The following is a 57,485-nucleotide window of genomic DNA, read 5'->3' as shown; positions in this document are numbered from 1 at the left end:
GACCACGGTGCCGTACTCGTCCTTGAGCTCGTAGGGCTCGGTGATCCCGCGGGCGCCGTGCTCGGTCGCGTACGCGTACGCGGCGCGCGCGTCCGGCACCTCTATGGCCAGGTCGACGACGCCGTCGCCGTGCTCGGCGACATGGTCGGCGAGGAAGCGGCCCCAGTCGGTGGACTGCTTGATGACGGAGGTGAGGACGAAGCGGGCGCCGCCGTTCTCCAGGACGTAACTCGCCGTCTCGCGACTGCCGTTCTCCGGTCCGGAGTAGGCGACGAGCTTCATGCCGAAGGCCGTGGAGTAGTAGTGCGCGGCCTGCTTGGCATTGCCTACGGCGAAGACGACCGCGTCCATTCCCTTCACCGGGAAGGGGTCGGCCTCACGCGCGGTGTTCGGGTTGTGATCGATGGTCTCAGTCATAACGGCAGGCTCCACCCGATCCACAAGGTGCGCAATAGTTCGTGTTTCCTCTGGGCAATCTGCATAGTGCGGGAGGACGATGGAGGGGCTATCTGTACAGGATGACCATTCGGGAGACGCCATGGCGATCGATCATCTGGACGGCCGGCTCATCGTCCTGCTGGCCCGTGAGCCGCGGATCGGAGTGCTTGAGGCCTCCCGCCGGCTCGGGGTCGCCCGCGGCACCGTACAGGCACGACTGGACCGCCTTCAGTCCAACGGAGTCATCCGCGGCTTCGGCCCCGACGTCGACCCGGCCCCGCTCGGCTACCCCGTCACGGCCTTCGCGACCCTGGAGATCAAACAGGGACAAGGTGCGGACGTACGGGCGCATTTGAGCGGCGTACCGGAGGTGCTCGAGCTGCACACCACCACCGGTCACGGCGACATGCTGTGCCGCCTCGTGGCCCGCTCCAATGCCGATCTTCAACGGGTGATCGACCGGGTGGTCGGTTTTGACGGCATCGTCCGGGCCTCCACGGCGATCGTCATGGAAAACCCCGTGCCCTTGCGGATCATCCCGCTGGTGGAGCAGGCCGCGGAGGACGAAGCCGTCTGAGGCGACAAGGCGCGAGACCCTCACAAAGAGATGCTTGCAAAGAAATCGTTGCAACAACTCCTCTGCAAAGCTATCTTTGCATCATGTCGGAGTCCGAAGACCGCAGATACCGCCGCCTCGACCCGCGCTCCCTGCGCGGCCTCGCTCATCCGCTGCGTATGCGCCTGCTGAGCACGCTGCGGCACGACGGGCCCGCCACCGCCTCGCAGCTGGCCGAGAAGCTCGGCGAATCCAGTGGCGCGACCAGCTACCACCTGCGCCAGCTCGCCGTGCACGGCTTCGTCGAGGACGACCCGGAGCGCGGCAAAGGCCGGGAGCGCTGGTGGAAGGCCGCGGAAGAGGGCACCCGCTTCGACGACTCCCTGTTCGACAACCCCGATCCCGCGGTGCGCGGGGCCGCCGACCTCTTCATGCACGAGATCGCGACCCATCACACCGAGGAGGTCGGCACCTGGCTCGGCACGGCGCACGACTGGCCCGAGGCCTGGCGCCGCAGCTCCGACCTCAGTGACTTCACCCTGCGGCTGACCCCCGCGCAGGCCTTCGAATTGAACGCGAAGCTCCACGACCTCATCGAGAGCTACACGGAGCTGGCGCCCGGCCCCGAGGCCGAGGACGCCGCCCAGGTCCGGATGCATCTGCACTCCTTCCCGCGCTCGACCCACTGACTCGCCGACCGGCCCGCCGACGACTCGCCGACGGGCCCGCCGACCGACTCAACCGACCGCTCGACCGATCGAAGGGACACCGCCATGCATCCCGACGTGCATCTCCAGCTGCACTCCATACGCGCGGACGAGCTGCGGCGCGAGGCCACCCTGCGCCCCCGCCGTGCCCCGATCCGTACACAACTCGGCTGGGTGCTCGTCGAGTTGGGGCTGCGGCTCATGAAACCGCCGGCGCGCCGACAAGCACGTATCGCATGAAGGACCAGGGGGGACGGGGGCCGCTGGCGAGCGTGCTGGCGGCCAACGCCGTATCAATCACCGGGAATTCACTCACCCTCGTCGGCGTCCCGTGGTTCGCCTTGGAGACCACCGGCAGCCCCGCCAAGGCGGGCCTGGTCGCCTTCTGCGCGACCCTGCCGGTCGTCGTCTCGGCGATCGCCGGCGGCCCCGTCATCGACCGCATCGGGCGCCGCCGGGTCAGCATCGCCTCCGACCTGATCTGCGCCCTCGCCATCGGCGCGATCCCGCTGCTGCACTACACCGGGGCGCTCGAATTCTGGATGCTGTGCGCGCTGATGGCCGTGACCGGCCTCTTCCACGCGCCCGGCGAGACCGCACGCTATGTGCTCGTCCCCGATCTCGCGAAGGCGGCGGGCACCGACCTCTCCCGGGCTGCGAGCCTCTTCGACGCGGTCTCGCGCGGCGCCCGGATGGCCGGGGCGGCGCTCGCGGGCGTACTGATCGCGGTGACCGGCGCGGAGGCGGTCCTGCTGCTGGACGCGGCGACCTTCTGCGGCTCCGCGCTGCTGATCTTCGCAGGCATACGGGCACTCGGCGCGGCCGATCCCCGGCGGGGCGCGAAACCCGTCTCCCTCGCGGCGTACCGAGGCGAGCTGCGCGAGGGATACGCCTTCCTGCTGCGCAACCGGCTGCTGCTGGCGATCACGACGATGGTCATGCTCACCAACGGCCTTGACCAGGGCTGGAGTTCGGTCCTGCTGCCCGTACACGCCCGGGAGAATCTGGGCGGGGCACGCCATCTGGGCCTGCTGGTCGCCGTCTTCGCGGGCTGCGCGCTGCTCGGCGCTCTCCTGTACGGCGCGATCGGGCACCGCTTCCCGCGGCGAGTCCTGTTCACCGGGGCGTTCCTGCTGTGCGGACTGCCGCGGTTCATCGTGGCCGCGCTGGTCGACGGAACCGTGCCGCTCGCCGCGACGATGGCCGTCGGCGGTCTCGGGGCCGGGATGCTCAACCCGATCCTCACCACGGTGATCTACGAGCGGATTCCCGACGAACTGCGCAGCCGGGTCGCGGGCGTGACGACCTCGGGTGTCCTGCTGACCACGCCGCTCGGCGGACTGGCCGCGGGCTGGCTCGTCGAACAAACGGGACTGGCAGCCGCGTTGCTGACGGTCGGCGGTGTGTACTTCCTGGCGACGCTGGCACCGGCGGTGTTCCGGAGCTGGCGCGAGATGGACGCGCCCGCCGCGGCGGCGGTCAGCAGCCCGGAACCTTCCCGCCCCTCTCCAGCGCCCGAAGCGACTCCACCGCGCCCTTGAGGGTCGTGACGGGGATCAGCCGCAGCCCCTTGGGAAGCTCGGCCTGCGCGTCGGAGCACTCCCCCTTGGGCACCAGGAAGACGCTCGCGCCGTCGCGCTTGGCGGCCTGAGTCTTCAACGAGACACCCCCGACCGCCCCGACCTCGCCGTTGGGGCTGATCGTCCCCGTACCCGCGACGTTCCGTCCCCCCGTGAGATCGCCGCCCGCTCCGTCGCCGTCGAGCTTGTCGACGATCCCGAGCGAGAACAGCAGTCCTGCGCTGGGCCCGCCGACGTCGGCGAGATGAAGGGTGACCTTGACCTTCGCCGGATCCTCGCCGAGAAACGAGAGCGCGGCGGTGGTGGCGACGTCCTGGGACTTCTCCATGTCCTTCAGGTTGTGCTCGGCGACCTCCTCGTCGGACTTGCCCCGCGGATAGACGGAATCGCGGGGCAGCACCGCGCGGTCCGTCCTGAACCAGGCGTCGACCACATCCCCCAGATCGACGTCCGCGGAAGGCCCGGTCGCGACGATGGTCGTCATCCGCAGCTCACCCTTGGTCGTACGGGTCGGGGTGCCGGAGATGGTGATGACCGGGGCGCCCTTGACGTCGCCCAGCACATCGGCGGTCGAACCGGGCTGCGCCACGGCGTACGGCAACGGCGCGAGCCCGACGACGGCGAAGAGCGCGACGATGGGGAGGGCGCAGAGGGCGAGGGCGCGGGGGCGCGTGAGGCTGGAGAGCACGGGGTCAATGTATCGGGGCGCCGGGGCGGGGCTGCGGGGTCAGGGGGGCGGGGGGTCAGGGGGCGGCCGGGGGTTCGGGGGCGCGGGCCTGTTGCTCCCCCACCCCGAACCGCACCGGCACCCCGCCAGGGGCCCCGTCAGCGCAGCGCGTCCGCCACTTCCCTCGCCGCGTCGACCACCCTCGGGCCCACCCTCTCCGGGACCGAGTCCGCGAGCATCACCACGCCCACGCTCCCCTCTATCCCCGTCACCCCCACCAGCGCCGCGGCCGCACCGCTCGCGCCCGCCTCGAGTTCGCCGTGGGTGAGCGTGTATCCGGGCTCGCTCCCCTTGTTCTGGCGCGCCGCCAGGATCGCCTTGCCCGCCGCGCCCCGGTCCAGCGGGTGACGGAACCCGGCCCGGTAAGCCACGTGATAGTCCGTCCACGTCGGCTCGACGACCGCGACCGCGAGGGCCTCCGCGCCGTCGACGAGGGTGAGATGAGCCGTAGCCCCTATGTCCTCCGCGAGCGAGCGCAGCGCGGGCATCGCGGCCTCCCGCACCAGCGGGTGCACCTGACGGCCCAGGCGCAGCACGCCGAGGCCCACCCGGGCGCGGCCGCCCAGGTCACGGCGGACGAGGGCGTGCTGCTCAAGGGTGGCGAGCAGACGGTAGACGACGGTTCGGTTGACGCCGAGTTTGTTGGACAACTCGGTGACGGTCAGCCCGTGGTCGGTGTCGGCGAGCAGCTTGAGGACACGCAGTCCCCGGTCGAGCGTCTGGGAAGTCTCCGCGGTCACGACGCCCTCTCCTTCGGAGTGAGTGACGGCGGTCCTCGACGGAAGTAGCGACACCGGTCCCATCGGCGACGCACCCCGAGGCCGCCGGCAGGCCCTGGCACACCGGCTGCGCTCCGCGGCGGCGCTGCCACGGGGCGTATGCAATGCGGGGACAGTAGCGACCTGGTCCGCTCAGCGGAAGACCTCGTCCAGAATCCGGTCACGGGCGCGGGTCCGGATCACCGCATCCGCGTCGCCCACTCCTGAACCTTCTTGATCCGCTCCCGGATCTGCCCGGCCGTCGCCTCCGCGCTCGGCGGCCCGCCGCACACCCGCCGCAGCTCGGTGTGGATGACCCCGTGCGGCTTGCCGCTCTGGTGGACGTACGCGCCGACCATCGTGTTGAGCTGCTTCCTCAGCTCCAGCAGCTCCTTGTGGGAGACCACGGGACGCCGCTCGGCCGGCAGCTCCAGCAGATCGGCCTCGTCGTCGGGCTTCTTGCGGCTGTGCGCGATCTGCCGCGCCTGCCGCTTCTGGAGCAGGAGCTGCACCTGATCGGGTTCGAGGAGCCCCGGGATGCCGAGGTAGTCCTGCTCCTCCTCGCTCCCCGGGTGTGCCTGCATCCCGAACTCGGCGCCGTCGTAGAGCACCCGGTCGAAGACCGCGTCGGACTCGAGCGCTTCGAAGGGGAGCATGTCCTGCTCGCCGGTGTCCTCGTCCTGTTGCTTCTCCGCCTCCGCCATTTCCTTCTCGGACTCGGCGTACGGGTCGTCCTCCCCGTCCTTCTTCGGCTTGTCGAGAACATGGTCGCGCTCGACCTCCATCTCGCTGGCGAAGCCAAGGAGGTTGGGGATGGTCGGCAGGAAGACGGACGCGGTCTCGCCGCGCCGACGGGACCGTACGAACCGCCCTACCGCCTGTGCGAAGAAGAGTGGCGTCGAAATGGTGGTGGCGTACACGCCCACGGCGAGGCGCGGCACGTCGACGCCCTCGGAGACCATGCGGACCGCGACCATCCAGCGGTCCTCGTTCTCGCTGAACTCCTCGATCCGCTGGGACGCTGCGGCTTCGTCGGAGAGCACGACGGTCGCCTTGGTGCCGGTGATCTCGCGGATCAGCTTGGCGTACGCACGCGCCGAGTCCTGGTCGGAGGCGATGACGAGACCGCCCGCGTCGGGGATGCCTTTCCTGACCTCCGTCAGCCGCTTGTCGGCGGCGCGCAGCACGTTCGGCATCCAGTCGCCGCGCGGGTCGAGCGCGGTGCGCCAGGCCTGCGAGATCGCGTCCTTGGTCATCGGCTCGCCGAGGCGCGCGGCGATCTCGTCGCCCGCCTTGGTGCGCCAGCGCATGTTGCCGCTGTAGCTGAGGAAGATGACGGGCCGCACGACCCCGTCCCCCAGAGCATTCCCGTACCCATAGGTGTAATCGGCGGCGGACCGCCGGATCCCGTCGTTCCCTTCCTCGTAGTGCACGAAGGGGATGGGGTTGGTGTCGGACCGGAAGGGCGTACCGGTCAGCGCGAGCCGTCGGGTCGCCGGGTCGAAGGCCTCCAGACACGCCTCGCCCCACGACTTCGAGTCACCGGCGTGGTGAATCTCGTCGAGGATCACCAGGGTCTTGCGCTGCTCGCAGCGGTTGCGGTGGAGCATGGGCCGTACGCCGACACCCGCGTAGGTCACCGCGACGCCCTGGTACTCCTTGCTCAGCGGCCCGGCGCTGTACTCCGGATCGAGCTTGATGCCTATCCGCGCGGCGGCCGCGGCCCACTGCTTCTTGAGGTGCTCGGTGGGCGCGACGACGGTGATCTGCTGGACGACGTGATGGTGCAGCAGCCAGGAGGCGAGGGTGAGCGCGAAGGTGGTCTTGCCGGCGCCGGGGGTGGCGACGGCGAGGAAGTCCCGTGGCTGCTCGTGGAGATACCGCTCCATGGCGCCCTGCTGCCAGGCACGCAGCTTGTTGGCGGTACCCCAGGGGGCACGCCCGGGGAACGCGGGCGAGAGGTGGTGGGAGGCGGTAGTAGTCACGGTCTCCGGTTCACGGGCTCGGGGGCTCGGGGTGCACGTCGGTACGACAACCGGGCCACCCTACCGGTGAGCGGCGGGCGGGCCCGGCCGAACGAGGCCGGGCCCGAGCGAAGTGCGACGCCCGTCACACCTCGGGGATCAGCAGTTCGCGCAACCCGTGCGAGATCACCTTCACTTCGTCCATCTGACCGGTGGCCACGGCGATGACCAGGCGTTCGGCCGCATCGATATCCGGGCGCAGTTGCACGCCGTTCATCGCCAGGAACGTGACGCACGACAGCCAGGCAGTGCGTTTGTTCCCGTCAAAGAACGGATGATTGATGGCCAATGACTGCAGGAGCGCCGCCGCCTTATCGAGCAGGTCCGGGTACGCCTCCTGTCCAAACATGGCCGCTGACGGGCGGTGGACCGCCGATTCGAGTAGCCCGGCGTCCCGCACCACGATCCGCATGTCGTCACAGGCATGCTCAGCGATGACCAGGACATCCTCGGAGGACAGGTAGACGCACGTCACTTGAGCCGCTCCATGAGCTCGCTCCACTTGGCTGCCTGCTCCTTGGCCGTCTTACGGACCATGGCCTCCTGAGCGGTCCTGGCCAGGTAGTCGTCCACCGCCTGGAGGAGTATGGCGTGCATGCTCGTCCCCTCCTGCTCGGCGCGCTGCTTGAGTGCCTCGGTCTGGTCGTCACGGAGACGCAGGTTCATAGCCATACCGAAACGGTACCACCATGTGGGGCCAGAGTGGTACCAGCCGGTTCAGGCAGCCCGCGTCCGTAGCCGCGTCGCCACCCACGCCCCGACGAGCGCCACCCCCGCCATCGGCAGAAACACCGCCGCGAACGCCCCCGGGTGCGAGCCCGCCGTCCCCGACGCGGCATGAGTCGCCCCCACCGCTCCCCCGCCCAGCGCGGCGAAGGCCGCGCCCCCGGCCGCCAGGAGCAGTACGTTCGACAGTCCGTCCGAGATCTGGAGTGCCGCCGAATTGGCGCCCGCCTCCTCCGGTGCCGAGAGCTTCAGCAGCAGCACGCTCGTCGAGGCGAGCACCAGGCCCATCCCGAAGCAGCCCACGCCCCACGCGACCCCCACGATCCACACGGGCACCGAGGCGATCAGCACACTCGGAGCCGTCGCGATCGCCGCCGCGACCAGCACCATCCCGGCGACCATCAGCGGCTGCCGATACGGCTCCAGCCTCGGCCGGGACTGGACGTACGAGCCCAGCGCCCAGGTCGCCCCGCCGACCGCCAGCGAGAGCCCGGCCATCGTGGGCGACAGTCCCCGCTGGGTGACCAGCATCAGCGGTACGAAGGACTCCGCCGCGATGAAGGATCCGGCAGCGATCCCCCGCAGCAGTACGACGGAGGGCAGCCCGCGCGCGGCACGGTAGGTCCCGCGGGGCAGCAGCCCGAGGACGGCGGGCACCAGAAGGGCGATCCCCGCCGCGGCCGGGATCACCGACAGCCACCTGAGCTCCTGGCCCGCGTACTGCAGCAGCCCGGCCCCCAGCGAGATGCCGAGCGCCAGCCGGATCCGCCGCCCGTCGAAGGGCTGCCGCGGCGCGGACGGATCTGCGGGCCCGGACGCCATCCGCCGTATCGCGGGCAGCGCGAGCGCCAGCGGGAAGACGACGAGAACCGGGATGCCGATGAACACCCAGCGCCAGCCGAGGTGTTCGGTGACGGTCCCGGACGCGAGCGGCCCCACAACCGACGGGACAACCCAACTCGCGGCGAAGGCCGCCATGATCGCGGGCCGCAGCCGCTCCGGGTACGCCCGACTGACGACCACGTACAGGGCCACGATCACCAGCCCCCCGCCGAGCCCCTGCACGGCCCGCCCGACGATGAACAGCCACATCGCACTCGCGCTCCCGGCAAGCAGCAGCCCCGCCCCGAAGGCCGAAATCCCTGCGGCGAGCGGCCGCAGCGGCCCGTCCCGGTCGGCCCACTGCCCGGAGAGAACCATGGCGAAGAGGCTGGTCGTGAAGTACGCGGAGAACGCGAAGGCGTACAACTCGATGCCGTGCAACTCCCGCGCGGCAACGGGCATCGCGGTCCCGACGGCGGTCGCCTCGAAGGCGATCAGCACGACGACGGAGACGATCCCGACACTCAGCGCACGATGCGCCCTGCCGAGAACGCCCTGCCCACCGGGCACCACATCTGCGTCGTCGGTCGGCGGCGTGACATCGGCGTCACGGGGTTCGAGGGCGGTCATGGCCCTCAGAGTAAGGGGCATGGCCGGAGTTGAGCCCTGTCGCTGGACGGGACCCGACTGGTCCCTTGGTCGTACGACCTCGTACGACCATGAACGCCGCATGGCAGTCGCATTGCAGCCCGGGCCGAAGCCTTGAGCGGCGTCTTGGCCCCGCCTACGGTCGACGTATTGGAGTCACACGGCCGTGTGCCCGAGTGGTTGAGGGACTCGCCTGCAAAGCGAGTTACGCCGGTTCGATTCCGGTCACGGCCTCAATTAGCGTTTATGCGATGACCTACTCAAAGACAAAGGGCGGTCCCTCATGGGACCGCCCTTTGTGATCTTCCGTCTCGGTTTCCGTCTCAGTTCGAAGTCTTCCTACGCTCAATCGGGCGTCGGACGATCTTCTTCAGCCTGTGCGGCAGCCGCCGTAGCACCTCCATATCAACGACGGCGTCCGTCCACCTCTCAACGCAATCCTCGTGATCTTCTGAAATCCTTCGGAGCTGCAACGCTTGCTCACGGACGTTAGGCGGTCCCATTAAGGCGCCCAGCCGCCCTCACGGTTCAGGACACGGTGGGCTGCTGCCAGCCAGCGGTCCTTGCGGGCTTTTGCCTTGTGCAGGCGGTCGGCGTTTTGTTGGATCAGTCGGCGTTGGATACGGCTCTCGGCCGCTGCCCATACCGTCACCAGCTTTGTCGACTGCTGACAGGCCGCATCGGCGCGGGCGGTGTTGCGTTCGGTCGGCGTGGGGCCGTCCTTGTTCCAGCGGGCGCTGCTGGCGGCTGCCAGGGGGTCTGGGTAGTCGAAGCCTGCCTTCGCCATGCAGGCGTGCCATGCGTGCATGGCGTCGCCTACTTCGGGTGCGCGCCGGGAGGCTTCCACGGCGGTTCCGGTGAGTTGGTTGAAGGCGTGATAGTCGGGTGGAGCCGTGTCTCCGACGAGTTGGTGCTGGGCGGTCTTGAGGCACCCGCCCTTGCCGGAGGGCCCGTACGCCGCGCGTTGCATCTCGGCGGGCAGCGCCTCGCGCTCGTCCCAGACGCGGTTGCGCCGTACCACCGACGGCGGGTCGGGGCGTGGGTGATACCCGTAGCGGACGGCCTCGGCCGCGATGACTCCGTAGCGGCGGAGGTTCGGGGGTTCGATGTCCTGGGCGTCCAGCCGGGGCAGCACCTTCCACTCCAGGCCCAGGTTGTTCATGCATCGGCGCATGAGGATGTCCTGGGCGTCCTCCACGGCGTAGGTCTCGGTATCAGTCGATGCGTAGGCGTCCAGCGGCAGCTTCAGCTGCCCGGTCTGCCGGTTGGCGTACGGCGGCGGTGCGGTGGTGTGGCGGGCGGGTGCGGGCTTCTCTTCCGCTGCTGTGCAAGCGGTGGCGGTAGTGGCCAGGAGCAGCGCGAGTGCGGTGGCGGCCCGTGCGCGGGAGAGCGACATGGTTGCCTCTCGGAGTGCGTTGCGCGGTGTGTGGGCGGGGTGCGGTGGCAAGTGGGGCGGGGTGCGGCCCTGGGGCGCCGCACCCCGCCCGTCAGCAACTCACTGTCAGCGGAGCTCAGAGCTTGCGGTTAGTGGAACTTGATGGAGCTCGTGGCGTCGGACATGCCGTTGATGGCGCCGAAGTGCGCTCGCCCCTCGCCCGGCGCCAGGGAGAAGTGGGCGCCACGGAAGTTCGGGGCGGAGTAGAAGGTGACCGTGCGCTTGCCCTGGTTAATGGCGGAGCTGATCGTGTTGTCCCAGCCGTTCTTCTTCAGATCCCGCATGTTCTCCGTGAAGGTCGTGTTCCTGTTCTTGTAGTTGGCGTCCTGGAAGACCTTGACCTTCGCACCCTTGGCCTGGGGCGCGGCGACGCCCGCGTGAGTGTTGGCGAAGGCCGGCAGCGCGGCGCCGAGCGAGAGTGCAGCGGCGGCGGCGCCCGCAGCCGCTATAAGACGGATACGCATGATTTCTCCTCTTTCACTGGTTCTTGTGCATTGACGTGATCTACTTGCGTACGCGATCTACGTGATGTGCCGACCGGTCCGTCCATGCCCCGAAGCGGGGGCCAAGGCGCCGCAGGCGGCGACACTTGCCACCTTGTTCCGGAACAACTTGATTCCCCCCTCGTTGAACTTGCTGGTCGGTGCAAAGGAAATTGCGGGCTGGTCGCGCCCGTCCTTTGCAATCCCGGACGACTTCTTGCTTGATTTCATTCTGGCCGAGCGGAAAGACCCTCCGGAAGGGTTCATTGATGTGCATGGACAAGCGATTGATACCCTCATCTGCATAAGTGGGCGGGCCGCCGTCCCGACGGGGGGATCATGACGACCGATCCGAGTACGCATCAGTTACGCCTGCTGCTCGTGCTGGCGGAGGAACTGCACTTCGGCCGTGCGGCCAAGCGCCTGTTCATCAGCCAGCCCGCGTTCAGTCGGCAGATCCGCATGCTTGAGGAGCACCTGGGGGTGGCCCTCGTGGAGCGCTCCACGCGTCGCGTTGAACTCACGTCGGCCGGAGAGGCACTGTTGCCGCGGGTGCGTGCAGTGGTTGACGCTGTTGAGGAGTTGAGTGGTGCTGCTGATACGGCGGCTCACGCGCATACGGACCGCGTAGTGCTTGGTTCGTACATCTCCGCTCTACCGGCCCTGCGGATGTTCCTCGATCGACTGCGTGAACGGTGTCCTGGCCCCGAGGTTGAGTTGCGGAGCGTGGACTACGTCGAGCAGGTGAGCGCTCTCCTGGGGGGACAGGTCGATGCGGTCGTATGTCACGGGCCAATGCCCGAGGGCATCCACACGCTCTGCCTGGGCACCGAAGCACGCTTCGTCTGCGTGCATGACACCCATCCGCTGGCGGACCGCGAGCGTCTGACCCTCGCGGAGCTGGCCGATCTACCCGTCATTGGCTTCTCGCCTCATGTACAGCCGGAATGGCGCGATTTCTGGGCTGCTGACCCGCGCCCCGGTGGAACTCCCGTGCAGTACACCCACCACGCGGCAACCACTGCGGACTCCTCCATCGCCTACGCCGGCCTGGGACACGGCATCCGCTTCATCTCCGAAAGCTGCCGGGCGCTCATGCCCCGGCCCGGCGTCCGCTACATCGCCGTCACCGACCTCCGCCCATGCACAGCGGTACTCGCCTGGTTGGCCTCCCGCCCCCCGACCCCGGCCCTCCGCTCACTCCAGCGCCTGCTGCGCAACCATTCCCGCACCACAGACACGCAGACCCTTCAGAACACCAACGGGGGCTGGTGGAACATGGCCTGAGAAGCCGATGTCGTAGGAGCCGATCGCCTTCGGGCGGCCCTCATTGACCTGGTCGGTTTCAAGGTGCGCGGCGCCCGGATCGTCCTCGTAGGTCGGGGGGTTCACCTGCGGCTCGATCCATACCGCTCCGTCTGCTGCGGCGTCCTCGACCACTTCGCGCACCAGCCGCAGAAGGTCGCCCGCCGGCCCTCGCGCAACGCAGAGCGAGTTACGCCGGTTCGATTCCGGTCACGGCCTCCAAACGTGCAGCGGGTTGAGCTGCACAAGGAACGACGAGCACATCGCGCGGCACACCGAACCTGATTCTCCACAGCTGCAGACCATCCAGGACCCAGGGACTCGCGAAACCGGGCAGGCCCTCGTGCACACGCGCGGGGGCCTGCCTGGTGTCACCGGTCACACCGGGTTAGTTGGAGAAGTAGAGGTACTTCCAGGCCCCGTGGGTCGTGTAGTTCGCGCTGTCGCCGGAGGAACCGTCGATGTACGACGACCGCATCCGGGCACGGATACCGGACTCGCCCGGTGCCCCGAGGCGGACGACGGACTTCCCGTTGGTGCCCAGGGCGAAGTACTGCGAGCCCGACGCGTACCACTTGCCCTGGTAGTACACCTGGAGCTCGAACCGCTGCTTGCGCCCCTTGTAGTAGCTCATCGTCGTCGTGAAGACCGGCTCGGTGGTCTTGTGGAAGTAGTAGTAAGACGTGGAGCCGATCAGGCCGGTCTTGTAGTGCTTGGCCACGGCCGTGGAGACGTTCACCCTGGCGTACGCCGTCGACTTCACCGTCTTCGGCGCGTACCGGGCGTCGCCCGCAAAGACGGCGGTGACGGTGGTGTCACGGGTCATGTCCACGGTGACCGACAGGTTGCCGCTGGAGTTGACCGTGCCCTTCTTGATCAGCCTCTTCGGTGTGTCGCCGTAGGGGTCGGACCAGATCTCGACTATGCGGTTCTTGTACGTGGTGCCGAGGCGGGCGGTGAAGGACACGTCCTGGCCGTAGTTGTAGACGCCGCCGTTGCGGTTCAGGGTGAGGGAGCTCACGGCCCGCGAGACCTCGGCGGTGTCCGAGGCGGACGCCGCGGTGTGTGACGCGTCGCCCGCGTAGGTCACCGTGTACTTCACCCTGCCGCCTGCCGACGGGACGTCGGTGAAGGAGAACTTGCCGCCGGCGCCTAGGGTCTTGGTGCCGAGCGACATGCCGTTGGGCGACTCCATGTCGGTGCGGGTGACGGTCAGCGGAGTCCCGGTGGGCAGTGCCAGGCCCGAGGTGAGCGAGCCCGTGACGGTGAGGGACTTGGCCCGGTCGGCGGTGGTCGGGGCGTCGACCTTCAGCGTGCTGAGGTACTTGCGGGGCTCGTCGACGGCGTGGAGCTGAGTGGAGTCGTTGGAGCCGCTCAGCACGAACAGCTTCCCGCCGTCGGCCGACCAGTTCATCGAGTGCCCGAACCAGGGCATCCAGTTGTGCGACAGGTTGCGGACGCTAGCGGGCTGGCCGGGGCCGCCGGTGAATACGTACGTGTCGCCGAGGTCGTCGACATCGAGGACGGTAGCCGCGACCGTACCGTCCGGAGCGATGCTGACCGTCTCCGGTTCGTCGGGGACGGGGTAGGTGCGCACCTGCTCCAGATCAGAGAGCCGGTACTCGGTGAGCGCCCGCTTCCCGGGCCCGGCCACGACGACCGACTGGCCGTCCGGGGTGAGGGCCGCGTCGTTGTAGAAGCCGCCCTTCTCGGCGGAGATGCGGATGGCCGGCGTGCCGGAGGAGACGTCGTAGACGACGATCGGGGCGGAGCTGATGCCCCCGTCGAGGGCCAGCAGCGTGCCCGGGTTGTCGGGGTCGGCGTAGAGCATGGGCGGGCTTGCCCAGTCGTGGCCGGCCGCCAGGTCAAGCGTAACGGTGGGCTTCTCGGCGGTCAGATCGACCGCGCCGAGCCCGGAGTCCCACTGATCGCCATATCCGAACCACAGCTTGCCGTCGGTAAAGGCGAGCCGGGAGGGGATGGTCTTGTCGCCGGTCGGGTACTCGGCGGTCTGCGTGAGCGTCGCGGTGTCGAACGCGACGATCTCGTCGGCGCCGTAGACCGCGGCGTACAGCGTGCCGAAGTCCGGGCTGAGTTCGAGGTCCCGGACCTGGGGCAGGCCGGTCAGCGTGGTAACGACCTTGCCGGCGTAGTCGGTGACGACGATCTTGTTCTGGTACCTGTCGCTGAGAAACAACCGATGGTGGACGCCGTCGACGACCGTGTCGTCCGCGTCCGAGACCGCGATGGGCGTGGTGGTGTCGGCGAACGCCGGTGCGGCAGTGAGCACCACCGAACTGAAGAGGACCGCCATAGCTGTGGCGGCAGGGAGAGTGCGCATACGCACGGTGATTTCGAACCCCCCGGAACGAAAAAGATGTGGGTGCCACCGCGGGCAACTGACAGGCGACAGCTGATGGGCCTGACCCATGCGCCGTGTGTGGCAAGTGAGCGAACAGTAAGTCATGCCACCGACAACGTGGCCAGCGCCCCCGTAATGCGGACAGCGAGAAGCAGGTGTCGACGTATTCGCTGACCAAGCGTGCCCTGCACTGGATCACAGGAGACGGCGATCGCATCCTCGTCATGGATGGAGCCGCGCTGATCGCCCTGCCGGTGTTCTGACCAGCAGGGCGCAGGCCCGTCCCTACGAGTTGGGAACCGCCACCGCCGCCTGAGCCCTGATCGGGAGGCGGTTGATTGGGCGGCCCGTCGCCGCGCGGACCGCTGAAGCCACCGCCGCAGGTGAGGTGACCACCGGAATCGCGCTTGCCGCCTTCGCGCCGAAGGGAGCCACCACGTCGCGTTCCTCGACGAGTTTCACGATGCGAATGTCCGGGGCGTCCAAGGACGTCGGGAGTGCGTAGCCCGTCAGGTCCGGGTGGCGGACCAGGCCGCGGGCCGTGCGGAGGTTTTCTGTCAGGGCCGCGCCGACGCCCTGGGTGATGCCCGCTTCGATGCGGGTTGCCAGTTGGGCCGGGTTGAGGACGCGGCCCACGTCCTGGGCGACCGCCATTTCGACCACGCGGATCGAGCCCAGTTCGATGTCGACGTCGACCACCGCGCGGATCGCGCAGAAGGCCATGCCCACGAAGGCGTCGCCCTGGCCCGCGTCGTCGAGAGGTTCGGTGGGGTGGGGGCGGCACTGGGCCGTTGCCCAAAGTTCCTTGCCGTCCATCGCCTCGGTGACCGTCGTCGACAGGACGCCGTCGTACGACGTGATCTTGCCGTCGGTGATCTGGAGGAGCTCCGTGGACATGCCGAACTTGTGGGCGAGGGGCTGCAGCAGTTGGGTGCGGACCATCTTCGCCGCCCGCTCGACGGCGCCGCCGGAGACCCAGGTGTGGCGGCCGTGGGCGGCCGGGCCCGCCGGGGGCTGGTCCGTGTCGACCGAGGCGACGTGGACCTCTTCGAGGCCCAGCGTCTCCTGGACGATCTGGCGGGCGAGGGTGGAGAAGCCCTGGCCGGTCTCGACGGCCGCGCAGATCACCGTCGCCACGCCGTCGTGGACCTTGACCGTCGCCGTGGAGACCTCGTCGGTGCCTTCCGCCCCGAGCATGTGGACCATGCCCAGTGCGTAGCCGACGCCTCGGCGGATCGCGCCGGGCTCGCCCGCGCCCTCCGGGCCGCCGGGCAGGAGCCAGGCCGCTTCCGGGGTGTCCTTGGGGAGGGTGGGGAGGGGGAAGTCCCGTACGGCCTGCAGGAGTTCGGCTACGGGCGCCGGGCAGGTGACCGTCTGGCCGGTGGGGAGGATGTCTCCCGTCGCCAGCGCGTTGCGCAGGCGCAGGTCCACGGGGTCGAGGCCGAGCTTCCCCGCCAGCTTGTCCATCTGCGCCTCGTAGGCGGCGCACACCTGCATCGCTCCCTCGCCGCGCACATGGCCGGAGGGAGGGTTGTTCGTACGGACCGCCCAGCCCTCGATGAAGGCGTGCGGGACGACGTAGGGACCGCACGCGAAAGCGACGGCTGCCGCGAGGGATTCGGAGGAGGCGTCGGCGTACGCGCCCGCGTCGAGCAGGAGTTGGGCCTCGACCTTGACCAGGTGGCCCTCGGCGTCCGCGTGGTGGCGGTAGCGCAGCAGCGTCGGGTGGCGGTGGGCGTGGCCGAGGAAGGACTCCTCGCGGGTGGCGGTCAGTTTGACCGGGCAGCCGGTCTTCAACGCCAGCAGTCCCAGCGGGAGTTGGAAGCCGGGGTCCTCGCGGTCGCCCGTCGCGCCGGGGACGCCGGTGACCACGACCTTCACGCGGTCCGGCTCCAGGCCGAAGCACGCGGCCGCCAGATCGCGGTCCGTGTGGGGGTCGGTCGACGCGGCGTACAGCTCGACGCCGCCGTCGGGGCGTGGGACGGCGAGGCCGGCCTCGGCGCCGATGGGGGCCGGGTCCTGGCGGCCGATGCGGTAGAGGCCCTCGACGATCACCTCGCCCGCCGCGTCCGGGTCGCCGTAGCGCAGCGGGATGTGGCGGATGAGATTGCCGTCGGGGTGCAGGGGTTCGGCGGCGAAGGCCTTCTCGGGGTCGGTGACCGGGTCGAGTACTTCGTACTCGACGGCGATCGCCGCGGCCGCGAGGCGGGCCGTGTCGGGGTGGTCCGCGGCGACGGCCGCGATCGCCTCGCCGTGGTGGCGGACGATGTCGGAGGCGAAGACGGGACGGTCGGCGATACGCCTGCCGTACGAAGAATCGCCCGGGATGTCCTCATGGGTCACTACGGCTCGTACACCGGGCATCTCAAGGGCCGCGGACGTGTCGATCGAGCCGATCCGCGCGTGCGGGTGCGGGGAGCGCAGGATCGCCGCCCACAGCAGGCCCTCGGCCCACAGGTCGCCGGCGTACGGGAACGTGCCCTCGGTCTTGGCGCGGGCATCGGCCGGCGGGAGCGACGCGCCGAGGCCGTGGGCCGGCGCCTCGGACTGCCCGGCGTCGACGTTCCGGGGCGTCGCAGTGGTGGCCGCGTCGTTGCTCACGCCATGCCTCCGTCGTGCGGGTGGGGCTGCACACTACCGGCGCCGGGGGGCGCCTGGTGCGGGATGCGGGCTTCCTCGCTCGCCTCGGTGGCGGCCGCGGCGCTCGCGGCACGTTCGGCGACCACCTCGCGTACGGCTTCGAGGACGCCCCGGTAGCCGGAGCAGCGGCACAGGTTGCCGCACAGGGCCTGGCGGGTCTCGAGCTCCGTGGGGGCGTGGTTGCCCTCCAGGAGGTCGTGGACGGTCATCGCCATGCCCGGGATGCAGAAGCCGCACTGGACCGCGCCGCAGCCCGCCAGGGCGCGCTGGACGTCGGAGGGCTCGCCGTCGGCGGCGAGGCCCTCGACCGTACGGACCTCGGAGCCGGCGGCGGTCGCGGCGGGGACCAGGCAGGAGGCGACCAGGCGGCCGTCGACCTGGACGTTGCACGCGCCGCACTCGCCCTGCGAGCAGCCGTCCTTGGCGCCGGCGAGGCCGAGGCGCTCGCGCAGCACATAGAGCAGGGATTCACCGATCCAGGCGTCGGTGACGGGGCGGTCGGTGCCGTTGACGCGCAGGACGTAGGAGGTGGGCGGGTGTTCGTCGCTGTCGATGGAGGAGCTGAGGACGGCGGCCTCCTGCTCGGGCTCCAAACCCGCCTCAGGGGCCGTCTCGGGGGACGCCTCCGCGGTTTCCCCGGGCGGCTGCCCGGAGGGCTCGCCAGGGGTCTGGTCGGGCAGCGCGGCGGCACTGAGAGGCTCGGGGACCGGCTCGTCGGCCACGGCGGGCTCCGGGGCCGTCGCCCAGGGCGCGGTCGCACCGCCCGGCAGCGTGGCCGGGGCGTCGGGGGACGGCGCCCACGGGGCAGCGGCCCCGCCCGGCAGCGTGGCGGGCGCGGCGCCCCACTGGGACCGCAGCGCGGATGTCGTGAACTCGCCGGACTCGTCAGGAAGATCGCCGTCGGCCACCGGGATCGTCCACTGGCCGGTCAGCTCGGAAGCGGACGGGGCCGGGGCGGGCTCCGCCTCGGTGAAGGTCCACTGGCCCGTGGCGTGCGGGTCGACGCGCTCGGCGTGCGGGGCCTCGGGCTCCGGCCACCGCACCGCCGCGGGCTCGCCCGTCGGCTGGTGGACGGCCCAGCTGCCCGCCGCGCCCGGATCGGCGGCGGCGTCCGGCGCCGGAGGCGGGATCACCGGCGGTACGTAGCCGTGCCCCGGCGCCTCGAGCGGCGCGGCGTCCAGCATGCCCTCGGGCGGCAACTGCAGGAAGGCCGTGGCCTCGGCGTCGTACTCACCGCCGTGCGGAATCGGCTGCCAGCCGCCCTGCTCCGGCGGGAGCTCGTGCGGCATTTCGCGCGAATTCTCCTCATTGCTCACGACAGCGCCCTCCCCAGTGCACGTCGGGCCAGCGCGGCGACGGTGCGCCGCAGATGCAGTACGGCGGGCGGCAGCACGGGCTGTTCCTCGCCCTGCGCGGCCGGCGCCGGATCCGGAATGCACGCTGCCGCGACGTACTCGCCGAAGGCGGCCAGCGCCTCGCTCGCGAGGCCGCGCTCGCCGTCCCAGTCGATCAGCGACGCGATCCACCGCTCGGCCTCCAGCGGCCGCAGCGGCATCGGAGCGATCGCGCCCACCGCGCAGCGCACCCCGCGCCGCGCCGGATCGAGGACGACGGCGACGGACGCGCCCGCGCGGCCCGGCCCGGTGCGCCCGGTGGCCTTCAGGAAGACCTGCGGGGCGTGCAGGAGCGGGACACGTACGAAGCCGATCAGTTCGGCGGGGGCGAGCATTTCGCGGCCCGCCAGCAGGTGGGACACGGGAATCTCACGGCGTGTGCCGCCGGGGCCCGCGATGACCAGGTCCGCCTCCAGGGCGGCCAGCACCGGCAGCGTGTCCCCGGTCGGGGACGAGGTGGCGATATTGCCGCCGAGCGTGCCCGCGTTACGGATCTGGGGCGGGCCCGCCGCGCGCGCGGACGCGGCCAGCGCGGGAATGAGGGCGGCGAAGTCGGGCCGCCCCATCCGGGCGTGGGTCAGTCCGGCGCCTAGCAGTGCGTGTCCGTCCTGGTAGCGCCAGCCGCGGATCTCGCTGATGCGGCCGAGGCCGACGAGACCGGCCGGACGGAGCTGTCCTTTGTTGACGGCGGCCATGAGGTCGGTGCCGCCCGCGACAGGCACGGCGGCGGGCATGGCGGTGAGCGCCGCCACGGCCTCGTCGAGCGAAGCCGGCAGCGTCACCGACTGCGCCGCCTGCGGTGCGTGCGTGGTCACCCAGCTGCCCCTTCCCGGTGTCCCGACTGTCCCGCCTTTGTTGCCGTACCGTACGTGTTCACAGCCCGGACGTGGCAACTCTGGCACATCTTCCGAGCCGACCGACGAGAGGGTCCGCGAAGGGCATATCCGTACCGGATATACCGTCTCGCGACGTTGGTCCGTTTTGGAACATCGTCGGCGCCACATGCGGATTCCCACTCTTCGGCGACCGATGTGCGACTTATTCCTCACACGGTTCAACCGTCCCAGGGCAGCGGGCGCCTCAGATGCGAGTTCCGGCCGGGCTCACACGTTTGGGGGCGCACCCTCGATCGGGCGTCCGATGCTTCCTTTCATTCCTTTGGGGGCGGGACGCTTCTGCCACGGCAACGGGCCCCCGGGCGGCCGGTAGTCGACGCCGAGCGCGTCAAGGCGCTTGTAGTGGACCGTCATTCGCCGTTCGAAATCCGCGAAGTCCCGCTCGGCGGGTGCGGGCAGCGCGGACCAGGCGACCTCGGCGAAGGCGGCGAGCCTGGGGAAGACCTGGTAGTCGACCCGGGAGCGGTCCTGCATCACCTCGGTCCAGACATTGGCCTGGGTACCGAGGACGTGCGCGGCGGCCTCGGGCGACAGGGCCGGGGGAACGGGCTCGAAGCGATAGACGTCCTCAAGGGTGCGTACGTAACCAATGGGCATCGGCTCGTCCGGGCCGCCGTGCTGGCGGTGGTCCAAGTACACGTGCTGCTCGGGGCACATGACGACGTCGTGACCGGCCTCGGCGGCGGCGATACCGCCGGCGTATCCACGCCAGGAGGAGACGGCGGCGCCGGGCGCGAGGCCGCCCTGAAGGATCTCGTCCCAGCCGATGAGGCGGCGGCCGCGCTCGGCGAGCCAGGTGTCGAAATGCCGGATGAACCAGGACTGGAGCTCGTCCTCGCCCTTCAGCCCCAGCTCCACGATGCGCGCCTGGGCGGCCGAGGACGCCTTCCACTGGTCCTTGGGGCACTCATCGCCGCCGACGTGGACGAAGGTGGACGGGAAGAGGTCGAGGAGCTCCTCGAAGACGCCCTCGTAGAAGCGCAGGGTGTTGTCAGTGGGGGCGAGTACGTTCGGATTGACGCCCCAGTTGTCCCACACGGAAAGGGAGGTCGTATCGATGACGTCGGTGTTGCCGAGTTCCGGATATGCGGCGATGGCGGCCTGCGAGTGGCCGGGGATGTCGATCTCGGGGACGACGGTGATATGCCGCTCGGCGGCGTACGCCACGATCTCGCGGATGTCGTCCTGCGTGTAGTAACCGCCGTGCGGCCGCTCGTCCCAGAGCTCGGAGGCGCGATGGCCGTATTTGGTGCGTGCGCGCCAGGCTCCGACCTCGGTGAGCCTCGGGTGGCGCTTGATCTCGACGCGCCAGCCCTGGTCGTCGGTGAGGTGGAAGTGGAAGACGTTGAGCTTGTGCGCGGCGAGCAGATCGAGATAGCGCAGGACGTCCGCCTTTGGCATGAAGTGCCGTGAGACGTCGAGCAAGAGGCCGCGCCAGGGGAAGCGGGGGCTGTCCTCGATGACCTGGTCCGGCAGGGCCGCTGTGGCCGTGGCGAGGGGCGCCTGGCGAAATGCCTCCGCGCCCAGCAGTTGACGCAGCGTCTGGGCGCCCCAGAAGACGCCCGCCGCGTCGCCGCCGGCGATCTCCGCGCCCACGGTCGAGGCCACCGTCAGCCGGTACGCCTCGGGCCGCAGCGAGTTGTCGATGCGCAGGGTGAGCCTGTTGCGCGTGGCCTGCGGCGCGGGCGGGAGCGGCAGGCCGAAAGCCGCACCGAGTGCGGAGCGCAGCCAGCGCTCCGTCCGCTCCGTGCCGGGTCCGGCGGTGAGGGACGTACGGGCGTCCATGACGAAGCCGCAGCGGTACGGGCCTTCGATGTTCGACGGGGCCGGAATCAGGTCCATCGGTCACTCCTTGATGGCGCCGCCCAGGCCGGAGACCAGGCGTCGCTGTACGAGTACGAAGAAGACGAGCACCGGGACGGTCATCACGGTGGACGCCGCCATGATCCCGCCCCAGTCGTTCTCGTCCGGCTTGAAGAAGACGAGCAGCGCCATCGGCAGCGTCGACTGCGAGGTGTCGCTGATGATGAAGGACTTGGCGAACAGGAAGTCGTTCCATGTCGAGATGAACGAGAACACGCTCGTCGCCACGAGGCCCGGGAAGACGAGCGGGAAGAGGATCTGCCACAGGAAGCGGGTCCGGCTCGCGCCGTCGATGTACGCCGCCTCCTCAAGTGCCTGAGGGACCGCCTTCACGAAGCCCCGCAGCATCCAGATCGCGAACGGCAACGAGAAGGCGATGTGCGGCAGGATCAGCGAGCCGAGGGTGTTCAGCCGGCCGAAGTCGCGCATCAGGAAGAACAGCGGGATCGTCAGCGCCTCGACCGGCACCATCTGTGCGACGAGAAACATGATCAGCAGGGTCGTGCGGAACCGGAAACGGAACCGGGTGACCGCCGTCGCCGCCAGGAAGGCGATCAGCGCGGAGGCGAGGACGACCACGCCCGCGACGAACAGACTGTTGAGGAAATACCGGCCGAATTCCTGCTGTTCGAAGACCCGGCGGAAGGAGTCGAGCGAGGGGGAAAGCGTCCAGGGACGCGCCTTCGTCGACTGGATCTCGCCCGCCGGCTTGAACGCGGAGAGCGCCATCCAGTACAGCGGGAAAGCGACGACGACCGCGATGACGAGCGCGGACGCCTCGGCGGCGAGGCGCCAGGGGCGCATGATGCGTATGGGGCGCACGGGCCGGTGAATGCGGGGCAGGCTCACAGCTCTTCTCCCTGGCGTCGCAGCAGGCGCAGATATACGAGGGTGACGGCGAGCAGAATCAGCAGCATCACGACGCCGATGGCCGAGCCCAGGCTGTACTGGGACGAGGCGAAAGCCTTCTGATAGGCGTACACATTGAGCACGAGATTCTGTCCGGCGATGCCGCCGCCGTTCGTCATCACATAAATCTGGGTGAAGACCTTGAAGTCCCAGATGATCGACTGGATGGTCACGACGACGAGAATGGGACGCAGCATCGGTGCCGTGACGGAGCGCCAGATCCGCCACTGCGACGCGCCGTCGAGGGAGGCGGCCTCCAGGACTTCGGAGGAGATCGCCTTGATGCCCGCGTAGACGGTGACCATCACGAACGGGAACGAGCACCAGACGACTTCGAGGAGCACGAGCGAGAAGGCGCTGTAGCGCCCGTACGTCCAGGAGAAGTCGCCGAGGCCGAGGAGCCGGTTGACCGGTCCGTAGTCCGGGTCGAAGAGGAAGACCCAGACGGTGGAGCCGGTGATGGCGGGGGTCGCCCAGGCGCCGAGGGCGGCGAGCATGAGGGCGAGGCGGGGGACGGCGCGTACGCGCGTGAGCAGGACGGCGAGGGCGCAGCCGGCGGCGAGCGTGGCGAGGACGCAGGCGGCGGCGAAGGCAAGCGTGGCGAGCAGGACCTGCCAGAACTGGCTGTCGGCGAAAAGGGTGCGGTAGTTGCCGAGCCCCTGGAAGGTGGTGGGCTCGCCGCCGCTGACCTGGGCCTGGGTGTACTCGAGGAAGGAGATCAGGCCGAGCTGGTAGATGGGATAGACGAGGAGCCCGCCGAGCACGACGAGTGCGGGCGCGAGGTAGAGCCACGGGGCCCAGCCCCCGCGCCCCCGCCGCGGGGTGAGCGAACTCCTGGCGGCCTTGGGCGCGTGGGCCGATGCCGCTCCGGCCGCACGGCCCGCCGCCGACCCGCCCGCCGCCGCAGCTGCCTTGCGGCGCGGGGGGCCGTCCGGGGCGCCCGGCCCAACCACCTCGCCGCCCTGCGCCGGGATCCCCGCGCCCGGGCCGTCCGGGCCACCCGTGACGCCGACCGACCCAGCACCGTCGGCCGAGGCGTCGATCCCGCCGACGTGCACAGCCGCCGCGCCGCGCGGGCCCGGGCCGTCCGAGCCGCCCGTCGCACCAGCCGCCGCAGCCGCGCCGGTCGGCGCACCCGCCCGGGCGCCCAGGCTGCCCATGTCGACCGGCCCCGCGGCCGCACCTTCCTGGGGTTTCCGCTCCGCGTTCGCGTCGTTCGTCATCGCGTTCAGCCCGCGGCAGCGAACGCCGCGTCCATCTTCTTTGCCGCGTCGTCCGACGCCCGCGCCACGTCCTTCTTGCCGCTCACGATCTCCTGGAACATCGTCGGCAGCACCAGCGACGCGTCGATCTGACCCCAGCCCGATGACGCCGGCACGAACTTCGTGCCCGCACCCAGCGTCCGTACGAACGGCTCGACGAAGGGCTCCTTCGTCGCCACCTCCCCGCGGACGTCCGTGTACGTCGGCAGGAAGCCCATCGCCTCGAACAGCTCGCGCTGCGTCTCCTTGCCCGCGAACTGCTTCATCAGGTCCACCGCCAGCGTGCGGTGCGAACTGCTCTTCAGGACGCCGATGTTGTTGCCGCCCGCGAACGCCGGCGCGATCGAGCCCGCCTGCCTGCCCGGCAGCGGCACGACCGCGTACTTGCCCTTCACCGCTCCCGCCTCCACTGCCTGGTGGCTGAAGTCGCCCCCGATCGCCATCGCCGCCTTGCCGGACGCGAACGCCGTCACCGTCGCGTTGCCGCCCATCGAGGCGCACTTCGCGGCCGGGCAGTTGTCGTCGCCGAAGAGCGAGGTGTACGCCGTGATGCCCTTCCGCGCGGCCGGGCTGTTGATCGCCGCCTTGTACGCACTGCCGCTCTCCTCGGCGAGCTCGCCGCCCTGCGCCCAGATGAACGGCATCGCCCCGTACGTGTACGCGCCGCCGACCGCGAGCCCGTACAGCTCCGGCTTCGCCTTGTGGATCTTCCTGGCGGTGGCGATCAGCTCGTCCTGGGTCTTGGGGGCCGCGATCCCCAACTCCTTGAAGACATCGGTGCGGTAGTACAGCGCCCGTACGCCGACGAACAGCGGCGCGCCGTAGATCTTGCCGCCGACCGTGACCGAGGTCCGCGCCGTCGGGTCGGTGTCCTTCGCCTCGGCCCACGCGGCGAACTCCGCGCTGACGTCGGCGAGTCCGCCGTCCTTCACGTATCCCGCCGTGTCCGTGTTGCCGTACTCGATCAGGTCCGGCGCGCTCTTCGGGTCGTTGAACGCGGCCTTGACGCGCTGGGCCCGCGTCTCGACCGGTATGTACTCGACCTCGACCTTCGCGTCCTTGTGCGCCGCGCGAAAAGCGGCGACGGCGTCGGCGACGACCTTCTCCTTGGGCTTGTTGTTGACCTCCTGGAAGAGCCAGACGCGCAGGGTGCCGCTCTTGTCGTCCTTGTGGGCGCTGTTGTCGGAGGTCTGGGGTGCGCAGGCGGTGCCGGTGAGACCTGCGAGCACAAGTGCCACGGTCGGGGCGGTGATTCGGGCGATCAGCTTCATGCGTGGTCCCCTACGAGTAGTCGTTGCACAGAATGCAACGCGCGTTTCGTGCTGCACAACACGCAGGAGGCTAAAGCCACGGCCAACAACCGGACAAGAGGTCTCGACCACTCTGTGACCGGCAGACGCACCCCGTGCAACGGGGAAGAAACGCGAACGGCCCCCGGGACGCGCGCGCATGCGCGTCCCGGGGGCCGTCCCCTGCGGCAGGGCTGCCGCCGTCAGACCTGTCGGACTACTTCTTGTCCTTGCCGCCCTTGTCCTTGTCCTTGTCCTTGTCGCCACCAGGACCCATGGACTCGTAGATCTCCTTGCACATCGGGCAGACCGGGTACTTCTTGGGGTCGCGCCCCGGCACCCAGACCTTCCCGCACAGTGCCACCACGGGAGTGCCCTCGAGGGCACTCGCCATGATCTTGTCCTTCTGGACGTAATGGGCGAAGCGCTCGTGGTCGCCGTCGCCGTGCGACACCTGCGGCGTCGGCTCTACGAGGGTCCCCGTGCCTGTCCCGCGCTCGGGCTCAAGAGTGCTCATAACCGCCAAGGGTACTGAACGCCGCAGCGCTCAGTTCAGCGACGGGTCGTCCGGATAGGTGGCGAACATCGCGAGTTCGCTGCGCTGCCTGCGCAGGACCGCCCGCCACAGGCTCTCCGGCCTGGGCGAGGACACGTCGCCCGGCTCCGATTCGACGACGTACCAGGCGCCGTCGTTCAGTTCCTCCTCCAGCTGGCCGGGGCCCCATCCGGCGTACCCCGCGAAGATCCGCAGGGATCCGAGCGCCGCGCCGAGCAGCTCCGGCGGCGCCTCGAGATCGACCAGGCCGATCGCGCCGTACACCCGCCGCCAGCCGAGCGGGCCCTCGTCGCCCGGTATCACGGCGACACCGAGAGCCGAGTCGAGGGAGACCGGGCCGCCCTGGAAAACCACCCCAGGCTCACCGGCGAGCGCGGCCCATCCCTCCAGGATGTCGCCGACCACGACAGGGGTCGGCCGGTTGAGAACCACGCCGAGCGAGCCCTCGTCGTCGTGGTCGAGCAGCAGGACCACCGCCCTGTCGAAGTTGGGATCGGCGAGGACGGGAGTGGCGACGAGCAGCCGCCCTGTGAGCGAGGACACCTCGGTCATGCGAGACATGATCCCGCATCTTCGCCCTCCGCGGGGAGCGGGCGGCACAGTGTGAGCCAGCGCAGCTCAGGGCGCGACACGGGCTCCGGCCGCCCATAGCCCGAGCGGTGACGCTGCGCGAGGTGGGGTGAACCGAGCGTGTTGTGCCCAATTCATTACGCTCGCGGAGCGTCCTTGGCCTTACGGGAGGGGGGTGGACGCCCCTTACCCTTTTCACTTGGCCCCTGTCCGACCACTCCGGAACGCGAGATTCATGACCGGCACCGACGATGTACTGCTTGTCCACGGTGGAACCCCGCTGGAGGGTGAGATCCGCGTCCGCGGCGCGAAGAACCTCGTGCCCAAGGCTATGGTCGCCGCCCTGCTCGGCAGCGAGCCGAGCCGACTGCGCAATGTGCCCGACATCCGCGACGTGCGCGTCGTGCGCGGACTGCTGCAGCTGCACGGTGTGACGGTGCGCCCCGGCGACGAGCCGGGTGAGCTGGTGCTCGACCCCTCGCACGTCGAGAGCGCGAACGTCGCCGACATCGATGCCCACGCGGGCTCTTCGCGTATCCCGATCCTCTTCTGCGGTCCGCTGCTGCACCGGCTCGGGCATGCGTTCATTCCGGGCCTGGGCGGCTGTGACATCGGCGGCCGGCCCATCGACTTCCACTTCGAGGTGCTGCGCCAGTTCGGCGCGACGATCGAGAAGCGGGCGGACGGACAGTACCTGGAGGCCCCCCAGCGGCTGCGCGGCACCAAGATCCGGCTGCCGTACCCCTCGGTCGGCTCGACCGAGCAGGTGCTGCTGACGGCCGTGCTGGCCGAGGGCGTCACGGAGCTGTCGAACGCGGCCGTCGAACCCGAGATCGAGGACCTCATCTGCGTACTGCAGAAGATGGGCGCGATCATCTCGATGGACACCGACCGGACGATCCGGATCACCGGTGTCGACAAGCTCGGCGGCTACACCCACCGGGCGATCCCGGACCGCCTGGAGGCGGCCTCCTGGGCGTCGGCGGCGCTGGCGACCGAGGGCAACATCTATGTGCGCGGGGCGCAGCAGCGCTCGATGATGACGTTCCTGAACACCTACCGGAAGGTGGGTGGCGCGTTCGAGATCGACGACGAGGGCATCCGGTTCTGGCACCCGGGCGGCGCGCTGAAGGCCATCGCCCTGGAGACGGACGTGCACCCCGGTTTCCAGACCGACTGGCAGCAGCCGCTGGTGGTGGCCCTGACGCAGGCGGCCGGCCTGTCCATCGTCCACGAGACGGTGTACGAGTCGAGGCTCGGCTTCACCTCCGCGCTCAACCAGATGGGTGCGCACATCCAGCTGTACCGCGAGTGCCTGGGCGGCTCGGACTGCCGCTTCGGCCAGCGCAACTTCCTGCACTCGGCGGTCGTGTCGGGCCCGACGAAGCTCCAGGGCGCGGATCTGGTCATCCCGGACCTGCGGGGCGGCTTCTCGTACCTGATCGCGGCGCTGGCGGCGCAGGGGACGTCGCGGGTGCACGGGATCGACCTGATCAACCGTGGCTACGAGAACTTCATGGCGAAGCTCGAGAAGCTCGGCGCGAAGGTGGAACTTCCGGGCGGCAAACTCGTCTGAGGCGGGGGGCGGGCGCCTGCGGCGGGCGTGTCCCCCACCCCGCCCTCCCCGCACGGTCTGGCGGCCGTGGGAGGTACCCCCATCCCGGAACTGGGGGCTCCGCCCCCGGGCCCCCGAATGCGACCTCCGGCCGCATGTCCTCAAACGCCGGAAGGGCTGAACATGCGGCCGAGCCGCACATCCAGCCCCGTGGGGGTCCCCCCGGACGAGGTCTGGGGGAGATTGAGGCGCCCGGCCCGGGGCAGCGCCCGGCTTTGGCCGGAGGGCCCCGTACAGGCCCCTCAAGGCCCCTCAAGGCCCCTCAAGGCCCCTCAAGGCCCCTGCACAGCAAAAGGGCGGCCACCCCCCAGCCGGGGGTGGCCGCCTTTGTTGTTGCCTTGGGGCTTACTTGCCCTTGGCGGCTTCCTTGAGCTTGGAGCCCGCGGAGACCTTCACGCTGTAACCGGCCGGGATCTGGATCGGGTCGCCGGTCTGCGGGTTACGAGCGGTCCGAGCGGCACGGTGGGTGCGCTCGAAGGTCAGGAAGCCGGGGATGGTGACCTTCTCGTCGCCCTTGGCGACGACCTCGCCGACCGTCTCGGCGAGAGCGGCCAGCACGGCGTCGGCGTCCTTGCGGGTCACCTCGGCGCGGTCGGCCAGCGCGGCCACCAGCTCACTGCGGTTCATGTTGTTACTCCCGTGTTCTTCTTGCCTGTGAGGCGTGAGATCGAAGCCGATGCTGCCAGGGCCCTCGGACAGTCCCCGGACCCGGGTCTGCTGTCAGACCCTCGCGCCCGATTACGCATCCTGCCCCCACCAGCGGCGGGAAAGCCAATCCGGCACCCTCCGGAGTCACACGAAAAGCGCCACTGCCTCGTCGTGGTGACGTTCCGTCGACTCGGTGGAGACTCGTTGTGGAGACTCCGCGGAGCCTCGGGGCTCATGGTCCGCCACCCTAGAGCGGCAATCACGGCCCCGCGACTCGCGACGCGCCGTGTGTCAGCCCGACGTGGGGCCTGTCACAGAGGCGCCGACCGCCTTGGCGGCGTTGCGGACGGCGCCCGCAACCGCTCCGGCGACCTTCTCGTTGAAGACCGACGGAATGATGTAGTTCGGGTTGAGCTCGTCCTCGGTGACCGTCTCCGCGAGGGCGGCAGCCGCCGCGAGCATCATCTCCGTGTTGACGGTACGCGACTGGGCGTCGAGCAGGCCGCGGAAGACGCCCGGGAAGACGAGCACGTTGTTGATCTGGTTCGGGAAGTCGGAGCGGCCGGTGGCGACAACTGCGGCCGTCTGCCGTGCGATTGCCGGGTCGACTTCGGGGTCCGGGTTCGCGAGCGCGAACACGATCGCGCCGTCGGCCATCGCCCCGACGTCCTGCGCGCCCAGTACGTTCGGGGCGGAGACGCCGATGAAGACGTCCGCGCCCACGACCGCTTCCCTGAGGGTGCCGGTGACGCCCTCAGGGTTGGTGTTGTCGGCGATCCAGCGCAGCGGGGAGTCGGGGGCCGCGTCCACCAGATCCTCGCGGCCGGCGTGCACCACGCCCTGGATGTCGGCGACGACGGCGTGCTTGACACCCGCCGCGATCAGCAGTTTCAGGATGGCCGTACCGGCCGCGCCCGCTCCGGACATGACGACCCGTACGTCCCCGACGGCCTTGCCGACCACGCGCAGCGCGTTGGTCAGCGCGGCGAGGACGACGATCGCGGTGCCGTGCTGGTCGTCGTGGAAGACCGGGATGTCGAGGGCCTCGCGCAGCCGCGCCTCGATCTCGAAGCAGCGGGGCGCGGAGATGTCTTCGAGGTTGATACCGGCGAACCCGGGGGCGATCGCCTTGACGATCGCGACGATTTCGTCGGTGTCCTGGGTGTCCAGGCACAGCGGCCAGGCGTCGATGCCCGCGAAGCGCTTGAACAGGGCCGCCTTGCCCTCCATGACCGGGAGCGCGGCCATGGGACCGATGTTGCCGAGGCCGAGGACGGCGGAGCCGTCGGTGACCACGGCGACGGAGTTGCGCTTGATGGTGAGGCGGCGGGCGTCCTCGGGGTTCTCGGCGATCGCCATGCAGACCCGCGCCACACCCGGCGTGTAGATCATCGAGAGATCGTCACGGTTGCGGATGGGGTGCTTGGACTGCATCTCGATCTTGCCGCCGAGGTGCATCAGGAACGTACGGTCGGAGACCTTGCCGAGCACGACGCCCTCGATGTTGCGCAGTTCTTCGACGATCTCGTCGGCGTGCGCGGTGGAGGTCGCCGCGATCGTGACGTCGATCCGCAGCTTCTCGTGGCCGGAGGCGGTCACGTCCAGGCCGGTCACTGAGCCGCCGGAGGACTCCACGGCCGTGGTCAGCTGGGAGACCGCGGTTCCGCTCGCGGGCACCTCCAGCCGGACCGTCATCGAGTACGAGACGCTGGGCGCCGTTGCCATGACCGGGTTCCTCTGCTTTCCCTAGCTTCATTGCCATGCGGCCGCGGCTGCTGCCCGGCGACGCTTTCCCGATGGTCGCACCTACCTGCGGGTAGCAGGTAATAGTGGTCATTTAGTTTTCGGAAACAGGTTTCCACCATACGAGATATGACAGTCTGTGCGGAAGCCCGGGCGGAACCTGAGCCTCAATGAAACAGGTCCGCGTCACCCAAGGGTGACGCGGACCTGTCTCTCGTACGAAGAAGTGGCACCGACCCGCCATGCTCGCCTCGCGGCAAGTGGTCGCTCTGAGCGACGAAGGTTGGGCCCGGGGGCTTGGATCGAGCCGGTGCCAGCACCCAGGCTAACAAACGACCCCAGAACCTGATTCCCGCATCGCAGGTTGACTCTCCATCAGGCGCACGCGGGACTCCGATTCAGTCCCGCAGCAGGTCCGGAACACCGTCCGCGTCCGGCTCGTCGCGCCGGCCGGAGACCACCGTCAGCTGCTGGGTCGCCCGGGTCAGCGCCACGTACAGCACGCGCAGCCCGGCCGGGGACTCGTCCGCGATCTCCGCCGGGGAGACGACCACCGTCGCGTCGTACTCGAGGCCCTTCGCCTCCAGGGAGCCGAGCGCGACCACCCGTTCGCCGAGCCCGGCGAGCCAACGCGCCGCCTGCTCGCGCCGGTTCATCGCGACCACAACGCCCACCGTGCCGTCGACCTGGTCGAGCAGGCGCTGCGCCTCGGCCCGTACGGCCTTGGCCAGATCCCCGTCCGGTACCACGGCGAAACGCGGCCGCACGCCCGTGGAGCGGACCGCGGACGGAGACTGCATGCCGGGCATCGCCAGCGCCAGCACCTTGGCCGCCAGCTCGGCGATCTCGGCCGGGTTGCGGTAGTTGACGGTGAGCTGGAAGCGGCGGCGCGGGCGGGTGCCGAGCGCCTCGTCGCGGGCCTCGGCCGCCTCGTCCGGGGACGACCACGAGGACTGCGCCGGGTCGCCGACGACCGTCCAGGTGGCGTGCCGGCCGCGGCGGCCGACCATGCGCCACTGCATCGGGGTCAGGTCCTGCGCCTCGTCGACGATGACATGCGCGTACTCGGTACGTTCCTGCGCCAGGCGCTCGGCACGTTCGCGCTGCGACTCCTCGCGCTGCGGCATCAGCTCCTCCAGACCGGTGAGCTGGTCCAGCGGATCGAGCTCGCGCTTGCGCTTGGGGCGGGCCGGGGTGCCGAGCAGCGTCTGCAGCTCGTCCAGCAGCGCCACGTCGTGCACGGAGAGAGCGTCGCGCCTGAGCGAGCGGGCGAGGCGGCGCACCTCTGCCGGGTTGAGGATCCGGCGCGCCCAGCGGCCCAGCCGTCTCTCGTCGGCCATGGCGGTGAGCACGCCGCGCGGGGTGAGCTCGGGCCACCAGGCGTCCAGGAAGCTGATGAACGCGTCCTCGGAGGCGACGTCCTCGTCGAAGGAGGAGCGCAGCTCGGCGGCGAGCTCGGGGTCGCCAAGAGAAGAAGACGCAGCCCGCGTCCCGTTGCCGGACTTGGCGTACAGGGCGTCCAGCAGCAGCCTGCGGGCGCGCGGGCGCAGCAGATTCACCGGCGCGGTGCCGCCCAGGACGTTGTGGCGGATGCGCTGGAGCTCGTCGGCCTCCAGCTCCAGCCGCCGCCCGAAGGCGACCACACGCAGCCGTGTGGGCGTCCCAGCGGGCCTCTGCGTCCCCCTCTCGGGCTCCTCCCCGAAGGCGAGCTGCGCCGAGGGCGCGGGCGGCGGCATCTCCAGCGCGCCCCGCGCGGCCTTGCGCAGCACCTTCAGCATCCGCGAGGAGCCCTTGACGCGGGCCACAGCCGGGTCGTCGTACGCCGTCGCCTCCGCGCCGTCGACCAGATTGCCGACCGCGCGGATCGCGACCTGCCCCTCCTCGCCCAGCGAGGGCAGCACGCCCTCGGTGTACGCGACGAGCAGCGGGGTCGGCGAGACGATCAGAATGCCGCCCGCGTAGCGCCTGCGGTCCTGGTAGAGCAGATACGCCGCCCGGTGCAGGGCCACCGCGGTCTTCCCGGTGCCCGGCCCGCCCTCCACATACGTGACGGACGCGGCGGGGGCCCGGATCACCATGTCCTGCTCCGCCTGGATGGAGGCGACGATGTCGCGCATGGTGTGGCTGCGGGCCTGTCCCAGCGCCGCCATCAGCGCACCGTCGCCGACGACCGGGAGCTCGGCACCGTCCAGCGTGGCGCTGAGCTCCGGGCGCATCAGGTCGTCCTCGACGCCGAGGACCCTGCGGCCCTTGGAGCGGATGACCCTGCGGCGTACCACCCGGCCCGGATCGACCGGTGTCGAGCGGTAGAACGGGGCGGCGGCCGGGGCGCGCCAGTCGATGACCAGCGGCGCGTAGTCGGAGTCGAGAACCCCGATACGGCCGATGTGCAGGGTCTCCCCGATGTCGGCCGTGTTGTCCCCGCCTACGGCGTCGTCGGCGGGCTCGATCGAGGTGTACGCCCCGTCCGGGCCCTTCTGGCCGTCCTTGCCGCGCAGCAGATCGATACGGCCGAAGAGGAAGTCCTCGAACTCGTTGTTCAGCCTGTTGAGGTGAATACCGGCCCGGAAGACCTGGGCGTCCCGCTCTGCGAGCGCGCCCGGCGTGCCGACGTGGCCGCGCTGCGCGGCGTCGTGCATCAGGAACTCCGCCTCGTGGATCTTCTCCTCGAGGCGGCGGTAGACCCGATCCAGATGTTCCTGTTCGACGCCGATCTCACGGTCTCGCACCGTATCGACGGCGGACTCGACCATGGAATCAACAGCGGCATCCTGCGCGGCCACCGAGGCCCCCTTCTGACGTGCACTGGGCAGCCGTCAACCGTACGCGAAGGGGGCGAATCTGTCAGGCGTCAACTTTCAGGCGTCAACCTCCACGAGCCGCTTTCCGTCGAAGGTACGTACCTCGAAGTGATCGATCTCGTTCCGGTCCATCGCCGCTCCGCCATGGACGTAGAGCGGGTTCTTTGCCGTCTTGACCGGGCTGTCGGCAATGCCGTAACCCCACTTCGGGACGGCCCAGGAGGTCACGACCTCTTCCTCGCCGGTCTTGGAGACGGCGATCAGACTGCACTTGAGCGGGCCCTTGACGTTCTTCAGTTCGAGAACGGTGTGGGTGCCCCAGGCCTTCTTCTCCAGGCCGACGGTCGCGCTGACCTTGGTCGTCGCGTCGGTGGCCTTGACCTTCTCTTCCATGTGGTTGAAGAAGGCGTCCTCGGCGGGACTGGTGGGGTGCGGATCGCTGGTCGCCTGGTTCGTGCCGGTGTCGTCGGCCGTGACCACGACCGCGACGGCGGGACCGCCGATGATCAGGGCCGCGGCGGCCGCGACGAGATACATCCCGCGCCTGCGCTTGGCCGCCCGCTTGGCGGCGACCTCGTCGAGCAGACCGCCGAGCAGCTGCGGGCTGGGGGCGGTGGGCACCACGGGGACCGATCGCGGCGGCGGGAAGTCCGACCAGCCCGGTTCGGACTGCCTGCCGCGCATGTTCAGCACATTCGACTGCTGCGGTGGTGCCGGGGCCTCCGCCAGCATGGCCAGCATCGGCTCCATGCCGGAGAACTCTTCGAGGTGGGCGGCGCAGATGTCACAACCTGCCAGGTGCATCTCGAAGGCGGAGGCGTCCGCGTCGTCGAGAATGCCGAGCACATACGCGCCGACGGCGTCGTGAACGGATTCCTGCTCGTACATGGTCATGCCGTGACCCCCCTCTCCTCCAGAGCGAGCTTCATGGAACGGAGTGCGTAGAACACCCGCGAACGCACCGTCCCACTGGGTATGCCGAGCGTCTCGGCCGCCTCATTGACCGTCCGCCCCTTGAAATACGTCTCGACAAGAACTTCCCTGTGGGCGGGCGTCAAATCATCGAGTGCATCTGAGAGCGTCATCAGCCACAACGCCTTGTCGATCTCGTCCTCCGCGGGCATGACCTCCAGCGGCGACGGATCGACCTCCTGCGGCCGGGCCTGCCGGCTGCGGTGACCGTCGATGACGATGCGGCGTGCGACCGTCACCAGCCAGGGTCGGACAGAGCCGGTCGCTCGGTTGAGCTGACCGGCGTTCTTCCAGGCACGGATGAGCGTCTCCTGCACCACATCCTCGGCTCGCTGGCGATCGCCGGCGACGAGACGGAGTACATAGGCGAGCAGAGGTCCCGCATGTTCGCGATACAGCGCACGCATCAGCTCCTCATCAGGTGCTGAGGAGTCGTTGCGTGGCTTCTCGCTGCGATGCCGGGCCCTCTGCGGACGGTCATCGGCCACGGCGGCATCCTTGCGCACCTGAACCTCCCGGTCGAGACCCTGTTTTTTCGGCTGACTGCTTCTCCCCCTTCTCTACGGGGACCACAGGCGCATCACTCAACGTCCGCCGAAAAACTTTCAAGATCTTTTACAGGTGAGCCGCAGCTGTGCGCCGCCGGTGCCTGGCGACGCGTTCGCGGTTCCCGCACACCTCGCTGGAGCACCAGCGGCGCCGCCGCCCGCGGGACGTGTCCAGGTATACGCGGCGGCAGCTGTCGCCCTCGCACTGCCGCAGCCGGACCCTGGCCACCGGGTCGGTCAGCAGGTCCACGGCGTCGCGGGCAATCGCTGCCAGCAGCGCCCCGCACTCGGGTGCGGCGCTCAGCGCCCGTACCAGGGAGCCGTCCCCGCCGGGTACGGCTCTGATGGCGGGCGGCGCTCCCGCCGCGAGGGAGTTGACGCGCTCCAGCGCGGACTCGACGCGCCGGCCGTCGATCTGTGCCCGTACCAACTGGCCCACGCAGTCCCGCAGTTCGACGAAGCGCGCCACCCACCCGATGTCGAAGGCCGGGAGCGCCGTCCCCGCGGGCACCAGGCCCGCCCCCACCAGCCAGCGGCCGAGCCGGCCGGCCTGGGCCAGCGCCTCGCGCCCTTCGGCGGCCGATTCCGCGGTCGCCATCAGATCCAGGCAGATCCGCCCGGAGTCGAACCTCCAGTCGTAGGAGGCTGCACCCGTCGCGCCTGCCGTCATGCGCCTGTCACCGCCTAGGGGTCACTGCCGGGTCTCCCCTCCAGAGTGCCCGTCCGAACGTGCGGCCGGAACCCCTTCTCCTAAGGGGTCTAGGCCGTTTCTGACACATAGCGCCGTCCGCCCGCAGGGCGGGGTGCGCGGCGTCCGGTGCGTGCAATCGCAAGGCGGAGGACCATCCTCGTACTGGACGTACTTGGATGACTCCGACAACGCAGCGAGTGTGCGTGCCGGGCGTCGCGCGCCAGGCGAGATTTGTCAGACACGGCTTAGGGGGTGTCTTTCGGATCTTGCCGGGCTCGCGTGCCCTGGCACGCACACTGATCCGGCCTGATCCAAAAGACACCCCCTAAGCCGCACCCCCACGCATCAGTCGCGCGCGACGTCCGGTGCGACGTCCTCGTAGCGCTCGGCGGGCGCGGAGCTGCGGGCGCTCGGCGCGGCAGCGGGCTTGCCGCAGAAAGCCGCGTCCAGCGTCCTGGCCATCACGCCGAGCACATCGCTGTTGTTGGAGGTGTTGGCGAGCGCGGTGATGCTGCGGCTGCCGTCCTTGGAGGTGAAGGAGTACGTGTAGTAGCCCTGGACGGTGCCGGTGTGCCCGTACACGGAGACACCGCAGGACAGATCGCGGCGGCGCAGACCGAGGCCGTAGCCCTGCGTGCTGTTGACCGGCACCCACTGCTGCATCTGCGTCAGCAGAGTGGCCGGGAGCAGCCTGCCCTTCAGCAGCGCGGAGAAGAAGGTGTCCAGGTCACGGGTGCTGGAGATCATCGCGCCCGCGCTCTGGGCCCAGGAGACGGTCTGCCGCGTGGAGTCGACGAGCGGTGCGCCCGCCTCGTCGGGCCGGAGATAGCCCTTGGCGTAGCGGCCCGGGAGGGCGGTGTCGGGGTGCACGTAGAAGGTGTCGCGCAGCTTCAGCGGCTCGATGATGCGATTGCGGTATTCGGTGCGCACCGAGTGTCCGGTGAGCTTCTCGATGAGCTGTCCGACGACGACGAAGTTGGTGTTGGAGTAGTCGTAGGCGGTGCCCGGCCGGCCCGTCAGGGGCTTGGCGAGGGAGAGGTCAACCAGCTCCTGGAGCGTGAAGACCTTGTTGCGTACGGACTCGAAGCCCGGGACCGTCTTGTCGAACATGTCGTTGGTGTAGTCGTACAAACCGCTGCGGTGGCTGAGCAGATGACGCACCGTGATCCGGTTGTCCGGGAGCAGGCCCGGCAGATAGGTGTTGACCGAGGTGTCGAGGTCGAGCCTTCCCTCGCCGACGAGTTGCAGCAGGACCACCGAGGAGAAGCTCTTGGTGACGCTGCCCACGCGGAAGCGGTCCTGGGTGCTGATGGCCCGTCCGGTGGCCCGGTCCGCGACACCCTCGCTCGCCCTGTACACCGTGCCGTTGTCGTCGATCCTCGCCATCGCTCCGGGAGCGCCCTTGGCCAGCGCGTCGCGCAACACCGCCCTCAGGCCCGCGAGATCGGGAGCCGGGTCGGTGGTCGCCGCTAATTGCGCCGCGGAGGGCGGCTGCGCGGACGCGGCCTGCGCGGGGACTGCCAGCAGAGACAGTAGGACGGCTCCGACAGCCGTACCCCTGCCCACCATGCCTGAGACCATCTGGTTGTTCTCCATTCCGGTGCGAGCCGCGCCGCGGATGCGGACGCCGGCACGGTCTGTACGCACCGGACCCCCCGTCAGGTTGCATCGACCGGGCCTACGTCGAGGCCATGAAGAACACGCCGCCCACCGCCGCGCGCGTCAGGCGTCCGCGTACTTGGTGTCGGCGGCCGGGTCCAGGGCCAGCCGGTAACCCCGCTTGACGACGGTCTGGATGATCTTGGGCGCACCGAGCGCCGTACGCAGCCGGGCCATGGCCGTCTCGACGGCGTGCTCGTCCCGCCCGGCGCCCGGCAGGACGCCCAGCAGGTCGGAGCGGGAGACGACCCAGCCGGGGCGCCGGGACAGGGCGCGCAGCAGGGCCATCCCGGCGGGCGGCACGGGCCGCAGGTCCTCGTCGACCAGGACGGCATGGCCGCGGATCTCGACGCGGCGGCCCGCGACCGGGAGCGTACGGGCCCGGGCGGGCAGCTCCAGGCCTATCAGCTGCACCAGCGGGCCGAGCCGGAAGCGCTCCGGCTGCACCGTGGAGACGCCGTGGGCCTGCAGCGGCAGCGCGGTGACCGGCCCCACGCAGGCGGCCAGCACATCGTGGTCCAGGGCGTGCAGCAGCTCGGGGAGCAGTCCGCGGGTCTCGGCGCGGGAGAGCAGCGAGGCGGCGGCGGGGGCGCTGGTGAAGGCGAGGGCGTCCAGGGCGCGTGCGACGGTCGCGTCCAGGAGCCGGTCGACGGGCCCGAGGTCCTCCGGGGCCATCCACCGGTAGACGGGCACGACGACGACATCGGCGCCCGCGGCCCGTAGCGACTCGACGAATCCGGGCAGCGGCTCGCCGTGCAGCTGGAGCGCGATCCGGCGGCCCGCGACACCCTCGGCGAGCAGCCGGTCGAGGACCTCGGCCATGGACTCGGAGGCCGGGGACCACTCCTCGGTGAGCCCGGCGGCACGGATCGCGCCCTTGACCTTCGGCCCGCGGGCCAGCAGCTCGACACCGCGCAGCCGTTCCAGGAGCTTTTCGCCGTGTCCCCAGCCGTCGGCGGCCTCCACCCAGCCACGGAATCCGATGGCGGTGGTGGCGACGACCACATCGGGTGCGTGGTCGATCAGTTCCTGGGTGGCTGCGAGGAGTTCGGCGTCGTCGGCGAGCGGGACGATGCGCAGGGCGGGGGCGTGCAGGACGCTTGCCCCGCGGCGGCGAAGGAGCGCACCGAGTTCGTCCGCGCGCCGTGCGGCGGTGACGCCGACGGTGAAGCCGGCGAGCGGCCCGTGCTGATGGTCTTGCATATGGCGTCCCCAGACGTGGTTCCCCAGACGTGCGGATGGGACGACCGAGCCTGCCAACAGGGCGTGACAGGCTCGGTTCGCCGGGATTTCGCTGGTGTTACACCTCTGCGTAGCTGAGCTGGGGCTTCGCCTCCGCGACGGGCTGCGCGGCGACGGCGGGCCGGCGAACGTATACCGCCCAGGTCACGGTGAAACAGGCCGCGTAGAAGACGAGGAAGGCGACGAAGGCGGAGGTGCCGGTGCCCGCGGTCAGGAAGGACTGGCGGAAGGCGAGGTTGATGCCGAGCCCGCCGAGCGCGCCCACCGCGCCGATCAATCCCATGGAAGCGCCGGAGAGCCTGCGCCCGTAGGCGGCGGCCGCCTCGCCGGACATGCCCTTCGCGACCGCCTTGGCCTGGAAGATGCCCGGGATCATCTTGTACGTGGAGCCGTTGCCGACCCCGGTCAGTACGAAGAGCACGATGAAGGCGGTGGTGAACAGCGCCAGCGACTTCTCGACGGAGGCGGCCACGACGGCTCCGGTGGCCAGGCCCATGCCGAGGAAGTTCCACAGGGTGATGCGTGCGCCGCCGTAGCGGTCGGCGAGCCAGCCGCCTACGGGGCGGATCAGCGAGCCGAGGAGCGGGCCGATGAAGGTGATGGACGCGGCCTGCAGCGGCGTACGCCCGAACTGTGTCTGCAGCACCAGACCGAAGGCGAAGCTGTAGCCGATGAAGGATCCGAAGGTGCCGATGTAGAGGAAGGACATGATCCACGTGTGCGGGTCCTTGACGGCTTCCTTCGATGCGCCGGTGTCGTTCTTGACCGGGGCGAGGTTGTCCATGAAGAGCGCGGCGCAGATCGCGGAGACGGCGATGAACGGGATGTAGATCCCGAGCAGCATGCGCGGTCCGCCGGACGCCCCGATGACGGCGAGCCCGACCAGCTGTACGACGGGCACTCCGATGTTGCCGCCGCCCGCGTTCAGTCCGAGCGCCCAGCCCTTCTTCCGCAGCGGGAAGAAGGAGTTGATGTTGGTCATGGAGGAGGCGAAGTTACCGCCGCCGACGCCCGTGAGCATCGCGACCAGCATGAAGGTCGTGTACGAGGTCCCCGGCTCCATCACCACGAAGGCGGCGACCGTCGGCAGGAGCAGCATCGACGCGGCGACGATGGTCCAGTTACGGCCGCCGAAGCGGGCGACGGCGAAGGTGTACGGGACCCGGATGAAGGCCCCCACCAGCGTGGCCATGGCCACCAGGAAGAACTTCCCGGCCGGGTCGATTCCGTACTCCGGTCCCATGAACAGGACCATGACGGACCACAGGGTCCAGATCGAGAACCCGATGTGTTCGGAGAGAATCGAGAAGGCCAGATTGCGCCGGGCGATCCGCTCGCCCTTCGCCTGCCAGAACGTCTCGTCCTCGGGGTCCCACTGTTCGATCCACCGGCCAGCCATCACGTGCCTCCACGGTCCTCGGGGTGTGAAGGGGACGTTATGGATGGCTCGTTTCGGCCCCGGTGGCGCGAGGTGACCGGGGCGAAACCTTGCTCTCACCCGGCCCTCAGCGCCGGTGTGAGCCGCTCTCCGTCTGCCGGGCCTTCCTGCTGCCGTTGGGCCACAGACGCGGACGGCGCTTGGCCGCCAGGTCCTCGATCCAGCCCACGGCCACGATCATCATCCCGATCAGCGGCCAGACCACGAGGAACATCAGGATCGTGTACGTCGCCTCAAGGGTGCTGCCGAGGTGCGCGTCCACGAAGGGGATCTCCCACAGCAGGTCCAGCACGGGGATCGTGGCCATGATCAGGGTGTTGTGCCAGAGGTAGATCGTCACCGCGCGGTTGTTGGACAGCGTGACGTACTTGTCGAAGCGGGCGAGCTTTCCGGGCAGCTCCTGCCAGGACGGGGAGTACTGCAGCAGGATCACCACGAAGCCCAGCGACCAGGTGGCCTGGGCCAGCGGGATGTCGTTGAGGTCCCAGCCGTCCACGGTCTGGTGGCCCGAGGCCCACCACAGGCCGAAGGCCATCAGCAGAGTGGAACAGGACATCACGACATAGCGGGGAATCTGTTTCAGCAGGCCCTCGTGGTGGGCGAAGCCGAGCACCCAGCAGGAACCGAAGACCGCGAAGTCGGAAACGGCATTGCCACTCTCGCCGGGGATCTTCACCAGGCCGGTGCCGACGATCGCGGTGAGACCGAGCGGCGCGAGCAGCGTCACCCAGGGCAGCCGGCGAAAGGCCCGGAGCAGCAGCGGCGAGGCGATGACGAACCAGAGGTAGGTGCGCAGATACCAGAGCGGACCCACCGCCTGGACCGCCCAGGTGTCCTCCAGCAGACCGGCCTTGCTACCGATGCTCCAGGGGAATTCGGGGGCGCCGACCGGGACGATGTAGCAGAACAGCCTGACGAACCACCACAGCCCCTCCTCCTTGACCGGCTTCCAGCCAGCCACGAAGAGCATGACGAGCATGACGGCGCTGAACGCCCACAGCGGCGGGAGCAGCCTGCGGATACGGCCGCGGATCACCCCGAGCGCGGGCCGCGACAGCGAACGCGCCATCAGCGAGCCCGCGAGCGCGAACATCACGCCCATGGAGGGGAACAGGATCGTCAGCCAGGCCCAGCCGAATATGTGGTAGACGACGACACGGACCAGGGCGACGGAGCGCAGCAGGTCGAGATAGCGGTCGCGGCCCGGCCGGGCGGCAGGCGCGGCGGGCTCGAGGTCCGGCGCCGCGGCGGCGGTGGACGTGTGGCTCACGCGACCGGCCTCCGGTCCTCATTGCTGCGCCGCGGGCTGGGTATGGCGCCGGGCGCCTCCACCGCTCCCGTACGCCGCAGCTTCTGCCAGCGCAGCCGGCCGCCGGTCAGTGCCGTGATCCAGGACTGCAGCAGCACGACGTACATCAACTGCCGGTACAAGAGCTGCTGGAGCGGCAGTGAGATCAGAGGGAGCATGCGCTCGCGGTCCAGCCGGAAGGCGTACGCGGCGCACACGGCCTGGACGGCGAGGACGCCCAGCCAGGCGGCGATCGTCTTCTGGGTGGGGCCGAAGACCAGTCCGTACAGCAGGAAGACGTCGATCAGCGGGGCCAGCAGCGGGGCGAGCACCATGAAGAGGGAGACCAGCGGCAGACCCACGCGGCCGAAGCGGCCCGAGGGGCCGCGCTCCACGAGGGCACCCCTGTGCTTCCAGATGGCCTGCATCGTGCCGTACGACCAGCGGTAGCGCTGCGACCACAGCTGCTGCACGGTCTCGGGGGCCTCGGTCCAGGCACGGGCCCGCTCGGCGTAGACGACGCGCCAGCCGTCGCGGTGGATGGCCATGGTGATGTCGGTGTCCTCGGCGAGGGTGTCCTCGCTCATGCCGCCGACGCGGTCCAGGGCCTGGCGGCGGAAGGCGCCGACCGCGCCGGGGATGGTGGGCATGCAGCCCAGCAGGTCGTACATGCGGCGGTCGAGGTTGAAGCCCATGACGTACTCGATGTGCTGCCAGGCACCTATCAGGCTGTCGCGGTTGCCGACCTTGGCATTGCCCGCGACCGCGCCGACGCGCACGTCGCCGAAGGGCTGGACCAGCTCGCGCACGGTGGACGGCTCGAAGACGGTGTCGCCGTCCATCATCACGACGATGTCGTAGCGGGCGTTCCTGATGCCGTTGTTGAGGGCCGCGGGCTTTCCGGAGTTGGGCTGGCGTACGACGCGGACGCCCGGCAGCCACAGCGCCTCGACGATGTCGGCGGTGCCGTCCGTGGAGCCGTCGTCGATGACGATGACCTCGATGGGGTGGTCGCTCGCCGTCAGCGAGCGGACCGTGTTGGCTATGCATTCGCGTTCGTTGTACGCGGGGACCAGCACGGACACCGGGCGGGTGACCGGCCGGCCCCAGCTGAAGCCGCGCCTTCGCACCTTGCGGGCGTGCACGAAGGAGAGGATCAGCATCAGCCCGAAGCGCGCGATGACGAGCACGCCGATCACGGCCAGACCGACGACCAGGACCTCGGTGGTGTTCTCGGAGAAGGCGACCGCGGAGACGAAGGCCCTGCCCTTCCACAGCTCGGGGCCGGTGACCTTGGTGTGGGCACTGGGCGCGTCGAGCGCCTCGGTGAGGTTGGTGAAGCGGTAGCCCCGCTCCTTCATCTGCGGCAGGAAGCGGCCGAGGGCCGCGACGGTCTGCGAGCGGTCGCCGCCGGAGTCGTGCATCAGCACGATCGAGCCGCTGGTGCCCTTGGGGGTGGCCTGCTTGATGATCGCGTCGACTCCGGGGCGCTTCCAGTCCTCGGAGTCGGTGTTGTTGAAGGCGGTGATGTAGCCGCGGCTGCCGATGTACTGGGTGACCGGCCAGGACTTGTTGTCCAGAGCGTCGGAGAAGGAGGAGTACGGCGGGCGGAACAGCGAGGTGTGGATGCCGGCCGCGCCCGCGAGCGCCAGCTGGTTCTGCGAGAGCTCCCAGTCGATGCGCGCGGTGGACTGGTAGGAGAGGTCGGGGTGGTTGAAGGTGTGCAGTCCGACCTCGTGGCCCTCGCGGACCATCCGTTCCACCAGCTCGGGGTTGCGCGAGGACATGGTGCCGGTGACGAAGAAGACGGCGTGCGCGTCGTACTGCTTCAGCTGGTCCAGGACCTTCGGCGTCCAGACGGGGTCCGGGCCGTCGTCGAAGGTCAGCACCAGTCTGCGGTCGGGGATGCTCAGCGCCTTGGGCGCCGCCTTGTCGCGCGCGTCGATGACCGGTCCGCCCTTGAGCATCTCTTCGGGAACCTGGTCGGTCGGGGCGGGCGGCCGTACGCGGTGGTCGGCCAGGATCTCGCTGTGCACATAGCCGCGCAGCATCAGCATCGCGAGCAGGGCGACCAGGATGAGGACGGGCAGGAGATAGCGCATGGGCATTCTGCGCCGTACGACGCGCCGGGCCCGGCGCCGCTGCCGCGGGCCCCTGCTGTCGGGGAGTGTCATTTAGAGCGCGCCTTCTTGCACGGGTGGATCGGTGGGATTCGTCGACGGTCCCGGATCGGACGGGGTGGGCACCGGAGGACTGGAGTCCGGCCCGGGCCCGGGTGAGCTTCCGCCGCCGCCCGGCGTGGCGGACGCGGATGCCCCGCCCGGAGCGGGCCCTCCCTTGCCGGAGGGCTGGGGAATCGCGGAACCGGAGGTGCCGGGGCCCGGTCCGGCCGGGAGCCCGCCGGCGGCGCCGCTCGACGCGGAGCCGGAGGGCTGGGGCAGTACGGCGCCGGTGGAGTCGGTGGGGGCGGGCGCGCCGGGTACGCCGCCGGGCGGGACCTGTGCGGATGTGCTGTCGCTGGGGGCGGGCTGTATCTCGACCTTGTCGGTCTGCTCCTTGTCGCCCTGGCCGAGCCCGGGCAGCAGGGGCGCGGTGGAGTTGCCGCCGACGAGGGCGACGACGAGCGTCACGGCGTAGCAGGCGCAGGCGATGGCCAGGACCCAGCCGAGTCGGCGGAACTTCTTGCTGCGGCGGCCGCTCTCGTCGACGAAGACCGGCCCGTCGGAGGCATCTTGGACGGCAGAACCGGCATACCCCGAAGTCCCGGCCGGCAGATCCCCCAGTATTCGGCCAAGGCCGTCCAGCTGGATCGTCACCTCGTTCGGCTCATGCGTATGACTGATACGGGCATCTTCTTGCCAATTTTCCACTGCTGTACGCACATCCCCCACTGGCTGAAATCAAGTGTGCGCACGACTGCCCGGACACTGCTGGACTGGGTCCCCACCCAACCTGCGCACCCTCTACCACACTCACCCGGACCCAGAATGTAGCGCACGCCGGTGGCATCTCGTGCTCTTGTGTCAGTTGTTGTCACTCATCAGCGACATATCACCTTCAGGCAACCATGCGTTGGTATCCCGTTCCAGCCACCCCTCCTGCCCAGCCAGATCGGCGGCTGCTGCCCGCAGCGCGTCCACCCCGGGGTGACCGATCCCTTTTCGCCACACCATCGAGACCGGCGACAGCGGTACGGGATCGACGATCGGGCGCAGCACGGTGTCGGGCATGGCCGGAAAATCCACCACCGCCAGAACCGGGGTACGCGTCTTCGCCATCACCCGCCGGAACTCCTCGAAGCCGATCGCCACAGGCGCGGGCGGCGCGATCGTGATCCCGCGCCCGGCGAAGAGCCGCCGGGCCAGATCCGTCCACTCCAGGGTCGCCGGATTGCCCGCACCGGCATATACGGTCTCGCCCGCGAGCGCGTTCAACGGGATCCGCTCCCGCCCGGCGAGCGGGTGGTCCTGCGGCAGCAGGACGGCCATCGGCTCGAACCGCACGGGCTGATGGGACAGCAGCGCCCGCACGGCGGGTTCCAGGCCGGCAAGGCGCCCGAAGGAGACATCGAGCCGCCCGGCGACGATCTCGGCGGCGGCGCCGGTGAGACCGCTCTGGAAGCGGGCCATCAGCTCACAGTCCGGGGCGAGTTCCCGAGCCCGGGCCAGCACCCGGCCCGATGCCATCCCCTCGGTGTTGAGGTCGACGAGCAACGGCCGCGAGGCTCCCGACGCGGCCGTGAGCAGCTCGTCCTGCGCCTGGAGCACCCCGCGCGCGTACGGCAGCAGCCGCTCGCCGTCGCCGGTGAGCGTCACCTGCCGGGTGGTCCGTACGAAGAGCTCGGCACCCAACTCGCGCTCCAGCCGCCGTATGTCACGGCTGAGGGCCTGCTGGGCGACATACAGCCGGGCGGCGGCACGGGTGAAGTGCAGCTCGTCGGCGACGGCGACGAAGGCACGAAGGAGGCGGGGGTCGAGGTCTCGGGGCACGCGGTCGAATTTACAACGGGGGTGTGTCAATGGGGCCTGAGCAGGTGTTGGACGACGGACGCCGCGCGCCGGGAGGGTAGCGGCATGCCGCATCCCGCCGACTCCGATCCCTCCGACCGTGGCTCCGCCCCGGCGGGGCTGGATTTTCCAGCCCGTCCGGCGTTTGAGGACACGCGCGAAGCGCGTGCGGGGTTCGGGGCGCAGCCCCGACTCGGGCAGGGGCGGGTAGGGGAACTGCCCCGCAGGGCACCCCACCCCACCCCCTACCGTCGGCTCTTCGCGCCGCCCGGCGCCGCCGCCTTCACCGCCGGCAACCTCCTGGCCCGCCTCCCCATGGGCATGTTCAGCGTCAGCGCCGTCATCATGATCGCCGGAGCCCGCGGCTCGTACGCCCTCGCCGGAGCCGTCACCGCGACCGGCCTCGCCGCGACCGCGCTGGTCGCGCCGTGGACCGCGCGGCTCGTGGACCGGCACGGGCAGGCCCGGGTCGCGGTGCCCGCCACCGCGCTCGCCGTGCTCGGTTCGCTCGCCCTGCTGCTGTGCGTACGCCTCGACGCACCCGACTGGACCCTGTTCGCCGCATACGCCGCGACCGCCACCACCCCCAACACCGGCGGCATGTCCCGCGCCCGCTGGGCCCATCTGCACCGCGGCGACCCGGCCGCGCTGCACACCGCGAACTCCTTCGAGCAGGCCGCCGACGAGCTGTGCTTCATGCTCGGCCCGGTGCTCGCCGCGTTCCTGTGCTCCGCGCTGTTCCCGGAGGCGGGCACTTTGACGGGCGTGATCCTGCTGCTCACCGGCGTACTGGTCTTCGCCGCCCAGCGCGCCACCGAGCCGCCGGTCGCCGCCCGCCCGGCGCGGACCCGCTCTCCGCTGCGTACGCCGGGCATGGCCCCGCTGCTCGCGGTCTTCCTCGCGACGGGCGCGGTCTTCGGCTCGATGGAGGTCGTCACGATCGCTTTCGCGGACGACCGGGGGCAGGCGAGCGCCGCGGGTGCGGTGCTCGCGCTCCAGGCCGCGGGTTCGTGCGTGGCGGGCCTGGCGTACGGCAGGTTCCGCCCCGCCCGGGGCCTTGCCCGCCGCCTGTTGATCTGCCTCGCGGCGATGACAGTCCTGATGTCGCTGCCCCTGCTGGCCGCCATCACGGGTTCGCTTCCGGCCGTCGCCGTCGCCCTCCTTGCAGCGGGCATGGCCACGGCGCCGACGATGGTCACGGGGATGACAGTGGTCCAACGCCTCACGCCCGAGAGCCAGTTGAACGAGGGCATGACGCTCGCGGTCACCGCGCTGCTCGGCGGCATAGCGGCCGGTTCGGCGACGGGCGGCTGGACCGTGGAGCACACGAACACGGCGTACGGATATCTGGTGCCCGTCGCGGCGGCGGCGACCGCACTGCTGCTGGCCGCGGCGGGGCGGGGCGGACCGAACGGTACCGAGCCCCGGGGCGGATCCCGACGATGACGGGGCGATACGCTGCACCGCCCCCGAAGCGGGGGCATATGTTCCGCTCAGTGGAGGGGCCCCATGGCCATCAAGAAGGCAACCATCCAGCAGCAGGTGGCTGCCGCCATCGCACAGGCCAACCCGGCCGACCGGCCGATCGTCACCATCCAGGCGATCGCCGGCCCGAGTGTCTGGCTGATGAGCATGCTCGGCCTGATAGGCCAGGCGTTTCTGACGTACTACTTCATCACGGTGACCGAGCAGGCCGTGGTCATTCACAAGGCGGCCCGGATGAGCAACCGTCCGCAGGGGATCGCCTTCGCGCTGACGCCTGCCGAGGTCACCGGAATGGTTGGTGAGATCCAGCGCAACACCATCTGGAGCTCGTTCCGCTTCCAGCTGCCCGGCCAGCCGCAGCCGACCCGGATGAATGTGCACCGCATCTGGCGCGCCGAGATGGACCAGCTGCTCGGCATGGTGGCCCCCGGACACCAGCCGGCGGTCTGACCTGCGGCACAACACGACGAAGGCCCGGTCTGCCGTAGCAGCCGGGCCTTTGACGCATGGGATGAGTGGAGATGGCGGGAATCGAACCCGCGTCCAACGGTGCAGAATCAGGGCTTCTCCGAGCGCAGTCCGCTTCGATTTTCTCAGCCCCGGAGATCTCGCGGACGAGTCTCCGACGGGCTCAGTCACTGTTTGATTTCCCTCTACGCCCCGTGACCGGGCTTAGAGGTTTAGTTCCCTAGCTGATGCCAGGATCCGGGTCGGGAACAGCCCCGGGCTGACACCCGAAGGCCTTCGCTAGCTGCTAATTAGGCAGCGAGCGCGAAGGCGCGGGAATCGCTCTTGGAAGTGGCGATTATTGGTTGCGACATATGGTTAACGAGATCATTGCCGCTTCCTCGGCTCGCTTCCCCTGCTTCGACATCCGCTGTCGAAACCGATCATCCCCATGTTGATTTTTCAAAACACGCACCCGCTGTGAGGTGCAGGTGCCATCGTACGTGACCAACGCACGACGGTGCCAGCCTATTCCTGCCGATCAGGCTCGCTGGCGCTTCTTCGCTGCCGAGATGGCCCGGTCCGTCTCGCGCCGGTCCTGCTTCTCGCGCAGCGTCTGCCGCTTGTCGTACTCCTTCTTGCCCTTCGCCAGCGCGATCTCGACCTTCGCCCGGCCGTCCTTGAAGTAGAGCACCAGCGGCACGATGGTGTGGCCGGTCTCCTGCGACTTCGACTCGAGCTTGTCGATCTCGGCGCGGTGCATCAGCAGCTTCCGCTTGCGCCGCGCGCTGTGGTTGGTCCACGTGCCCTGCGTGTACTCCGGGACGTGCACGTTGTGCAGCCACGCCTCGTGGGCGTCGATCTGGACGAAGCCGTCCACCAGCGAGGCCCGCCCCTGGCGCAGCGACTTCACCTCGGTACCTGTCAGCACGAGACCGCACTCGTAGGTGTCGAGGATGGTGTAGTCGTGCCGCGCCTTCTTGTTCTGCGCGATCAGCTTGCGCCCTTTTTCCTTAGCCATAGTGCGGTCATTTTCGCACTAAGACCCGCCCCCGAGGCCACTCAATACCGTCTGGGCCCGATCCTCGGCCCTCTCGCTCGCGGCGAGGTCCGGGGTGATGCCGCGCCCGTCGACGCTGTGACCGGCCGGAGTGCGGTAGTGGCCGACGGTCAGCTCGGCGACCGAGCCGTCGGGCAGGCGGCTGGGCATCTGGACCGAGCCCTTGCCGAAGGTGCGCGAGCCGACCGTGATCGCCCTGCCGCGGTCCTGCAGCGCCCCGGTGACCAGCTCGGCCGCGCTCATCGTGCCGCTGTCGACCAAGGCGACGACGGGTCTGGTGGTGTCGCCCCCAGGAGTCGCGTACAGGGCACGCTGTTCGCCCCTTATGTCGTACGTGGCGACGAGACCGCCGTCGAGGAAGGCGGAGGCGGCACTGACGGCCTCGGCGACCAGTCCTCCGGCGTTGCCCCGCAGATCCAGCAGGACGCCGACGCCCGCGGGGGCTCCCTGGACCGCCTCGCGCACCCGGGCGCCCGAACCCTTGGTGAAGGAGGCGACCTTGATCATCACCGCCCCGCCGCGGAGATGCTGGACGGTGACGGCCCGGGTGCTCAGCGTGGTGCGCACCAGTTTCTCGGTCCACGCACGGCCGCCCCGCTGGAGGCCGAGGACGACGCTGGTGCGATCGCCGCCGCGCAGCAGTGCCACCACCTCGGTGACGGGGCGCTCGGCGACCGGGAGGCCGTCGATCGTACGCAGCAGATCACCGGCCCTGATGTCCGCCTTGGAGGCGGGGCCGCCGGGCTGGACCTCGGCGACCTCGACCTGCCCGCCGACCGCGCGCCTGGCCGTGAGGCCGACGCCGGTGTACTCGCCGTCGAGGGCCTGCTTGAACTCCTCGTACTCGTTCTTGTCGTAGACCGCGCCCCAGCGGTCCCCGCTGCGGCTGACGGCCGCCTCGGCAGCGTCGGTGCCGGACTTGCCGTCGGCGATCGCCTCGGCGGCGGCACGGGCGACGTCGTCGACGGTCGCCGCGGCCGATTTCGCGACTAGGCGCGGCCCGTTCTCGCCGTCGTGCGGCAGGGAGTTGGTGGCTGCCGCGGTGGCCAGAACACTTGCGAAGACCAATGTCAGGGCCGCCCCGCGGCGAATGCGGCGGGGCCGAGGGCAGAACTCCGGGCCCGGCATGGCGCCCACTCTAGGACAAGCGAAGGGCGCCGTACGGCGGTTGACCGTACGGCGCCAGGGGTGCTTGTCACACCTTGAGATACTTGCGCAATGCGATAAAAGCCGCCATGGCGGGCATCAACAGCCCAATTGCGATCACCAGGGGCAGCTTGGTGACCACGGCGTCCCAGCCGATGAAGTTGACCAACTGCATCTTCTCGGAGAGCGCAAGACCGTGGTCGATCAGGAAGTATCTGCCGACCAGCAGCATCGTGGAGGCGACAACACCGCCCAGCAGACCGGCGAATGCGGCTTCCATGATGAACGGCATCTGGATGTAGAAGCTGGATGCTCCCACCAGCCGCATGATTCCGGTTTCACGCCTGCGGCTGAACGCCGAAACGCGCACGGTGTTGACGATCAGCATCAGCGCAATCACCAGCATCAGCGCCATGACGAAGAGCGCGGCGATGTTCATGCCGTTCATCAGGGAGAAGAGGTTCTCCAGGATGTTGCGCTGGTCCTGGACGGACTGCACGCCGTCGCGGCCCGCGAAGGCGGTTGCCACGACCTTGTACTTCTCGGGATCGTCCAGCTTCACGCGGAACGACTCCTGCATCTGGTCCGGCGTGATGGTGGACGCGATGGGGGTGTCGCCGTACTGGTCGCGGTAGTGCTTGTACGCCTCTTCGGCCGTCTCGTGGTGGACGACATCGACGACGTCCATCTTCTTGAGATCGGCCTCGATCAGCTGCTTCTGCTGGGCGGTTACGGCTCCCTTGGCGCACTTGGGAGAGGTCGACGCGTCGTTCTTGTTGCAGAGGAAGATCGAGACGTTGACCTTGTCGTACCAGAAGTCCTTCATCGTGCTGACCTGCTCACGCATGAGCAGCGCACCGCCGAACAGGGCGAGTGAAAGGGCTACGGAGACGATGACGGCGAAGGTCATCGTGAGATTACGGCGGAGACCGACGCCGATCTCCGACAGGACGAACTGGGCGCGCATGGCGTCCTTTCAGTGCTGGTAGCCGTAGACGCCGCGTGCCTGGTCGCGGACGAGACGGCCCTTTTCGAGCTCGATGACGCGCTTGCGCATCTGGTCGACGATGTTCTGGTCGTGGGTCGCCATGATCACGGTGGTACCGGTCCTGTTGATCCGGTCCAGCAGCTTCATGATGCCCACGGAGGTCTGCGGGTCGAGGTTGCCGGTCGGCTCGTCCGCGATCAGCAGCATGGGGCGGTTGACGAAGGCCCGCGCGATCGCGACACGCTGCTGCTCACCGCCGGAGAGCTCACCGGGCATCCGGTCCTCCTTGCCGCCGAGGCCGACCAGGTCGAGGACCTGGGGCACGGCCTTGCGGATCTCGCCGCGCGGCTTGCCGATGACCTCCTGGGCGAAGGCCACGTTCTCGGCGACGGTCTTGTTGGGCAGGAGGCGGAAGTCCTGGAAGACGGTGCCGAGCTGGCGGCGCATGTGCGGCACTTTCCAGTTGGACAGCCTGTCGAGGTCCTTGCCGAGGACGTGGACCAGGCCCTGGCTGGCGCGCTCCTCACGCAGAACGAGCCGCAGGAAGGTCGACTTGCCGGAACCGGACGAGCCGACGAGGAAGACGAACTCCCCCTTGGCGATGTCGAGGGAGACGTCGCGCAGGGCGGGGCGGCTCTGCTTGGGGTAGGTCTTGGAGACGTTGTCGAATCGGATCACGGGTGCACCACGGTCGGCCGGGGGTAGGTGAGCGTGACACTACGCGAAGCGGGCTGCCGCTCGCAGTCGGCGTCACGGGTTGCGTAGTTTGTCCGGTCACGGAATGGGTGTAATCCGGCGGGCCGCGCCGAAAAGCGCGCGAGCTGGCACAGTGGTAGGGGAACAGTCGCGTTTCCCTGAGCGTTGTCGGAAGAGAACTGTGCTTACGGTCCGCGCCTGCGGCTCCGGCGCGCGGGAGGAGGAGAGCGCATGACCTACGACCGATTGGTGTGCGCCAACTGCGCGGCCCCGGTCACAGAGGGTCGCTGCCCGGTCTGCCGGGCGAACCGCGAGCGGCTGCAGCAGGAGGGCGCCTTCGGTGGCTTGAGCCCCGTGGCGCTGTTGACCTTGCTGGTGGTGCTGATAGCGGCGGTGGCGCTGCTGGCGGCGCACCAGACCGCCTAGGACATACGCAAAGGAGGGCCCGGGGTGCTGAAGCGCACCCCGGGCCCTCCTTCTGTGTGATGTTTCGGCTTACATCCGCCTACATCCGCTTACGCAGCGGTACGGCCACCACCGGCGAGACGCGGCAGCATACGGAAGCCGATGCCACCGGCGATCATCGTCGCGGCACCGATGAGCAGGAAGGTGGTCTCGGCGGCACCGGTCTCCGCCAGCTCCTCCTTGGCCTTGCCCTGCTCGACCGGCTGGGAGCCGGCGCTGTCGGTGTCGGTGTTGTCCGAGCCACCGTTGGGGTTGTTGTTGTTGCCACCGTTACCCGGGTCCTCGGAGGGGTCCTCGGACGGGTCACTGGTCGGCTTGCCGGGCTTGTCGGGCTTGCCGGTCGGCTTACCGGTGGGCTTGTCGGTGGGCTTGCCCGTCGGCTTGTCCGTGGGGACATCGGTGGGAACGTCCGTAGGAACATCGGTCGGGACGTCGGTAGGAACCTCCGTCGGGACCTCCGTCGGGACCTCCGTCGGCGTCGGAGTGCCGGTGGGCTCATCGACACCGATACCGGCGTCGAGGCCGTTCTCGTCGGCGTTGGCCCGCACACCGAGAGGACCGACGTTGATGTCGACACCGACGGCTGAGGCGGCGCCCGCGGCGGTCAGCGACGCACCGGCGGCGATCACCGCGCCGGCGGCTATACGCGCTACTCGGATCCGCGTCTTCTTAGTCATCTGGCTGCTACCCCCAGTAGCTCATTGTCAATGGAGCAGCGTCCGGGGCAACTGCCGCTGGGGGCGGTTTCGTTCGGCCCCCATTCACACGCGCCCCAGTAGATACGCATGCCGCGCGTCAGCTTTCCGAGTTTCCGCGGACGCGTCAAGCTCGTTGCGCGTGCGATGTCCGGTATAGGGGCGGTTGCCTGACCTGCAGGGAAGCAACTGTGACATAAAAGGGAACCGCCGCCCCCGGGGCGGCAGTTCCCTTGTCGACAAAGCGAGCTGTTACTTCTCCTGCTGCTTGCGCCAGCGAATTCCGGCTTCCAGGAAGCCGTCGATCTCGCCGTCAAGTACCGCCTGCGGGTTGCCCACTTCGAACTCCGTGCGCAGGTCCTTGACCATCTGGTACGGGTGCAGGACGTACGAACGCATCTGGTTTCCCCAGGAGTTGCCGCCGTCGCCCTTGAGGGAGTCCATCAGTGCCTGCTCCTCCTGGCGGCGGCGTTCGAGCAGCTTTGCCTGGAGGACGTTCATGGCGCTCGCCTTGTTCTGGATCTGGGAGCGCTCGTTCTGGCAGGAGACGACGATGCCGGTCGGGATGTGCGTGATCCGGACGGCGGAGTCGGTCGTGTTGACGCCCTGTCCGCCGGGTCCTGACGCGCGGTAGACGTCGATGCGCAGCTCGGACTCGTCGATCTCGACGTGGTCGCTCTGTTCGACGACGGGCAGCACCTCGACGCCCGCGAAGGAGGTCTGGCGGCGGCCCTGGTTGTCGAACGGCGAGATGCGGACCAGACGGTGGGTGCCCTGCTCGACGGAGAGCGTGCCGTAGGCGTACGGGGCCTTGACGACGAAGGTGGTCGACTTGATGCCGGCCTCTTCCGCGTACGACGTCTCGTAGACCTCGGAGGAGTAGCCGTGCCGCTCGGCCCAGCGCAGATACATGCGCTGCAGGCGCTCGGCGAAGTCGGAGGCGTCGACGCCACCGGCCTCGGCGCGGATGTTGACCAGCGCCTCGCGCTCGTCGTACTGACCGGACAGGAGAGTGCGGACTTCCATCTCGTCCAGCGCCTTGCGGACATCGGTGAGCTCGGACTCGGCCTCGGCGAGGGTGTCCGCGTCGTCCTCGGCCTCGGCGAGCTCGAAGAGCACGCTCAGGTCGTCGATCCGGCTGCGGAGCGCCTCGGTCTTGCGGAGCTCGGCCTGGAGGTGCGAAAGCTTGCTGGTGATCTTCTGCGCCGCCTCCGGGTCGTCCCAGAGGGACGGGGCCGCGGCCTGCTCCTCGAGCACGGCAATGTCTGCCCTCATCTTTTCGAGGTCCAGGACGGCCTCGATCGACCCCATGGTCGAGGAGAGGGACTTCAGCTCTTCGGATACATCGACGACTGCCACGGGTCCAGCGTAACGGCTGGCCGCGGGAGCCAGACCCCTCAGGCCCGACCTAGGGTTCCGCCGGGCTCGACTGCTTCGAGTCCCGCGGGGGCGCGTCCCCTCCGTCGTCGCTCGTTGCCAGCCAGCCCCCGACGCCCACCGCCGCCGCCACGGCGAGTGCCGCGACGCCCAGGGTGATACGGCGCTTACGGACCGCTTCGGACTTGTGGCGGGCCGAGCCCGGGCGGCGCTGGCCAGGGGTGCGAGGTGCGCGGGCCGTGCCGCGGGCGCCGCCCGCGAGTTCGTCCGGGGCCGGGACGCGCATCGAGGTGTGGGTGTCGCGGTTGGAGTCCGCGGGGGCCGCGCCGGGGACGAGGGGGACGGCACCCCGGCGGCGGGGTTCGCCGGGGGTGGCGGGGGCCGGGTCCTCGTACGACTGAGGCGCGGGCTCGGCGTCCGGCTCGTCGACGTCCAGCGGAGGCATTCCCGCCAGCAGCGGGAGCAGCTCGTGCAGACGGCTGGCCAGCTCGGACGCGCGCAGCCGGGAGGCGGGGGCCTTGGCCAGGCACTGGACGACGAGCTGCCACAGCTCGTCGGGGATGCCGGGCAGCGGGACCACGGTCTCGGTGACATGGCGGCGCAGGACCGCGCCGGGGTGGCCGCCACCGAAGGGTGTGAAGCCCGCGAGGAGCTCGTAGAGAACAGTCGCCAGGGCGTAGATGTCGACCGCTGCCCGGGGCGGCAGGCCCTCGACGATCTCGGGGGCGAGATAGTCCGGGGTTCCGATGATCCGGGTCGCCTTCGTACGGCGCGGGGTGTCGATCAGCTTGGCGACGCCGAAGTCGGTGAGCAGCGCGGGGTGGGATCCGGCCGGGCCGAGGGGACCCTCCATGTCGAGGAGGATGTTCTCCGGCTTGACGTCGCGATGGACGATTCCGGCGGCATGGGCCGCGGCGAGGCCCTCGGCGACGTCCGCGATGATCGCGACCGCCGCTTCGGGCGCGAGGCGGCGCTCCCGGTCGAGACGGGTGCGCAGATCCGTGCCGCGTACGAGGTCCATGACGAGCGCGAGGTCGTTGCCGTCGACGACGAGGTCGCGGACTCCGACGACCTTGGGGTGGTCGAGTGCGAGCAGGGCGGTGCGCTCCTGTACGAAGCGTCCGACCAGCTCCTGGTCGGACGCCAGGTCCTCGCGCAACAGCTTGATGGCGACGGGCCCTTCGGGTCCCTCGCCGAGCCACACCGTGCCGGCGCTGCCCCGCCCCAGGATCTGGTGGGCGGTGTAGCGGCTGCCGATATTCCGTGCCAAGACTGCTCCCTCAGCGGCTGGCGTTGCCCACAAGGTACGCGGGCATCCGGGGGCTGTGTGCCCCGGATGGCGCCAACTGTCACTTCTGCGGGAGAAATCACGCCGCAGAAGTCGACAAATCCGCAGAGTCGTTACTACTGCCCCGTGTTGGGGGTGTCCGAACTGCCGCCGAGCTCCGAGATCAGGTCCGACAGCTTCGAGATGCCGTCACCGATCGCCTCCCAGTAGCTCTTGCCCTGGGCGACCCATCCCTGGAGCGGCGTCAGCTCCCAGATCAGCCAGCCCGCGACGAAGAGCAGGACCAGCGTGAAAAGGCAGCCCTTGAGGCAGCCGAGGCCCGGGATCCGCATCGGGTTGGAGCTGCGCTGGCGCGGCGGCCTCGGCTGACGCGGTGCGGGCTGCTGGGGCGGCGCCTGCGGAGGTGCGTACTGCTGTTGCTGCGGCGGCGGGGCGTACTGCTGCCGCTGAGGCTGTGGGCGCTGAGGCTGTGGGCGCTGCGGCTGAGGCGCGTACTGCTGCTGTTGCGGGTGCATCGGCGGCTGCTGGGGCCGCTGCTGCTGGCGCTGCGGGCGGCGGCGCAGCGGGTCCTGGCTCGGGTCGAGGTACTGGACCTGCGTCTGCTCGTTGCGGTCGCGGGCCGCCTGCAGCTGGGACTGCCAGGGGTGCGGGTCCTCCGGACGCGGCTGGCCCGGCGGGACGGGCGGCATGACCGCGGTCGGGTCGGCGCCCTGCTGCGGGTTGCCGGACTGCGGGTTGCCGGTCTGCTGCATGACGCTGGTCGCCGCGTTGGGGTCGTACGAACCGGCATTGCCCGGCAGGACCTGCGTCGCGTCGGAGGCACCCGGAACCTGCGGGACCTGGGCGGGCGCCGGGTCCGGGGCGAGCAGCGCGGCGACACCGAGCGCGGCCTCGACCTGCGCGGCGGACGAGTGCACGCCGATACCGGCCGCGACCGTGCGCAGCCCGCGGGCCAAGTTCTCGGCGCTGGGCCGCTCGGCGGGCTCCTTGCGCAGACAGCGCTCTATGACCGTCCACAGCGGCTCGGGGACCGTGGTGGGGCGGCGGGGCTCCTCGCTCAGGTGGCGGTGGAGCACTTCGAGCGCGGTGCCACCCGCGAACGGGGGCCTGCCGGTGACCAGTTCGTACAGCAGAATGCCCGCGCCGTAGATGTCGACGGCGGACGTCTGCGGGCGGCCCTCGGCGGACTCCGGCGCGATGTACGCGGGCGTGCCGACGAATTCATGCGTACGGGTCAGGCCCGGGGAGTCCGCGAGGCGCGCGATGCCGAAGTCGGTCAGCATCGGGTGCATCTGGCCGTCGGCGTCGGTCTTGAGCAGGACGTTCGCGGGCTTGAGGTCGCGGTGGACGACGCCGTCGGTGTGGCTGGCGGCGAGCGCGTCCGCGATCTGGGCGGTCAGCAAGGAGGCGGCGACCGGTGTGAGGGGGCCGTTCTCCCGGATGTAGCGGTGCAGGTCGGGGCCGTCGACGAGGTCCATGACCAGCGCGAGGAGATCGCCCTCGACGACCAGGTCGCGGGTGCGCACGATGTTCGGGTGGGTCAGACGGAGCAGGACGGAGCGCTCACGCAGGAAGCGCATCACCACGTCCGCGTCGTTCGCCAGCTCCTCCTTGAGGACCTTGATCGCGACGGTCTCGCCGGGCTGGCCGGCCACGGCCGCCTCGGCGCCTGCGGTCTCGCGCTGGCTCGCTCGCCAGACGGTACCCGTGGCGCCGCGCCCGAGGGGCTCCTCGAGCAGGTACTTGCTGCCTACCGGCCGCACGTCATGTGCTCCCTGCTGATCGTGGTCCTTGCGTGGTCCCGTGGCACTGTGCCCGGCCATGGGTGTCCGACCCACTTTAGTGCCGCCGGACGACGCACCCGCCGGTCGTCACCATCTCCCTCTTACCGTTCCTGTTTCAGTGCCTCTTACGGTTCCGCTTCCGGCGCTGTTCGAAAGAAAGACGTCGGCATCGCACGGATGGTTGCCGAACGTCCGTGCCGCAGACATCACTGTCGTTCCGGAGCAGACCCCAACCAGGCATTTTTACGGCCAGAGCCGAACATTCAAGATCACTTACCGGTGACCCCCGGGCGTGTTGTCAGTGGCAGGTGCGAGGATGCCCTCAGCACGGAGTCGTGAGGGAGGGAGCCTCGCGGCGCGTGCCGACCTGCCGGGTGGGGGATCACAGGGCGGCTCCCCTGCCGGGCACCCCGCGCAGAAGGGATTGCTGACGGCGATGCAGATCCGGCTGACTGTCCTCGCGCCGCGCTGCGGGCAATCCGCGGCCGCGGGACACTCCCCTGCGGGCCAGTCCTCTGCGGGACGCTCCTGCGACGTGCTGATCACCGCGCCTGCCGGGACGGCGCTGGCCGCCGTCGCCTCCGGTCTGGCCGCGGCCGTCTCGGGACCCGACGCCTCGGGCTCCGTCGTGCTGTACGCGGGGCAGGAACGGCTCGACGCGCAGCGCCGCACGCTGGGCGAGCCGCCGCTGGTGGACGGCGCGGTGCTCTCCCTCCAGGTCCCGGGCGAGGCCGATGCGCCGGGTACGGACGCCTCGGCGCAGCTCCATGTGATCGCGGGTCCCGACGCGGGCGGAGTCCATCTGCTGCACGGCGGCCAGATCAGGATCGGCCGCTCCGCGGACGCGGACGTGCCGCTGGACGACCCGGACGTCTCGCGCCTGCACTGCGCGGTCACGGTCGCCGAGGACGGCCGCGTCACGGTCGCGGACCTCGACTCGACGAACGGCACGACGCTGGACGGCACGAGTGTGGGAACGCACCCGGTGCGGCTGCCCGCGGGGGCGCTGTTGCGCCTGGGCGAGTCGACGCTCCGGGTGACCCAGGGCGACCGCGCGCAGTCACTCGCGACGGCGCCGGACGGCGAGGGCCACTTGCGGGTGACGCGACCGGACACTGCGGATGCGGGGCAGGGTGGCAGCGGACTGGCAGGGGCAGGCGGTGCGACCCCGGGCGGGTCCGCACCGGGGGCCCACGGATCCGGCGGTACGGCTCCGGGTGAGTCCGGCGGCGCGGCATCCGGCCGGTCCGGGTATGGCAGCTCCGCTCCGGTCGGCTCCGGGTCGGGCGGGTCCGACAGCTCGCCCTCCAGCTGGTCCGGCGCCGGGGTGTCCGGCACCGGCGGTCCCGGACCGCGGACCCCCAGCTGGGCCCGCCAGGACGGCACCGGCGCCGGCCCGGACGCCGATCCCGCCGGCCACCCCGACCCGCACCGCGTGCCCCCGCAGTACGAC

The 57,485-nt window shown here is 69.8% G+C and carries 50 protein-coding genes, 1 tRNA gene and 1 other RNA gene (2 of these 52 cut by a window edge); 11 read left to right on the top strand and 41 right to left on the bottom strand.

The window, feature by feature from the left end:
• On the bottom strand, nt 1-417 hold the 5' end (the start) of the coding sequence (gene hppD / locus OG905_RS25175; RefSeq protein ID WP_328677430.1) for a 4-hydroxyphenylpyruvate dioxygenase. 729 nt of this gene lie to the left of the window's left edge; only the first 417 of its 1,146 coding nucleotides appear in the window; it begins with the start codon at nt 415-417; its stop codon lies beyond the left edge, outside the window.
• 121 nt (nt 418-538) lie between these two features.
• Here hppD and OG905_RS25170 point away from each other — a divergent pair, with 121 nt between their 5' ends.
• The 4 genes from OG905_RS25170 (at nt 539) to OG905_RS25155 (ending at nt 3,242) form a co-directional block, all read left to right on the top strand.
• On the top strand, nt 539-1,015 hold the full coding sequence (locus tag OG905_RS25170) for an Lrp/AsnC family transcriptional regulator (protein WP_328677428.1): 477 nt from the start codon (nt 539-541) through the stop codon (nt 1,013-1,015).
• A gap of 83 nt (nt 1,016-1,098) precedes the next feature.
• Nucleotides 1,099-1,683: an ArsR/SmtB family transcription factor gene (locus OG905_RS25165; protein ID WP_328677426.1), complete on the top strand. Its 585-nt coding sequence runs from the start codon at nt 1,099-1,101 to the stop codon at nt 1,681-1,683.
• An 84-nt stretch (nt 1,684-1,767) separates the two neighbouring features.
• Complete coding sequence (locus OG905_RS25160; RefSeq protein ID WP_328677424.1) at nt 1,768-1,941, top strand: hypothetical protein; 174 nt, start codon at nt 1,768-1,770, stop codon at nt 1,939-1,941.
• Nucleotides 1,938-3,242, top strand: coding sequence for an MFS transporter (locus tag OG905_RS25155; protein WP_328677422.1), 1,305 nt, complete (start codon nt 1,938-1,940; stop codon nt 3,240-3,242). Before OG905_RS25160 ends, OG905_RS25155 begins: the two co-directional genes overlap by 4 nt.
• On the opposite strand, the gene OG905_RS25150 is transcribed toward OG905_RS25155, so the two are convergent.
• From OG905_RS25150 to OG905_RS25125, 6 genes are all read right to left on the bottom strand, one after another.
• The gene (locus OG905_RS25150) at nt 3,181-3,969 is read right to left on the bottom strand and encodes a S16 family serine protease (protein ID WP_328677420.1); all 789 of its coding nucleotides are present in this window, start codon (nt 3,967-3,969) and stop codon (nt 3,181-3,183) included. The two genes, OG905_RS25155 and OG905_RS25150, sit on opposite strands and share 62 nt — an antisense overlap.
• Before the next feature lie 137 nt (nt 3,970-4,106).
• Nucleotides 4,107-4,748 (bottom strand): IclR family transcriptional regulator, encoded by a 642-nt coding sequence (locus tag OG905_RS25145; protein ID WP_328677418.1) that lies wholly within the window; start codon nt 4,746-4,748, stop codon nt 4,107-4,109.
• A gap of 218 nt (nt 4,749-4,966) precedes the next feature.
• The gene (locus OG905_RS25140) at nt 4,967-6,751 is read right to left on the bottom strand and encodes a DEAD/DEAH box helicase (protein WP_328677416.1); all 1,785 of its coding nucleotides are present in this window, start codon (nt 6,749-6,751) and stop codon (nt 4,967-4,969) included.
• Nucleotides 6,752-6,875: 124 nt separating this feature from the next.
• Nucleotides 6,876-7,265 (bottom strand): type II toxin-antitoxin system death-on-curing family toxin, encoded by a 390-nt coding sequence (locus tag OG905_RS25135; RefSeq protein ID WP_328677415.1) that lies wholly within the window; start codon nt 7,263-7,265, stop codon nt 6,876-6,878.
• On the bottom strand, nt 7,262-7,462 hold the full coding sequence (locus OG905_RS25130; protein WP_328677413.1) for a ribbon-helix-helix protein, CopG family: 201 nt from the start codon (nt 7,460-7,462) through the stop codon (nt 7,262-7,264). Before OG905_RS25130 ends, OG905_RS25135 begins: the two co-directional genes overlap by 4 nt.
• Before the next feature lie 45 nt (nt 7,463-7,507).
• Entirely contained in the window at nt 7,508-8,968 is a 1,461-nt protein-coding gene (locus OG905_RS25125) for an MFS transporter (RefSeq protein ID WP_328677411.1), read from the bottom strand.
• Nucleotides 8,969-9,148: 180 nt separating this feature from the next.
• Here OG905_RS25125 and OG905_RS25120 point away from each other — a divergent pair.
• Nucleotides 9,149-9,220: transfer RNA gene (locus OG905_RS25120), tRNA-Cys, on the top strand.
• 268 nt (nt 9,221-9,488) lie between these two features.
• Here the strand turns inward: OG905_RS25120 and OG905_RS25115 are convergent.
• Together OG905_RS25115 and OG905_RS25110 are read right to left on the bottom strand one after the other, a co-directional pair.
• On the bottom strand, nt 9,489-10,382 hold the full coding sequence (locus OG905_RS25115) for a hypothetical protein (protein ID WP_328677409.1): 894 nt from the start codon (nt 10,380-10,382) through the stop codon (nt 9,489-9,491).
• A gap of 128 nt (nt 10,383-10,510) precedes the next feature.
• Complete coding sequence (locus OG905_RS25110) at nt 10,511-10,885, bottom strand: peptidase inhibitor family I36 protein (protein ID WP_328677408.1); 375 nt, start codon at nt 10,883-10,885, stop codon at nt 10,511-10,513.
• Nucleotides 10,886-11,242: 357 nt separating this feature from the next.
• On the opposite strand from OG905_RS25110, the gene OG905_RS25105 reads away from it, so the two are divergent.
• Nucleotides 11,243-12,190 carry a LysR family transcriptional regulator gene (locus OG905_RS25105; protein ID WP_328677406.1) on the top strand — a complete coding sequence of 316 codons (948 nt, stop codon included), beginning with the start codon at nt 11,243-11,245 and terminating at the stop codon, nt 12,188-12,190.
• A 406-nt stretch (nt 12,191-12,596) separates the two neighbouring features.
• Here the strand turns inward: OG905_RS25105 and OG905_RS25100 are convergent, their stop codons facing one another.
• The 10 genes from OG905_RS25100 to OG905_RS25055 all read right to left on the bottom strand — a co-directional run bounded on the left by OG905_RS25100 (nt 12,597) and on the right by OG905_RS25055 (nt 25,931).
• The gene (locus tag OG905_RS25100) at nt 12,597-14,549 is read right to left on the bottom strand and encodes an Ig-like domain repeat protein (protein WP_443043986.1); all 1,953 of its coding nucleotides are present in this window, start codon (nt 14,547-14,549) and stop codon (nt 12,597-12,599) included.
• A 306-nt stretch (nt 14,550-14,855) separates the two neighbouring features.
• Entirely contained in the window at nt 14,856-17,171 is a 2,316-nt protein-coding gene (locus tag OG905_RS25095; RefSeq protein ID WP_328677404.1) for a xanthine dehydrogenase family protein molybdopterin-binding subunit, read from the bottom strand.
• Nucleotides 17,168-18,499: a 2Fe-2S iron-sulfur cluster-binding protein gene (locus OG905_RS25090; RefSeq protein ID WP_328682590.1), complete on the bottom strand. Its 1,332-nt coding sequence runs from the start codon at nt 18,497-18,499 to the stop codon at nt 17,168-17,170. The genes OG905_RS25095 and OG905_RS25090 overlap by 4 nt, the downstream gene beginning before the upstream one ends.
• Nucleotides 18,500-18,522: 23 nt before the next feature.
• On the bottom strand, nt 18,523-19,419 hold the full coding sequence (locus OG905_RS25085; RefSeq protein WP_328677403.1) for an FAD binding domain-containing protein: 897 nt from the start codon (nt 19,417-19,419) through the stop codon (nt 18,523-18,525).
• Nucleotides 19,420-19,707: 288 nt separating this feature from the next.
• Nucleotides 19,708-21,342, bottom strand: coding sequence for a beta-N-acetylhexosaminidase (locus OG905_RS25080; RefSeq protein WP_328677402.1), 1,635 nt, complete (start codon nt 21,340-21,342; stop codon nt 19,708-19,710).
• Nucleotides 21,343-21,345: 3 nt separating this feature from the next.
• The gene (locus OG905_RS25075; protein ID WP_328682588.1) at nt 21,346-22,167 is read right to left on the bottom strand and encodes a carbohydrate ABC transporter permease; all 822 of its coding nucleotides are present in this window, start codon (nt 22,165-22,167) and stop codon (nt 21,346-21,348) included.
• A 41-nt stretch (nt 22,168-22,208) separates the two neighbouring features.
• Nucleotides 22,209-23,225 (bottom strand): carbohydrate ABC transporter permease, encoded by a 1,017-nt coding sequence (locus tag OG905_RS25070; protein WP_443044083.1) that lies wholly within the window; start codon nt 23,223-23,225, stop codon nt 22,209-22,211.
• Nucleotides 23,226-23,500: 275 nt separating this feature from the next.
• A complete protein-coding gene (locus OG905_RS25065) occupies nt 23,501-24,805 on the bottom strand; it encodes an extracellular solute-binding protein (protein WP_328677401.1) in 1,305 nt (434 codons plus the stop codon).
• 235 nt (nt 24,806-25,040) lie between these two features.
• A complete protein-coding gene (locus tag OG905_RS25060) occupies nt 25,041-25,340 on the bottom strand; it encodes a DUF3039 domain-containing protein (RefSeq protein WP_328677400.1) in 300 nt (99 codons plus the stop codon).
• Nucleotides 25,341-25,370: 30 nt separating this feature from the next.
• Nucleotides 25,371-25,931, bottom strand: a complete 561-nt coding sequence (locus tag OG905_RS25055; protein ID WP_328677398.1) for a YqgE/AlgH family protein — start codon at nt 25,929-25,931, stop codon at nt 25,371-25,373.
• A 253-nt stretch (nt 25,932-26,184) separates the two neighbouring features.
• Here OG905_RS25055 and murA point away from each other — a divergent pair, with 253 nt between their 5' ends.
• A complete protein-coding gene (murA, locus tag OG905_RS25050; protein WP_328677396.1) occupies nt 26,185-27,525 on the top strand; it encodes a UDP-N-acetylglucosamine 1-carboxyvinyltransferase in 1,341 nt (446 codons plus the stop codon).
• 384 nt (nt 27,526-27,909) lie between these two features.
• Here the strand turns inward: murA and OG905_RS25045 are convergent, their stop codons facing one another.
• The 13 genes from OG905_RS25045 to OG905_RS24985 form a co-directional block, all read right to left on the bottom strand.
• Nucleotides 27,910-28,191 (bottom strand): HU family DNA-binding protein, encoded by a 282-nt coding sequence (locus tag OG905_RS25045; protein WP_004571953.1) that lies wholly within the window; start codon nt 28,189-28,191, stop codon nt 27,910-27,912.
• Nucleotides 28,192-28,503: 312 nt separating this feature from the next.
• Nucleotides 28,504-29,937, bottom strand: a complete 1,434-nt coding sequence (locus tag OG905_RS25040) for an NAD-dependent malic enzyme (protein ID WP_328677333.1) — start codon at nt 29,935-29,937, stop codon at nt 28,504-28,506.
• Nucleotides 29,938-30,353: 416 nt separating this feature from the next.
• Entirely contained in the window at nt 30,354-32,708 is a 2,355-nt protein-coding gene (locus OG905_RS25035; RefSeq protein WP_328682586.1) for a HelD family protein, read from the bottom strand.
• Nucleotides 32,709-32,813: 105 nt separating this feature from the next.
• Nucleotides 32,814-33,650, bottom strand: coding sequence for an anti-sigma factor family protein (locus tag OG905_RS25030; protein ID WP_328677331.1), 837 nt, complete (start codon nt 33,648-33,650; stop codon nt 32,814-32,816).
• Nucleotides 33,647-34,234, bottom strand: a complete 588-nt coding sequence (locus OG905_RS25025; RefSeq protein ID WP_142217417.1) for a sigma-70 family RNA polymerase sigma factor — start codon at nt 34,232-34,234, stop codon at nt 33,647-33,649. Before OG905_RS25025 ends, OG905_RS25030 begins: the two co-directional genes overlap by 4 nt.
• Nucleotides 34,235-34,343: 109 nt before the next feature.
• A complete protein-coding gene (locus OG905_RS25020) occupies nt 34,344-34,946 on the bottom strand; it encodes a CGNR zinc finger domain-containing protein (RefSeq protein WP_328677329.1) in 603 nt (200 codons plus the stop codon).
• 366 nt (nt 34,947-35,312) lie between these two features.
• The gene (locus OG905_RS25015) at nt 35,313-36,548 is read right to left on the bottom strand and encodes a serine hydrolase domain-containing protein (RefSeq protein ID WP_328682585.1); all 1,236 of its coding nucleotides are present in this window, start codon (nt 36,546-36,548) and stop codon (nt 35,313-35,315) included.
• 141 nt (nt 36,549-36,689) lie between these two features.
• Nucleotides 36,690-37,829 (bottom strand): uroporphyrinogen-III synthase, encoded by a 1,140-nt coding sequence (locus tag OG905_RS25010; protein ID WP_328677328.1) that lies wholly within the window; start codon nt 37,827-37,829, stop codon nt 36,690-36,692.
• A gap of 97 nt (nt 37,830-37,926) precedes the next feature.
• The gene (locus OG905_RS25005) at nt 37,927-39,267 is read right to left on the bottom strand and encodes a nitrate/nitrite transporter (protein ID WP_328677327.1); all 1,341 of its coding nucleotides are present in this window, start codon (nt 39,265-39,267) and stop codon (nt 37,927-37,929) included.
• A gap of 106 nt (nt 39,268-39,373) precedes the next feature.
• Nucleotides 39,374-40,576, bottom strand: a complete 1,203-nt coding sequence (locus tag OG905_RS25000; RefSeq protein WP_328677326.1) for an acyltransferase family protein — start codon at nt 40,574-40,576, stop codon at nt 39,374-39,376.
• Nucleotides 40,573-42,696: a bifunctional polysaccharide deacetylase/glycosyltransferase family 2 protein gene (locus tag OG905_RS24995; RefSeq protein WP_328682582.1), complete on the bottom strand. Its 2,124-nt coding sequence runs from the start codon at nt 42,694-42,696 to the stop codon at nt 40,573-40,575. The genes OG905_RS25000 and OG905_RS24995 overlap by 4 nt, the downstream gene beginning before the upstream one ends.
• A gap of 72 nt (nt 42,697-42,768) precedes the next feature.
• Nucleotides 42,769-43,410: a hypothetical protein gene (locus OG905_RS24990; RefSeq protein ID WP_328677325.1), complete on the bottom strand. Its 642-nt coding sequence runs from the start codon at nt 43,408-43,410 to the stop codon at nt 42,769-42,771.
• A 207-nt stretch (nt 43,411-43,617) separates the two neighbouring features.
• Entirely contained in the window at nt 43,618-44,583 is a 966-nt protein-coding gene (locus tag OG905_RS24985; RefSeq protein ID WP_328677324.1) for a LysR family transcriptional regulator, read from the bottom strand.
• Between the two features lie 84 nt (nt 44,584-44,667).
• Between OG905_RS24985 and OG905_RS24980 the strand changes: the two genes are divergently transcribed.
• The gene (locus OG905_RS24980; protein ID WP_328677323.1) at nt 44,668-46,047 is read left to right on the top strand and encodes an MFS transporter; all 1,380 of its coding nucleotides are present in this window, start codon (nt 44,668-44,670) and stop codon (nt 46,045-46,047) included.
• A gap of 63 nt (nt 46,048-46,110) precedes the next feature.
• Entirely contained in the window at nt 46,111-46,536 is a 426-nt protein-coding gene (locus OG905_RS24975) for a hypothetical protein (RefSeq protein ID WP_328677322.1), read from the top strand.
• Nucleotides 46,537-46,599: 63 nt separating this feature from the next.
• Here the strand turns inward: OG905_RS24975 and ssrA are convergent.
• The 5 genes from ssrA to ftsE all read right to left on the bottom strand — a co-directional run bounded on the left by ssrA (nt 46,600) and on the right by ftsE (nt 50,405).
• Nucleotides 46,600-46,984: a transfer-messenger RNA gene (ssrA, locus tag OG905_RS24970) on the bottom strand.
• 90 nt (nt 46,985-47,074) lie between these two features.
• Nucleotides 47,075-47,554, bottom strand: coding sequence for an SsrA-binding protein SmpB (gene smpB / locus OG905_RS24965; RefSeq protein ID WP_142217424.1), 480 nt, complete (start codon nt 47,552-47,554; stop codon nt 47,075-47,077).
• Between the two features lie 18 nt (nt 47,555-47,572).
• A complete protein-coding gene (locus tag OG905_RS24960) occupies nt 47,573-48,721 on the bottom strand; it encodes a S41 family peptidase (RefSeq protein WP_328677320.1) in 1,149 nt (382 codons plus the stop codon).
• Between the two features lie 67 nt (nt 48,722-48,788).
• A complete protein-coding gene (gene ftsX, locus OG905_RS24955; RefSeq protein WP_328677318.1) occupies nt 48,789-49,706 on the bottom strand; it encodes a permease-like cell division protein FtsX in 918 nt (305 codons plus the stop codon).
• A 9-nt stretch (nt 49,707-49,715) separates the two neighbouring features.
• Nucleotides 49,716-50,405 carry a cell division ATP-binding protein FtsE gene (gene ftsE / locus OG905_RS24950; protein WP_328677316.1) on the bottom strand — a complete coding sequence of 230 codons (690 nt, stop codon included), beginning with the start codon at nt 50,403-50,405 and terminating at the stop codon, nt 49,716-49,718.
• Nucleotides 50,406-50,654: 249 nt separating this feature from the next.
• On the opposite strand from ftsE, the gene OG905_RS24945 reads away from it, so the two are divergent.
• Nucleotides 50,655-50,849, top strand: coding sequence for a hypothetical protein (locus OG905_RS24945; RefSeq protein WP_328677314.1), 195 nt, complete (start codon nt 50,655-50,657; stop codon nt 50,847-50,849).
• A gap of 89 nt (nt 50,850-50,938) precedes the next feature.
• Here OG905_RS24945 and OG905_RS24940 read toward each other — a convergent pair whose 3' ends face one another.
• The 4 genes from OG905_RS24940 to OG905_RS24925 form a co-directional block, all read right to left on the bottom strand.
• Complete coding sequence (locus OG905_RS24940; protein WP_328677312.1) at nt 50,939-51,565, bottom strand: hypothetical protein; 627 nt, start codon at nt 51,563-51,565, stop codon at nt 50,939-50,941.
• 270 nt (nt 51,566-51,835) lie between these two features.
• A complete protein-coding gene (gene prfB / locus OG905_RS24935; protein ID WP_328677310.1) occupies nt 51,836-52,942 on the bottom strand; it encodes a peptide chain release factor 2 in 1,107 nt (368 codons plus the stop codon).
• A gap of 49 nt (nt 52,943-52,991) precedes the next feature.
• Complete coding sequence (locus tag OG905_RS24930) at nt 52,992-54,230, bottom strand: serine/threonine-protein kinase (protein ID WP_328677307.1); 1,239 nt, start codon at nt 54,228-54,230, stop codon at nt 52,992-52,994.
• Nucleotides 54,231-54,364: 134 nt separating this feature from the next.
• The gene (locus OG905_RS24925) at nt 54,365-56,011 is read right to left on the bottom strand and encodes a serine/threonine-protein kinase (protein ID WP_328682581.1); all 1,647 of its coding nucleotides are present in this window, start codon (nt 56,009-56,011) and stop codon (nt 54,365-54,367) included.
• 457 nt (nt 56,012-56,468) lie between these two features.
• Here OG905_RS24925 and OG905_RS24920 point away from each other — a divergent pair, with 457 nt between their 5' ends.
• On the top strand, nt 56,469-57,485 hold the beginning of the coding sequence (locus OG905_RS24920) for an FHA domain-containing protein (protein WP_328677305.1). 2,313 nt of this gene lie beyond the right edge of the window; only the first 1,017 of its 3,330 coding nucleotides appear in the window; the start codon lies at nt 56,469-56,471; its stop codon lies beyond the right edge, outside the window.

Source organism: Streptomyces sp. NBC_00322, from assembly GCF_036147535.1.
Lineage (GTDB): Bacteria > Actinomycetota > Actinomycetes > Streptomycetales > Streptomycetaceae > Streptomyces.
Note: the sequence above shows the minus strand (reverse complement) of the source record. Positions and strands in the feature narration are given on the sequence as shown.

Bases quoted from the DNA above. Each gene is read 5' to 3' on its own strand.
- OG905_RS25170 (WP_328677428.1), top strand. From the start codon at position 539: ATGGCGATCGATCATCTGGACGGCCGGCTCATCGTCCTGCTGGCCCGT.
- OG905_RS25165 (WP_328677426.1), top strand. From the start codon at position 1,099: ATGTCGGAGTCCGAAGACCGCAGATACCGCCGCCTCGACCCGCGCTCC.
- OG905_RS25160 (WP_328677424.1), top strand. From the start codon at position 1,768: ATGCATCCCGACGTGCATCTCCAGCTGCACTCCATACGCGCGGACGAG.
- OG905_RS25155 (WP_328677422.1), top strand. From the start codon at position 1,938: ATGAAGGACCAGGGGGGACGGGGGCCGCTGGCGAGCGTGCTGGCGGCC.
- OG905_RS25130 (WP_328677413.1), bottom strand. From the start codon at position 7,462: ATGGCTATGAACCTGCGTCTCCGTGACGACCAGACCGAGGCACTCAAG.
- OG905_RS25125 (WP_328677411.1), bottom strand. From the start codon at position 8,968: ATGACCGCCCTCGAACCCCGTGACGCCGATGTCACGCCGCCGACCGAC.
- OG905_RS25115 (WP_328677409.1), bottom strand. From the start codon at position 10,382: ATGTCGCTCTCCCGCGCACGGGCCGCCACCGCACTCGCGCTGCTCCTG.
- OG905_RS25110 (WP_328677408.1), bottom strand. From the start codon at position 10,885: ATGCGTATCCGTCTTATAGCGGCTGCGGGCGCCGCCGCCGCTGCACTC.
- OG905_RS25105 (WP_328677406.1), top strand. From the start codon at position 11,243: ATGACGACCGATCCGAGTACGCATCAGTTACGCCTGCTGCTCGTGCTG.
- OG905_RS25100 (WP_443043986.1), bottom strand. From the start codon at position 14,549: ATGCGCACTCTCCCTGCCGCCACAGCTATGGCGGTCCTCTTCAGTTCG.
- OG905_RS25090 (WP_328682590.1), bottom strand. From the start codon at position 18,499: ATGCCGCACGAGCTCCCGCCGGAGCAGGGCGGCTGGCAGCCGATTCCG.
- OG905_RS25080 (WP_328677402.1), bottom strand. From the start codon at position 21,342: ATGGACCTGATTCCGGCCCCGTCGAACATCGAAGGCCCGTACCGCTGC.
- OG905_RS25075 (WP_328682588.1), bottom strand. From the start codon at position 22,167: ATGCGCCCCTGGCGCCTCGCCGCCGAGGCGTCCGCGCTCGTCATCGCG.
- OG905_RS25065 (WP_328677401.1), bottom strand. From the start codon at position 24,805: ATGAAGCTGATCGCCCGAATCACCGCCCCGACCGTGGCACTTGTGCTC.
- OG905_RS25060 (WP_328677400.1), bottom strand. From the start codon at position 25,340: ATGAGCACTCTTGAGCCCGAGCGCGGGACAGGCACGGGGACCCTCGTA.
- OG905_RS25055 (WP_328677398.1), bottom strand. From the start codon at position 25,931: ATGACCGAGGTGTCCTCGCTCACAGGGCGGCTGCTCGTCGCCACTCCC.
- murA (WP_328677396.1), top strand. From the start codon at position 26,185: ATGACCGGCACCGACGATGTACTGCTTGTCCACGGTGGAACCCCGCTG.
- OG905_RS25045 (WP_004571953.1), bottom strand. From the start codon at position 28,191: ATGAACCGCAGTGAGCTGGTGGCCGCGCTGGCCGACCGCGCCGAGGTG.
- OG905_RS25040 (WP_328677333.1), bottom strand. From the start codon at position 29,937: ATGGCAACGGCGCCCAGCGTCTCGTACTCGATGACGGTCCGGCTGGAG.
- OG905_RS25035 (WP_328682586.1), bottom strand. From the start codon at position 32,708: ATGGTCGAGTCCGCCGTCGATACGGTGCGAGACCGTGAGATCGGCGTC.
- OG905_RS25030 (WP_328677331.1), bottom strand. From the start codon at position 33,650: ATGACCATGTACGAGCAGGAATCCGTTCACGACGCCGTCGGCGCGTAT.
- OG905_RS25020 (WP_328677329.1), bottom strand. From the start codon at position 34,946: ATGACGGCAGGCGCGACGGGTGCAGCCTCCTACGACTGGAGGTTCGAC.
- OG905_RS25015 (WP_328682585.1), bottom strand. From the start codon at position 36,548: ATGGTCTCAGGCATGGTGGGCAGGGGTACGGCTGTCGGAGCCGTCCTA.
- OG905_RS25010 (WP_328677328.1), bottom strand. From the start codon at position 37,829: ATGCAAGACCATCAGCACGGGCCGCTCGCCGGCTTCACCGTCGGCGTC.
- OG905_RS25005 (WP_328677327.1), bottom strand. From the start codon at position 39,267: ATGGCTGGCCGGTGGATCGAACAGTGGGACCCCGAGGACGAGACGTTC.
- OG905_RS24995 (WP_328682582.1), bottom strand. From the start codon at position 42,696: ATGCGCTATCTCCTGCCCGTCCTCATCCTGGTCGCCCTGCTCGCGATG.
- OG905_RS24980 (WP_328677323.1), top strand. From the start codon at position 44,668: ATGCCGCATCCCGCCGACTCCGATCCCTCCGACCGTGGCTCCGCCCCG.
- OG905_RS24975 (WP_328677322.1), top strand. From the start codon at position 46,111: ATGGCCATCAAGAAGGCAACCATCCAGCAGCAGGTGGCTGCCGCCATC.
- smpB (WP_142217424.1), bottom strand. From the start codon at position 47,554: ATGGCTAAGGAAAAAGGGCGCAAGCTGATCGCGCAGAACAAGAAGGCG.
- OG905_RS24960 (WP_328677320.1), bottom strand. From the start codon at position 48,721: ATGCCGGGCCCGGAGTTCTGCCCTCGGCCCCGCCGCATTCGCCGCGGG.
- ftsX (WP_328677318.1), bottom strand. From the start codon at position 49,706: ATGCGCGCCCAGTTCGTCCTGTCGGAGATCGGCGTCGGTCTCCGCCGT.
- OG905_RS24945 (WP_328677314.1), top strand. From the start codon at position 50,655: ATGACCTACGACCGATTGGTGTGCGCCAACTGCGCGGCCCCGGTCACA.
- OG905_RS24940 (WP_328677312.1), bottom strand. From the start codon at position 51,565: ATGACTAAGAAGACGCGGATCCGAGTAGCGCGTATAGCCGCCGGCGCG.